Raw genomic sequence first — 57,671 nt, 5'->3', positions numbered from 1 at the left:
AGAAAGATATTGAACACCTCTATCTGAATGATGAATCACATTCTTAGGCATACCTCGATCGTGCAATGCTTGCTCCAATGCATCGAGCACCATATCTGTATTCATCCGTGTAGATACTTTCCATCCAACAATTGCTCGTGAGAACACATCAATAACAAATGCGGTATATACCCAGCCTGAATGAGTTTGAATATACGTAAAGTCACCCACCCATAGTTGGTTTGGATGATCAGCATTAAAATTACGTTTCACTAAATCATCTGCCCGTTTTTGGTCATCTCGGCTACGGGTGGTTTGTTTATTCTTACCTCGCCAAACACCTTGTATACCTAGCTTTTTCATTAATCGAGCAACTGTACAACGTGCAATAACATAACCCTCACGTTTTAATTTTTGCCAAACTTTACGTACACCATATCGACCTAAACTTTCTTTCCAAATACGTTTGATTTGCTCTGCATGATGTAAATCATGCAGAGCACGTTTCGCTCGATGTTCTGGATTGTCAGCGAGATCTAAAGTTCGGTAATAGGTTGAAGCTGCGATCGGTAAAATCCTACAAATCGCATCAACACCATATCGATCTTTATTGTTATGGATAAAATCCACCATTATTTGTGTGGGCGGTCGAGCTCCGCCTGGGCGAAAAAAGCGGCTGCTTTACGTAGAATCTCATTGGCGCGTTGCAGTTCTTTATTTTCGCGTTCGAGTTGTTTGATACGTTCTTGGTCTGAAAGCTGCTGTACTTTAACTGGATTTTGTTTATCTAAATATTTTTGATACCAAACACGTAGTGTTTCAGGAGTACAACCGATTTTAGGAGCAATAGCTGTGATTGCTGCCCAAGTAGAAGGATAATCTTTTTCAGATTCAATTAGTAATTGAACCGCTCTTTCTCTGATTTCAGGGGTATATTTTAATTTTGTCATCGGGATAGTCTCTCAGAATATTGACTCTCCGACAAACCCGGTACGGTTCAGAGTGACTAATTCGATTGGTGCTTTAAGATAATGAAAGCCTTTCTGGGCGATAAGCGCAGCCACATCATGTCCAAAACCACAACGTGCTGCTGATTCATCTACAATCACCACACGACCTGTTGAAGCTACTGACTCTAAAATGCCATCTTCATCTAATGGTGAAATGGTTCTAGGGTCAACCACTTCAACCGAAATGCCTTCTTTTGCGAGCTTATCAGCGACTTCATTGGCACGATGCACCATCAAACTTAAGGCAATAATGGTGATATCTGTGCCTTCACGGGTGTAATTTGCGATACCAAAAGGAATAGTGTAGGACTCATCTGGCACTTCGCCCTTAATGTCGTACAACAACTTGTGTTCACAAAAGACTACTGGGTCGTCATCTCGAATGGCTTGAATCAACAACCCTTTTACATCATAGGCACTTGAAGGCACCACCACTTTTAAACCAGGCACTGAGGCAAACACGTTATATGGCGACTGAGAATGCTGCGCTGCTGCGGAAAAACCTGCACCAATCATGCCACGTACAACGAGTGGCGCTTTGGCTTTGCCGCCAAACATGTAGCGAAATTTAGCTGCTTGGTTATACAGCATGTCATAACACACGCCGTAAAAATCCATAAACATTAAATCTGCCACAGGTCTTAAACCCGTTGCAGCAGCACCTGCCGCCATACCAATAATCGCTGATTCTGTAATTGGAGTATCAATGACTCGTTCAGAACCAAATTCAGTCCATAAACCTTTGGTTACACCAAGTACACCGCCAAAACCTTCCAGTTTATTGTCATCCGTATTTTTACCACCATGCCCACCACGAACATCTTCACCAACCACAATGACACTTGGGTCTCGGCGCATTTCTAATTCAATTGCTTCTTTAATCGCGTTTCGATAACTTTTATTTGGCATTTTTCTACTATTCCTTTAGTAAGAGACGTAAACATCAGTAAGTAACTGAGAGACTTCTGGGTACTTAGCTGCGCGTGCTTTTGCAACGGCATCATCTACATTGGCTTTAGATTGGGCATCAATCGCATCCAGTTTGGCTTCGTCAATTTTGCCTTTGACTTTTTCACGGAATATTTTCAATGGGTCTTTATGTTCTTTGACATAATCCAGTTCCTCTTTAGAACGGATAAGCCCCGGATCACCTTCAAAATGTCCATAAAAACGGTTGGTTACCGTTTCAATCACACTCGGACCTTCACCACAGCGGGCACGTTCAATGGCTTTTTGTGCAACTTCATACACAGCAAAAAAGTCTGTTCCATCTACTTTTTCAGCAGGTAAGCCAAAACCTGCCGCTCGACCTGCAATGTCTTTACTGCCTACGGCATAGTCATGTGCAGTACCTTCACCAAAACCGTTATTTTCAAAAACAAAAATGACAGGGAGCTTTAACACGACAGCCATATTAATGGCTTCAAAAGTTAAGCCCTGATTTGACCCGCCATCACCGGTAAATGATAGACCAATCCCACCATTTTTCAGTGTTTTAGCACTTAAAGCTGCCCCAATAGCCAAAGGTGGACCACCACCCACAATACCGTTTGCACCGAGCATGCCTTTATCTAAGTCCGCAATGTGCATTGAGCCGCCTTTACCACGACACAAACCATCATCTTTGCCAAAAATTTCTAACATCATGGCGTGAATGTCACAGCCCTTAGCAATACAATGTCCATGACCACGATGCGTTGATGTAATGAAGTCCTTGTCTGTTAAATTTTCACAGATCCCTACGGCAATAGCTTCCTCACCGCTATATAAATGGATGAAACCGGGAATATCACCTGTATTATTTTCATCGTGAAGTCGATCCTCAAATTCACGAATGTCGCGCATTCTTTTGTATGCTGCTAGCAATTGCTCTTCCGTTAATTGCATATCTTTGTTCCTTATTAACTACGCTTAAAAGAAAATCCAAAAATTAATGGTTGGATTTTTAAACCGTATATTTATATAAATATATTTTTATTTAATTTCATATTAGACTAAAAAAATATAATGCATTAAGAGATGGTAAAAATATTAAAAACAGAAGGTTATGAACTTAAAAATTTTTTAAAATTTTACAATAGTTCAATCACATATGAAAACAAACCTTTAACCAACCTTTATTTTATATGATAAGTTTTTTGCACTGTTTTAATATTGTTAAAGCACCTAAAAGAGCTTATTTAATATCGGGATCTATATTAATTATTTTAAATGATGGAGTGTTTGTAATGGATTTAAATAACACAGTATTAACTGGAAAAAAGCTACGTGGCGCTGAAAAAATGGCGCGTATTCCAATTAAAGTTGTTCCAACAGAAACGACACCGAAAAAGCCAGAATGGATTCGGACTAAAATTAGTCAACCTGAGGAAGTTCAAATCATTAAGGATTTATTACGACAACAGAAACTACATACGGTTTGTGAAGAAGCGGCCTGCCCTAATTTGCCACAATGCTTTAGCGGAGGGACTGCAACGTTTATGATCATGGGAGATATTTGTACTCGCCGCTGTCCATTCTGTGATGTCGCACATGGTCGTCCTAATATCCTAGATCCTAATGAGCCAAAGCATCTGGCTGAAACAGTCAAGAATCTAAACTTAAAGTATGTCGTGATTACTTCTGTTGATCGAGACGACTTAAAAGATGGTGGTGCACAGCATTTTGCAGATTGCATTCGAGAAATTCGTCAAACCAGTCCAGAAACTCTGATAGAAATTTTGGTTCCTGATTTTCGTGGTCGTGCAGATATTGCCCTGAAGATTCTGAGCCAAAACCCACCCGATGTTTTTAATCATAATATTGAAACCGTTCCACGTCTGTATAAAGCCATGCGACCAGGCGCTGACTATAAGCACTCATTGGATTTACTCAAAAAATTTAAACACTACTGTTCTGAAATTCCAACGAAATGTGGTTTGATGGTAGGTTTAGGAGAAGTCGAGGCTGAGGTTATTGTGTTATTAAATGATTTGAAAGATTATCAAGTGGACTATGTCACAATCGGTCAATACTTACAGCCATCTAAATCTCATGCGCCAATTCATCGTTTTGTTACGTTGCAAGAGTTTAAGCATTATCAAACACATGGAGAGCGCTTAGCGTTTAAAAATATTTGGAGTGCGCCATTAGTACGATCAAGTTATTTTGCAGACCGTCAGTATCATGGTGAAGCTGTGCCTAGCCCTTACATGAGCGAATGAATTTTCATCCTATTTACGTTTATTAACATTTCAGATGGAAATAGCCATTTTCAGCTCATAAGAACACTTTTAAAGTAACTCAAGGACTGGTAAAGCCAAAAGATATGATTTAACCAAGCAAAGATAAAAGCATTTAAAATTGAAGCAAGAAGAAATGACGTAAATGACTATAAATTTGGAAACTCATTTCTAAAATTTAAAAATATTACAGTCTGATCATAAAGGAATATGATATGAACCTGTTCAATACCGCATCTGCAAAAAATCTGCAAACAACCCATTTAATTAATCAAACTACTGTGCATGCAGCCCCTGTTTTGGCTTTGCCACAAGAAGATAAAACTTCTTTATTTCGCCGCTCTATCCAACATAATTATGCCGACTTACTCAAAATAGCTGATGATTCAGACATGGCGATTGGTCTCACAGATCATCAAGGTACTCTCTTATGGACATGGAGTAGTTCTGTAATGCTTTCTTCTGCCGAACAGGTTCATTTTATTGAGGGTGGGCATTGGTCTACACAGGCTGTTGGGACCAATGCGATAGGTATGACTTTAAACAGCCAAATATCAAGTTGTGTCTATTCTCATGAAAACCAAATGGACAGTGTTCGAGATTGGGTTTGTTATGCCGCGCCGATCTGGGATCCGACATCAGGGCAATTTCATGGCATTATTAACCTTTCCACAAAATATAAAAAACATACTCCTTTGGGGCTGCTTGCAGTTGAACGCTGTGCGGATTTAATACAACGAGCCATAAAGTTTGAACAGCAGAATTTTTTATACATTAAGGCGCTAGGCTCGCCTTGGGTTCAATTTAATGGGCATACCTTGAACTTGAGTCACCGTCAAATTGAAATACTTTGCATTTTAGCTTTGCACCCCCATGGCATTGGTTTAGACGAATTACACTATGCCCTTTATGGTGAACGTAATGTTAGTATAAAAACACTCAAAGCTGAGCTTTCACAACTTCGTAGCCTGCTTCCGCATTGCATTGAGGCTCGCATTTATAGGCTTAGCTGTGAAGTCCAATGTGATTTTTTACGTGCTGAACAATCATTAAATGCAAATCTTATTTCCAGTACATTCTCGCTATACAAAGGTAGCTTTCTCTCTAAATCAGAAAGCCCTTTACTCAGCACTTGGAGACATTGTTTTGATGCCCGTTTGAGCCAGTTGATCTATCAAATAAAGGATATCGATCAATTATTAAGAATTATTGGGCAAATACATGACCGAATTGATGCGGTACAGCGTTTATTAGAGTTATTACCACAGGACAGTATCCACCGTAATTATTTTTCAAATCTGATTTAGATTTGATCTGTTGCTTCAACTCGGCTTTGTTGCACAAATACCTAAAACTATGATTTTATTATATTTATTTTCTATTAAAATTTGGTAAACCCCTTAAAAATCAGTACCTTGCAAAATATTTATGCAACAAAGCCTATAGCCTGACCATTTTTTCCATAGTGTCCTGCGTAGATGGTCAAAATAGCTTCAATATTAAGTTTTCAATCACTAAATGGCTGAATAACCTTGTGAACGATATGTTCATGTGTCGGTACGAGGCCGGCTTTTAAGCCAAGTGGTTTAAACACCTTATCTAATACGACCTGAGTCAGTTGACCTTTGTCCTGTTCAATGTCGGTTAAAGTACGCCGACTGATTCCAACCATTGCTGCATATTTTTCTTGAGATAGCCCCAATACATTTTTACGCAAGTGGCTCAGCAGTTGCCCCAAGGTAATTTTACCGAATAAATATTGGGTATATAAACCAATAAGCAATTGTTGACGGTCAAGTGGCTGATTTTCCTGTTTCATAATAGCTCCCATCGACTCAATTTGGCTTCAATAAAGTCATATCCTAGACCAGGCATCTCTATAATCGTTTGGGGAACACCTTTATTGATTAATTGCTGCTTGAGACCAATAAGTTTGCTCGCCAATGTTTTCAATGTACTTAAAGAGATATGTGGTTCACACCAGTGTGCAAGATTTTGTGTAATACCTTCCCAGCGGTATTCCCCTCCTTCTTCATACGGGCTTCCCCATGTTGTTGATCTTGTCACAACTTCTGGATCGGCTTTCATCGGGGCAAAATCATAAATTGGAGCAAGAAATATTCGTCCTGATTTTTTTAGGAATGACGTATTACGACCGTGATTATCTGAATTACCAAAAATGATATTCAGTAGATCCCTTTGTAACCACTCACAAACGAACTGCGAAGAATCAAAGTTTTTGTCCACCGATTTTAATAAGGAACAAAGCGCGTCTATGACTTCAAAATGATTCAAATGGCTCCCTGATGTTTTATTCAATACGGAATAAACTGACTCAAGCCCGAGTCGATGCCATTGTTGATTACGCCACTCTGTGTCAAATCTCGGCAACCATAACGAAGGGTATTTCTGACCTTCAATCAGTTTCATCTGAGAAGTTTCAATTGTTGTAAATCCAAGTTCATTCAGGACATGATAAAAATGATATTCTGCTCTCAATATGTCGCAATCTATTGCACTACGCTTATTTCGAGGGAATTTAACTAGATAGTGCTGATCCGGTTCATCAAAAGAATTTTGATAGGTATCAATCCAAACTTGCTGATCCTTTGAGACGCGAATCAGTAGTTTTGGAGCCTCACCTCCTGCTCCAGTTGCACCACCACTAATTGCACCCATTTGTTGTGCGTATTCGAGAAAATCAACACTTCGTTCTGTAACATCACCAGTAGTGAACTTGCGTAAGTGCAATGTTGATTCTGAATTGATTGGTGGAACTGATTCCTTAACTCTTAGATTCCCTACAGGAGCAATTGTACCTTTTGCCAATAAAGTGAAATCTTGTTCTGCTGATGAGAGTTTTTGCAGACCTAGATATTGAACCAAATAACGTCGAGCAGCCCCAGATGGAACAATATCATCTAAAAAACTAAACCAGACTTTCGATTCATGTTGAATAAGAATTTGAACAGGAAGCGCTAAACTACATGCATGTTCATCTCTCTTATCTAGATAAGAAATGGCATATTCTAATTCGTAGGCTAACTCACACGCACTTGCAGAACCTTTGTGTGGTTCTAATATTTTAAGGTCTGCTATATCTAGCCATTCTGTATCGAGAAGAGCTTGAATCGTTAATTTTTCCATAAATATTAATGAGCAAATATTTTCTCAAAAATACCATAAAACTAAAAAAATGAGAATATATTTGCGCATTCACATAATAATTTAAATTAAATGAGCAAATATTTGCTCAATCAATAGCTAAAACTTCTTTCCATACTACAAATATAGAGCTCGTCCAAATCTGTAAGCAATTACCGAGCTACTTTTAAATGCAATACACCTAAAGCTAGATGCTATGATTAAGCACTGTTTATTATCTAATTTTCTCATGACGAATACATTTTCTGACAACAATCAAATTGAAGTAGTTTCTTCTTTTTCTGAACTTGTAAATTCCAAATTTCAAGGAGAAATGAATGCACTTTGCTGGCATAGAAATTTGGTTGGGGATTTTAAAGAAATTGTGGCTAAACTCGAATTAAAAGAAAATATTACAGAAGTTTCGATTGAAGATCTTTTAGCATTACAACTTTCAGAAAAAGGAAATTTAGCAAGGGAAATCATTTTAAAAGATATACAGCTCTTAACTGATTTCGGTGCATCTCCTGCTCTTAATTTACTAAAATGTTATGAGCGAGATGACGAGCTAGACTTTATTTCCACAGGTGTATATTCGTTTCATGTTGATCGCTCACCGATTGAAACAGATACTTTCCTCTGCACTTATCACGGCGCTGCAAGTGATATCGTACCCAATGATCAGGTGGAGCAAAAGATTCTAATTCCCGAGATCAGAGAAAAACTTAAAAAATTACATGATGGCCCTGAAGCTGAATTTGAAACCTTTCTAGAAGAATATTTTTTTGATCTGCATTATCAGCCTAAACTGAATGCAAAACCTGTGAATTTAGGCTTAGGCCATCTTTGTCGTTTGGCGGTAGATCATCCTATGCAAAAAGTCTTGCCTTGTGTACATAGAGCACCCGTTGAAAAGGATGGCGAATATAGATTACTGTTGATTTGTTAAACATTTATTCGATACAGAGTCGATGAATTTAATCTATTTATAGACGGTAAAAAAGCACCTTAAATTTTAAGGTGCTTAGCTGAAAAGCGTTACTATGCGATTTCACCATTATTGGGTTTAGTAATCCCAAAAAATGCGTTGGATTTCCTTGGCATCTTTTGTTTTTGTTAAAGCAAGTGCAGCCAGTAATTTAGCTTTTTGCGGGTTAAGATCATGTGCGACGACCCAACCATATTTGTCATCTGGTTGTTCTGCATTTCTAAGAACAAAACCTTGAGGTACGCGAGATGAACGAATAATTTGCACACCTTGTTTTTGTAAGTCAGTTAAAGTTGGGACAATATAATTGGCTACCGAGCCATTCCCTGTACCTGCATGAATAATAGCCTTTGCCCCTGCTTTAGCATAAGCCGTGTATGCATCTGGCAACATATTGCCTGAACCATAAACAATTTGTACCAGCGGTAAACTATCACCTTTAATATTTTCAATATTAAATTCGGAGCTCTTATTATGACGTTTCGCCGTGTTTCTGAACCAATATGGTTTTCCTTCAACTAAGGTTCCAAGCGCACCCCATTGGCTCATAAATGCATTGGTATGGATATTAATTGTTTTTGAAACATCTCGTGCTGCAAAAATGTCGTCATTCATGAGTACAAAAGTTCCTTTACCTTTTGCACTATCGTCGGCCGCAAGTGCAACCGCGCTATAAAGGTTCAACGGGCCATCAGCAGAAAGTGCAGTACTTGGACGCATTGACCCGACCAATACAATCGGCTTGTCTGAATGAATCACTAAATTTAAAAAGAAAGCTGTTTCTTCTAAGGTGTCTGTTCCATGTGTAATCACGACACCGTTCACATCAGGCTTTTTAAGCAAGTCATTGACTTGACGTGCAAGAGATAATAATTCTTTATCCGTAATACTTTCTGATGCAACTTGCATTGCCTGCACACCAGTTACATTGGCAATGTTTTGCATCTGGGGAACCGCATTTAGTAATGCATCTACAGGAACTTTTGCCGCAGTATAAGTTGCACTATTGGTAGAGCTTGCACCAGCACCTGCAATCGTTCCACCAGTAGCGACAACAACAACATTATTTTTGGCAAATGCTACACATGGGAGTAATAGGCTTAAACTGAGTGTCAAAGCTGAAATCGTTTTTTTCATAGGTCATCCTTTTTGAGTCATTTTATTCTTAGCATTTTTCATACCATATTATAAAATTACTTGAAAAAGATCGGATTGTATAGGTGTAGAAATTGTATTTTTGGGCCATCACATTTCTTATCTTAAATACAAATAAGCAGCTACAACATGAATGATCTGACCTATGCAATCATCCAATCACTATGAATGGGTGATATTTCCGCCCACTTTCGACTAGCTCAAGTGGGGGTATTCTAAAAGCAAAGGCTCTTAGGTGACTTCCTCACGGATTTCGCTTGTTTTCTACTTCATAGGTCGACCTTTAATGTATCTTCCTCCCACAGACAAAACGGTACATCCTACCGCTAAAATGTTGCGAGAAGCGTTTATATCCGCATTCTCGCTAAAGCCACACTCAACACAGTTAAAGTTTGCCTGTATGCCTTTATTTAAAACTATTTATTAGAAGTTCACAGTCCATGAAAATTGTGCTGTACGTGGTGTGCCCAGAAATAAATAGTCATCCCCGAAGAAGCTTCCTGCATCTCGCCAATATTTTTTATTGAACAAATTATCAACATTCAGACGAAGCATATTGTCATAACCATAAGCACGGAAGTTATAGGCTGCACCCGCATCGAATACGGTATAGCCTGAAACTTTAACCGTACCCGTTTTGTTAGCATATTTACTACTACTGTATTGCATACCTGCGAGTAGACGTAAACCTTCTACTTGAGGCATTTGATAAGACACATGACTAGCAAAACGAACCGTCGGTACGTTTTGAGTTTGATGCCCTTTATAAGCATCTACTTGTACATCTTCCAAACGTGAACGAGTCAGAGCCAAAGTCGATATCATATCCAGATTTTCCGCAACGCGACCTTGCAAGCCCAATTCCAAACCTAGGTTATGCTGTTCACCATCGGTGACATAGTAGTTGTCTAAGTTGGTATATTGATGGTCTTGTGTTAAGTCAAACAACGCGGCAGTAATCAGTAGCTCTTGCCATTGCTGTTTAAGACCTAATTCATATTGAGTTGAACGTCTTGGTGCTAAGGTAACATAAGCATTATCTGTATATGCAGGCGCTTGACTGCCGTCGCTGATTCCTTTTGCATACGAAACATACAGATGAGTGTTCTGCCAAGGCTGATACATCAACGCGAGCTGTGGTAAGAAGCGATTAAAGTCGGTGTCACGGATACTGTTGCCATCCGCAGCATAGGCACTTTCATTTAAATGTAAAAGCTTACCGCCCAGCAAAACTGACCATGCATCATTAAATTCGATTTGATCCAACAGATTGAGGGCTGTTTGTTGACTATCCAAAGATTTGTAATGATTACCTAAGGCTTTATCCGTAGGTGTATAGCTAATAGGATCATCATAAATATTTCCTGTAGATTCAGAGTCCTTAACTACTGGTAAGTATATAGCATCATATTGAGTATGGCGTTTATAAGCATGGGATAGCTCTAAACTCAGGTTATGTTGCCATGCTCCAGTGTTAAACTTTCCGTTTAAGCCTGTTTTAAATTGATTGGTTAAATAGCTATCATCTGGGCTGCGGAAGTCATAAATGTCATAGTTCCCATTTTGGTCAAAACTATTACCTAGACCAGAAGTTTGACACACACTGCTGTAACACCCCCAAACAAAGGCTGAGTAATCATCTACAACCACACGACTTTGTGAAGCAGACAGATTGCCGCTCCAGTTATCATTGATTTGATAGCTGTATTTTAAACTCGTATTTAGACTTTCATTGGTGATAGGTTTGCTCCAGCTTTGATAGCCCAGTAAACGATCCCATTTCACTCCTGTCGGTACAGTTTTACCATCAAGTAGCTGATAGCCCGGTACTGAACGCTGTTTTTGACGCTGTGATTCAAGATCAAATTCAAGTTTTGAACGATCTGAAATTTTCCAGTCTAAAGCCAAGGAACCAAACAAACGTTTTCCATCAGCATGTTCAACATAGGGGTGAATATCTTCATAAGCTGCATTCACACGATAACCAAACTGTTGATTGTCCCCAAACCATCCACCAAGGTCAGTCGCCACACGACTACCGCCATGACTATCTGCATCAAGGGTCAAAGATTGGACATCTTTGGGGCGTTTGCTCACATAGTTCACTACTCCGCCCGGCGTTGACATCCCACTTTGAATCGCACTCATGCCTTTTAGGATTTCAACTTGTTCTTTATTTTCAAACGCTACATTTTGCTCACCGCGTAGCAAATTACCGTTCAGTAAATAACTTGATCCCGCATTTAAGCTAAATCCACGCATCACAAAGTTGGCATAGTAACCAATGGGTGCATAGCCATCCCCAACGGACGCATCGTTCTTTACCACATCGCCCAGTGTTTTCGCATGTTGATCTGCGATCAGTTCAGCAGTAACGGTGTGAATAGATGCAGGAATGGCTGCAAGGTTTTGCTGACCAAACCCAGACAAATTAACCTTAGGTTGATAATAAGCCAATTGTTCAGTTTGAGCAGTGGTTGTAATGGTTGCAAGTTGTTCCACATCACTCTCTTCTGCCGCATGTACCCATACCGAGTTCAGCCCTAGACATGAAAATGAACCAACCGCCAATAATGCTTTTTGTAAACGAGAAAATGGATACGTTTTCACTGTCGTTGCTAACCCCAAAAGATAAATTTACAGCCTGAATTTTGCGGCATGAGTATTCACAATTTTTGTAGAATGAACAAGCACATTATTAAACATATCTCAGCTTTTTTTAAATTATCTGGCGATAGCTTTGAGTGTGAAGATTTAGAAATTGAGTTTATAGTTTAACCACATGCTTTTAAATTATAACGTTGATCTGCGTTCCATATCTTCAGTCGTATTTGATACAGCATATGGTATTGGGACTTTAGCTGACTTGAAGCAGTGTATTGTGGATTGCGGATTGGAACATAAAAGCTTAGGTTTATTTATTTCAATTTTTTAAACCATTTTTCGTTTTTAAAATGATTTTTTAAATACAAATTTATTAAAATGTTATAACATAACAATACGAAATCTAAACTACTCTCCTTCATGATGAATAAATTCTCCATTCTATCTTCTAGTTTATATTTAAGCCTACTGAGTTCTTTCACTTGGGCCGAAACTTCAACAGAAGTACTCCAGACCATCCAATTACAAGCCGAAACTGAGGGGGAAAACCTTCAGCGAAGTACTGCAATGACTAAGTTTTCGCATGACATTTTAGACGTGCCATTTAGTCGAAGTGTGTTATCCAAAGCGTTAATTCAGCAACAAGATGTACAACGTATTGACGATGCACTCACGCAAGTGAGCGGGGTTTATAGTCAAACTAATTATGGTGGCGGCTTTTGGGATAACTTTTCATTTAGAGGTTTTAGTACAGACCCCAATATTGGGGCACAAATCATAAGAAATGGTCTGAGTGTCAACCGCGGACTCAGTGCTCCGCGAGATATGGTGAATATTGAATCTCTCGACTTTTTAAAAGGCCCAATGGCTGCGCTCTATGGCCGCGGGGAAGCTGGCGGTCTACTGAATATCAACACTAAAAAGCCTGAATGGGAAAGTTCTTCAGAAGTGAATTTACGTGCCAATAGTTTAGAAAAATACCGTGCTAGTTTTGAACATACTGCCCCAATCAGTGATGCTGTGGCTTATCGTATTGCGGTCGCACATGAAGATAACCAAAGTTTTCGTGATCATGTGCAGAGTGAGCGTTGGTTTTTCTCCCCTCAATTCACATGGGAAATTTCAGATTCAACCCAATTAGATTTTGACAGCGAATTTACCCGACAAGATGGAACCTTCGACCGTGGTGTAAGTAGTTATCAAAAACAATTCGTGATGGACCCTAAAACATTTACAGGCGAACCTGATGATGGTGATCATATTCAAAAAGATCATTTCTATCAGCTTCGACTTGCACATCAGTTTAATGATGACTGGAAAATGAATAATGCTCTCAGTGTGAAAGATACTCAGCTCAAAGGCTTTTCCAGTGAACCTCGTCGTATTGAAAGTGATGGACGCACATTAGAGCGCCAGCGTCGCTACCGTGACAATAAAAGTGATGACATTCTCTTTCAAACTGAAGTTCTTGGGACGATCCAACAAGACTGGGCCCGTCATGAAGTACTTTTGAGCACAGAACTTGGGCAGATGAAGTATCGTCAATTACAACTGCGTCGAAACCACAGTAGTAGCGTGCCAAATAGCATTGATATCTATACTCCTATTTATGGACAATACTTACCCGAGCTTCCACTTTTCATTAACACCAAAGAACAGCAACGCTATTTTGCACTGAATATACAAGATCAAATTTTCCTCAATGATCAATGGAGTGTGCTGTTTGGTGCGCGCTTTGATCACGTCACCCAAGACTTTCAAAATAAACTTGCAGGTACATCCAGTAAAAAGGATTTACAACAAACCAGTCCACGCTTGGGTTTAAACTACCGACTGAATGATCGTTGGTCATGGTACGCCAACTATGGAGAATCCTTTGCGCTCAACAGTGGCATGGACCGAAATGGCGATATGTTTAACCCTGAAAAAGGAAAAAGCTATGAGATTGGTGGGAAATATCGGATTACCCCACAGAGTTTGTTGAGCTTAGCCCTCTTTAAAATGGATAAAGAGAATGTCTTAACCACAGATCCAGCAGATAGTAACTATCAAATTACCGCTGGAGAAGTCTCAAGTAAGGGGCTAGAGCTCGATCTAGAGACACAGCTCAATGATCAATTCTCTATACGTGCCAATTATAGCTACACAGACGCCCAAGTTGAAAAAGACCAAATTCTTGCTAAAGGTTCACGACTCAGCAATGTGCCGAAGCACAGCGGCTCTATCAGTAGCAACTATGAATGGACCCTTGCCAATGCAGACAAAGTTGGGCTGGGTGCAACGGCAATCTATGTGGGCAAACGTAGTGGACACAATACAGATAACGGATTCAACTTACCTGAGTATACTTTGTTGAATCTAAATGCTTATTATGCGCCAACAGATCAGCTACGTTATCAGTTCAATGTGCACAATCTCTTAGACGAAACGTACTATGTTGCAAGTTATAGTGATATGTGGATTCAACCCGGCGACCCTTTAAATGCATCTGTCTCGGTGCAATGGAAGTTTTAAGGTTTATACAACCAGACTTGTCTCGTTATGAGTTGAGTCTGGTGTTAGAAAAGTAAGATTCTGATTAGTTTCTGAAGTATTAGCTGCCTTAGTTTTCTTTAGCGTTACTATGTACTTACTTCAAAAAATATTCCCAAATGATAAATCCAAGAAAAAATCCAAGAAACGAATATAAAGTAATGATAAAGAATACAAACCAAGCTCTATTTTTCTTCAGTAAAAAGTTCATTTCCAATACCTCAACGCTCTATCTATATTCATTATTCTAAGGTTTCCTATACGAAAGGACAGATACAGTTCTTTGTGAAAAAAATATAACAGACTATAACAGATTTGCCATTTTTAACTCCCAAAAGCGGTCAGACTGATATTAAGTAGTATAAAAAAGTATGAGGAGATTGTTTTGCCTCCCCATACTTCAGTTGATTAAAGGATTAAACTTTCGTTTCTTTCTTTGCATTCATCCAACGATACAACACTGGCAATAGCACCAAGGTCAATAACGTCGAAGAAATAATTCCACCAATTACCACGGTCGCCAGCGGACGTTGAACCTCTGCTCCTGTGCCCGTGGCAAGCGCCATTGGGACAAAACCTAAGGACGCTACACAAGCGGTCATTAAAACAGGGCTTAATCGCAAAATCGCTCCCTGCCAAACGGCTTCATGTAATCGGTATTGCTCCCTTAGCTCTTTAATGAAGGTCAACATGACCAAACCATTTAAGACGGCAACCCCAGACAAGGCAATGAAACCAATACCCGCCGACATCGATAAAGGAATGTCTCTTAACCACAAGAAAAGCACACCACCAGTTAGGGCAAATGGAACGCCCGTGAACACCAGCAAGCTTTCTTTGATGTTATGGAAAACGGCCATCAGCAAAATAAAGATCGTCAATAATGCCAGTGGAATCACAATCTGCATTCGAGCCTGCGCCGAGGCCAGATTTTCAAACTGACCACCATATTCAATCCAGTAGCCACTTGGTAGCGGGTATTGCTTAAGCTGACTTTGTACTTCTGTGACAAAAGAGCCCAAATCACGCCCTTCGACATTCGCCGTGACAATTACACGACGTTTGCCATTTTCGCGGCTGACTTGGTTGATGCCATCCATCATTTTTACAGTGGCAATATCAGTGAGTAAAATGCTGCCACCGTTCGGAAGCTGTATGGGCAGTTGCGCGATCCCACTGACACTACGGTCTTGTTCACTGAGTCGAATCACAAAGTCAAAACGGCGGTCACCCTGTAAAATTTCACCAACATTTTGTCCGCCAATGCTTGCTGATACATAGTCTTGTATGGTTTTGACACTTAGGCCATATTGAGCTGCTAAACTTTTATCAATTTCTACATTGAGCAAAGGTAAACCCGACGTTTGTTCAACTTTAACGGCGGTACTGCCTGAAACCTGTTGAATCAATTTACTGATTTTTTCAGCTTCCGCATTTAGTACTTGCATGTCATCGCCAAAGATTTTGACACCGACATCGCTACGCACGCCCGATATTAACTCATTGAAACGCAGTTCAATTGGTTGAGAAAACTCACTGTTGTTACCGGGCAATGTAGCTAAATAGGCCTGCATACGGCTACGCAGTTCATCGAGTGTTTCTTTTGGGTTTGGCCATGCATCACGGGGTTTCAACATGACATAACCATCTGAAATATTCGGCGGCATAACATCGGTCGCCACTTCAGCCGTGCCTGTCCGCGCAAAAATAGCGTGTATTTCAGGGAATTTTTTCAGAAGTAGCTTTTCCGTATTTTCCTGAATACGAAGTGACTCTTCTAAGCCTGTGCTTGGAGAGCGCAGTTGCTGTACAGCAAAGTCACCTTCACTCAGTTGCGGTACAAACTCACTGCCGATACGCGTTGCAAGTAATCCTGTCAACATCAACAAGCACAGTGCAAATGTTAAAACCACCGCTTTATACTGATAGGCACAGTCTAAAACCCGCTCATATCGCTCTTTTAACCACAGCATCCAACGGCTTTCAGTTTCTTTGATGTCACCTTTTACAAAAAGTGCGACAGCCGCAGGTACAAAGCTGATCGACAAAATAATGGCTGCAACGAGTGCAAGCACAACAGTCAACGCCATTGGGTGGAACATTTTTGCTTCTACGCCAGTCAGTACAAAAATCGGTAAGTACACCACCAAAATAATCAGCTGACCAAAAATGAGTGGACGGCGGGCTTGGCGCGCTGCCAAAAACACTTCTTTAAAACGTTCCGACTGAGTCAAGGGTCGTTTGAGTAACTGCTGCGCATGGGCTAAACGGCGAATACAGTTTTCAACAATCACCACTGCACCGTCGACAATAATACCGAAATCCAATGCCCCTAAACTCATCAGGTTGGCACTGATATTCTGTTGTGCCATACCCGTTAAAGTAAACAGCATAGATAGTGGAATAACACAGGCTGTAATTAACGCAGCACGAATATTACCTAAGAATAAAAAGAGGATCACAATCACCAAGATTGCGCCTTCGACCAAGTTCTTTTGTACCGTTTTAATGGCTTTTTCCACCAAAGTGGTCCGGTCATAAACCGTTTCTATTGTGACACCTTGCGGTAAACTGCTTTGCACCTCTTGAATTTTGGCATCTACAGCTTTAGAGACCGTTCGGCTGTTTTCCCCCATCATCATCATAGCGATGCCGAGTACAGTTTCTTCGCCGTTATAGGTTGCTCCTGCTGTTCGGAGGTCATGATCAATTGAAACCTGCGCAATATCCGCGACACGAATTGGGTTCCCATTTGGGCTGGCAACTGTTGTATTTTCAATGTCTGCAAGACTGTTGAGTGTCCCTGGAACACGCACTGTGAGTTGCTGACCATTTTCCTCAATATAGCCGGCACCACGGTTTTCATTATTTTCCTGTAAAGCTGTTTGTAGCTGGCTTAAGGAAATATTCAACTGCTGCATACGGTTTAAATCGGGAGCAACCACATAGGTTTTGTTAAACCCACCAATACTGTTGACCTCGGCAACCCCCGCAACACGTTGCAATTGTGGACGAACGATCCAATCTTGGATCTCCCGCAAGTCCATCGCGCTATAAGCCGTACCATCCGCTTTTTTGGCATTCGATTCGGCTTTAATGACCCATTGATAAATTTCACCTAAACCCGTCGAAACTGGCGACATGGTTGGAGAAACATCACTGGGTAAATCTGCTTTGACCTCTTGTACTCGTTGATTAATCTGCTGACGTGCCCAATAGATGTCTGTGCCATCCTCAAATACGATGGTGACTTGCGACAAACCATAACGTGAAATCGAACGAGTCAACTGTAAATCTGGAATACCCGCCATTGCAGTTTCAATTGGATAGGTAATCCGCTGCTCAACCTCCAGTGCGGTAAAACCATTGGCTTGGGTATTAATTTGTACTTGCGTATTGGTAATATCGGGCACTGCATCGATCGGCAGTTTTTGATAGCTATAAACCCCGACCGCGATCCACGTGCATACAAAGAGCATGACCCAAATTGCATTTTGAATAGAGAACTGAATAATTCGTTCAAACAAACCCTCAGGCTTGGGTAAATCATGATTAGTGTGCATGATCAGCCTCGCCTTTTTCTAGTTCAGACTTAAGGACAAAGCTGCCTTGACTGACATAGCGCTGACCTTCGGTTAAGCCTGAAATCACTTCCACCCATTGCACGTCATTGGAAGCTTGCCCAAGCTGAACGGGCTGTGCTTTCAAATGCACTTGTCCTTTTTGTTCAGCGTCGACCACAAATACCGAAGTTTGACCTTCAATGTTTTGAATAGCACTTTTATGGACGCGAAGTGCTGTTTTTGAACTGGTATTGTCTAAAAAGATATTCACCAAAACATTTGGACGTAGTTCAGCCGCTTGGCTTTTTAATTTAGCACGTACCACCAAGCGTCCTGTTTGTGCATCGGCTTGAGAGGTTAAGCTTTGGATAATGGCTTCATATTTTTGCTCAGAAGCATTCGGCTTAAATGTCAGACTCTGATTGGCTTGTAACTGACCTGAGTACTGAGCAGGCAGATTAAACTCAAGCCATAACTCTTTAAATTGTTCAATCACAAAAAGCTGATCGGCCAATTGTACGTTTTCACCCACTACGATATCTTTTTGGCTAATCACACCTGAAATGGGTGCTTTAATGGCAAAACGACCATTTACTCCACCTGTTGCCCCTAGGGCGTTTAAGCGACTTTGCATCGATTGCACAGTAATCTGCGCTTGTCGGTAAGCATTTTCTGCCCGTTGGTAATCTTGCTTGGCAGAAATGCCCTGTGACCATAACTGCTGTTCACGTTGATAATCTTGACGTGCCAAATCCAAACTGGCTTGAGCCATTCGCAAATTGGCCTGTTGATCAATCAGTTCTGGGACGGACAGTACAGCCAAAGTTTGTCCTTTTTGTACGTTTTGACCAAGTTCAACATTCACTTGTTCCACATGCCCACCAAAGTTTGGCGAAATATGTGCTTGCTGATCGGTATTGACCACAAGCTTTCCGGGTAGAACGGTGACCTGAGACACCACACCTTGTTGAGCTGAAGCGATTTGAATGCCTTGCTCTGTCAGTTGCTGCGCTGTCAGTTGAATTTCACCTTCCTCGGCATGTCCTTTTTCTGCCTCGGGTTCATCCGCATGTTCAGATTCTTCATGTTCTGCATGCGCATGTTCATCAGTGGTTTTATCTTTCGAGCTAAACCAAATTACTATAGCAATAAGGAGTGTTACTAGAAGCAAAAGCCCAATCATCAATGGCTGTGATATTTTTCCAAATTGGTTTTTTAGTTGCATATTATTGTGCTCCGCCAAGGATGAGGTCTTGTATTTGTGCGATTGAATTTTTACTGATTTGACTATAAGCATCTGAACTACTGATCTGTTCATAGCTAATGCCTAGGCTGAGTGCTTCTGCGGTCAATGCGGTCTGCCAAGCTTGACGTAATAGCTGCAACTGCCCAAGGCGAATGCTTTGCAGCTGTAAGTTGGCTTGTTGAATGTCGGTAATGGACAGTTTTCCTGCTTTAAAACCTTGTAGCGTGCGGACTTGCACTTGTTCTGCCAAAGTGGTTTGTTGGCTTATCGCACTGAACTGCTGTTTTAGTCCTTTGAGCTCATGCATGGCATTGGCGATATCTAAAATCTGCTGTTTTAACTCACGCTGTTGCTGCTGATTCAACAGGCTTTGCTGACGCTGAGCCATCGGAATGCTGTATTGAACCGTACCGGGTTTGTCGGAGAGTCAATATTCTGAGAAACTATCCCGATGACAAAATTAAAATATACCCCTGAAATCAGAGAAAGAGCGGTTCAATTACTAATTGAATCTGAAAAAGATTATCCTTCTACTTGGGCAGCAATCACAGCTATTGCTCCTAAAATCGGTTGTACTCCTGAAACATTGCGTGTTTGGTATTTAAAGCATCTGGATCAACTAAATCCTGCCAAAGTACAACAGATATCTGACCAAGAAAAAATGAAGCAAATGGAACGTGAAATTAAAGAATTAAAACGTGCCAATGAAATTCTACGCAAAGCAGCCGCTTTTTTCGCCCAGGCGGAGCTCGACCGCCCACACAAATAATGGTGGATTTTATCCATAACAATAAAGATCGATATGGTGTTGAAGCGATTTGTAGAATTTTACCTATCGCACCTTCAACCTATTACCGGACTTTAGATCTCGCGGACAATCCAGAACATCGAGCGAAACGAGATTTACATGACTTGCATCATGCTGAACAAATTAAACGAATTTGGAAGGAAAGTTCAGGTCGATATGGTGTACGTAAAGTCTGGCAAAAATTAAAACGTGAAGGCTATATTATTGCACGCTGTACAGTTGCTCGATTGATGCAAAAGCTAGGTATACAAGGTGTTTGGCGTGGTAAGAATAAACAAACTACTCGTAACCGAGATGACCAAAAACGGGCAGATGATTTAGTGAAACGTAATTTTAATGCTGATCATCCAAACCAACTATGGGTGGGTGACTTTACGTATATTCAAACTCATTCAGGCTGGGTATATACCGCATTTGTTATTGATGTGTTCTCACGAGCAATTGTTGGATGGAAAGTATCTACACGGATGAATACAGATATGGTGCTCGATGCATTGGAGCAAGCATTGCACGATCGAGGTATGCCTAAGAATGTGATTCATCATTCAGATAGAGGTGTTCAATATCTTTCTATTCGCTATACCAATCGTTTAGAAGCTGCAAATTTACGAGCATCAGTCGGTACAACTGGTGATTCATACGATAATGCTCTGGCTGAAACGGTGAATGGCTTATACAAAACAGAGGTGATTGAATATTTAAAAGCAGATTGGCAAGGTTTAGCAGATGTACAACTTGCGACACTAAACTGGGTATATTGGTTCAATAAAAAGCGTGTACACAGTGCACTGGGTTATGTATCGCCTTTTGAGTTTGAAGCAATGTACTATGATAAGATTAACCCGTTAGGTCAGGTGGCCTAACTTAAATAAAAAAATCTCCGACAAACCCGGTACGGTTCATATTGCTGACGGTTAAAAATATTCAGCGGAATATCCACGCCGACACCTAATGTGGTATCGCTACTTTCATTCGGTGCTTGACTCCGTTTCATGCCGACATTTAAGGTCGGATTGGGACGCGCCTGCACTTTTAAACTTTCAATGTTTAAATTGGACTGTTGAACGTTCAGTGCATACAGCTTTTCCAACCAACCTTCAGCAATATAGCGCTGTACTATGGCTTCACTTTGATCTGGCCATGGCATGGTAGTCGCATTAAGTTGAATGTCGGCTTTGGTTTCGCCCCAAAGGTTTGAGAGTTGACGCTGTGCTACTTGTTCTGCCAATACCGCTTGTTGGTATAAGCGCTGCATATCCAAACTTTCGATTTGCGCACGTTCATAGTCAACCAAAGCAATACTGCCCGCCTGATAACGTTTTTTGGCACTGTCTAAATTGTTTTGACTCACTTTGAGTTGTGCTGCGTACAGCGATTTTTCAACTTGTGCCAAAGCCAACTGAGACCATGCAAATTTCACCACCAATTGGCTTTGTGCTGTCCACAGTTGTTGCTGTAACTGTCCTTGTTGCTGCGCTGTTTCTGCGAGTTTTTGATTGAGCTTACGCTGTCCAAACACATCTAAGGGCTGACTGATGGAAATACTGAGCTCACGATCAGTATTTGAACCAAAACCATCTTGATTGATATTTAAGCTAGGATTTTGCCATAGGCCACTGTTTTTGATGTTCAGCTCTGTAATGCTTTGACGTTGTTGCCCAATGTCACTTTGGTTTTGATAACGCTCTACTTTTGCTAAAGCTTCATCCAAAGTCTTGATCGGTTCGGCAAAACTCCATTGCATCGCTGCTGTTGTTATGCCCACAGCAAGGGCTTGGCGTATAAACGCCTTAAATTGATTCGACATGCTTTTTCCCACTAATTTTTAGAAGAAGTGGTGGGAAATGTTTTAGGCTACCCCACCAGTAGCGGGGAAAGTTCAGGAGGAGGATGTTGCCCCAATAAATCAGGGGCTTGATAAGCATTGTGCCAAAAAAACTGCGGACGCTCACGAAGTTCAAGCGCGAGCGGCAGTTGATAATTTTTTTCTTTCGGAATAATCAAATGAGCCATTGAGGGCAAATGATCTTGATGGTCTTCACCCAATTCAAACTGATCATTTGCCGTTTGAGTATGGTCATCAACACTGATTTGCTGGTGTGCCTTATCATCAGACACACACAAGGTGGTTTGATGGTGGCCAAAATGAAAACTTTGTTGTGTCACGACTTGAGCTTTTTGTTCTTCATGGACGCAAAAAACTGCCGCCACGTTCCAAAGACTTTGGAACATGAATAAAGCAACTAAGACGCTAATCCACGTGGTAGAACGCATAATGTCGTACTAAAATAAAGTGATGCTATTGTAAAGCCTAGACTAAGTCTAAGGTCAAGTCTTTTTAATGACTATGTTCATGTTGGTGTGGATGGCATTCATCTTCTTCAATCTGCAAAGTCACTTGCGTAATCCCATGCTCATGCCCCAATAACTCCACAGCTTGGTGGTATAAAGCTCTCTGATCTACATCGGGTGCAATCAAATGCGCTGTTAAATGCACATTTTTAGAGGTAATGGCCCAAACTTTAAGCTGGTGAATGCCTTGCACTCCATCTAAAGCCAGCAAGTCATTGCGTAAAGATTCGATATCAATTTCACTTGGCACACCTTCGAGCAAAATATTGATACTTTGTTTCAGTAGCACCCAAGTTCGAGGTAAGACCCAAAAGCCGATCAACACCGCAATAACAGTATCTACCCACATCCAACCTGTGAAATAAATCACCAGTGCGCCAATGATCACGCCCACAGAACCCAAGGCATCACTCAGTACTTCAAGATATGCCCCTTTCACATTTAAGCTGTCTTGGCTGCTCGACACCAAAATTTTCATTGAAATTAGGTTGATGATTAAACCCAAAACCGCGACAACCAACATACCCAAGCTTTGAATTTCGGGTGGTTGGCTAAAACGCTGATAGGCTTCATATAAAATGTAAATCGCCACCACAAACAACATCATGGCATTAAACAACGCTGCCAAAATTTCAAACCGTTGATAACCAAACGTGCGTTTATCGTCGGCAGGTTTTTGCCCAATTTTGATGGCTGCTAAAGCAATCGCTAAAGCAGCGGCATCGGTAAACATATGCGCTGCATCGGACAGTAAGGCCAAGCTTTGCGTGATAAATCCTGCAACCACTTCTACAATTAAGAAGGTAAACGTCAGGGCAAGTGCAATGGTTAATTTCTTGGCATTTTTTGCAGTCACTTCAACATGACTGTGATCATGGTTATGAGAACCACTCATGTAGGACTCCTTATCATTTTATTTAACGAAATGCTTCACCATTGAAATCGAAGCTTTTTTTAATTTAAAAATTACTCGATTTAGCATACTCGGTTAAAACGATAAAATCATCTTTCATGTGAATACGTCTTTATTTGCGGCGTTTTTTTCCTGTCAAAAAGTTCATGGCCTGCGTATAGCCTGTTGGTGTAATACGCTGTACGAGATCGATAATTTTGGCATCTGTTCCAATTAAGACACGGCGCTCATCTTTTTTCACAGCCTTTAAAATGGCCTGTGCTGCCACATCTGGCGGAGTTTTAAGCATTTTATTGAAAGAACGGCTAGCACGCTCAGGGTTCATACCTAATGCACGAATACTGTCACTCATTCGTGCACTATTGGCGATATTGGTACGTATACCACCCGGATGAACACAAGTTGCGCTAACGCCACAGTCTTGCAAATCTAACTCTTGACGCAGTGCTTCGGTAAAACCACGGACAGCAAACTTTGTCGCATTATAGGCACTCTGAGTAGGTTGAGCAGTGAGCCCAAATAGACTTGAGATATTCACAATATGCCCAGATCCACTTTGTTTTAAGTAGGGTAAAAAAGCTTTGGTTCCATATACCACACCCCAAAAGTTGATGTTGAAAATCCACTCGGCATCTTCATAGCTTAAGCCTTCAACAGTACTCGCTAACGCGACCCCTGCATTATTAAAAACGAAATTGACCTGCCCAAAGTCTTGCTGACACTGCTTTGCCCAATCCTCTACTGCCTTACGGTCTGAAACATCCAGTTTTGTGAGCGTGACTGAAACAGGATAATCTTTGACGTGATTTAAGGTTTCAGCCAAACCTTGTTCATTGACATCACTGAGTGCCAAATGTGTACCTTGTTTAGCCAGTTGAATCGCCAACTGCTGCCCAATGCCTGAACCTGCGCCTGTGATCGCTGCCACTTTATTTTCAAAATTTTTCATAATACTCTCTAAATATAGTGTTCTAAATATCGTTTTGCACTTAAACGTCATGCTGAAGGTTCAAGTACTCTAGTCTACGCAGACAAGGTGCTATTTTAGTTAATGTACAAAAATTACAGCCATGAATGAAATGATCATTTCTAATGATTCAGTATGTATAGAATTCATGAGTGGTATTTTAAATATAAGATTATTTTTATTTTTTTTGTATTTTTAAGTGATAGGACTCTAAAAACTAACGCAAGTTAATGATATCTGCATACTGTGTCCCCCACAGGTTTAAAATATAACAGTCATGAGCAATTCTGCTTCATCTGTTATATTTTTTTAATCTTGTTTTGTATCTGTTTCATCAGTCGTTTGCTTTACATAATGTACTCATCACCTCAGTTGAGTGCAGTAACCATGAAAGATCTAGACTCAAAAAAACCAGCAAAATATGCAGATAGTTCAATTTCAGATAAAGCATTTAAAAACATGATTATCTGGTTCGCGATTTACTGTGGGCTTTTTTGTATAGGTGTGATTTTCTTTGTCGGTGCAGATCAAAACTACCTTCTTCAGTAAAAATCTGAAGCTTGTTGCACTAATATCAACATCTAAATTTTGGCTACAGAATTAAATCTCACGAGAAAAACACACTTTAGAGATTAAACCTAGACATGGGTTTAGTCTCTATTTTTTGAGTTGAAGACTAGTAAAACGGCAGTTAAATTATATTTTGAATGGCTAATGTCATTACAAAAGAATGACATTAGCTATGTGAAGATCAGACTTCAAGCCCAAATCACTAAAAACGCTGCAATCACCACCAATACAATACCGAGATGTTCAGCACGTGCCAGCTTTTCTTTAAAGAAGTAGGCTGAAATTAACATACTAAAAATAATCTCAACCTGCCCCAAAGTTTTTACAATGGGCACGGACTGCATACTCATGGCACTAAACCAACCCAGTGACGCCAAAAAACTACAGAGGCTGACACGAAATGTAAGTCCAATACGCTGCCACATGGCCCATAATGTTGCACGGCGAAATATTCCCAAATACATTAAAAGTAAACAGCACTGTGTCGCAATCACCATTAAAAGCACCCAAGCTGCGCGGTGAATAAACGGTAAATTTGTTAGTTCTAAACTGGCCTCACGTACCAAGAGCGAGGTAATGGCAAAACATAAACCACTACCGATACCTATACATAAGGTTGGTACGGAAAAATCAGAAAAGTCCCGCCCTTTAGACATTAAAAATACTGCGAAGCCTCCGACAGCAACCCCGAACCAGCCTAAAAGGCTTAAATGATCGGATAAAAAGACCACGGCGATAATCGCGGCAAGTACTGCCTCACTTTTAGCAAGCCCCACTCCAATCGCATAATTTTTTTGCTTAAAAAGCTGAACCATCAAGGCTGTTGCGGCAATTTGGCTCAACGCCGCAATAAGCACATAAATAGCAAAATGGAGATTGAAATGGACGGACTCTATTACAGGTTGGAAATGGTAAAGACAATTGATGTAAATCAGTGCTAAAGGTAGAGCAAAGATGAACCGTGCTAGAGTCACTCCATAAACATCAACAGTTGTACTGAGTTGCTTTTGAAAAGCGTTGCGCCAAGCCTGCATAAAAGCGGCCATAAGCGTAAAAAGAATCCATGTTATTGTCATCAAGTACTCTATATACAGTTACTTACCTCACCTAATGTAACCCGTTGATGACAACACATGTGCTTTATTTTCATGACTTATTCTTATGTGACAAATAACTTAAGTTCTGATGAAACTTCGACTATTGCATTACATGTGCAACATCTTTTCAAAACTGAGTATCGAGTAAATTAAACGGCAATACATAAAAAGCCGAAGGAGTTATCCTTCGGCTTCTATGTGAAATTTCACTTCAAGTATTAGAAGTTATAAATCGCAACCAAGTTCACACGGTTGTCTTGACCTTTTTTACTACCATTTGCCGCAGGTGCAAACGCTTCACGCTCACCGTAGACATACTCTACGCCAAGGCTAACAGGCTGAACTGGGCTATAGAATAAATTACCCCATGCTTGCCATAAGTTTTTATTGATTTTGGTATCATCAGCTACAGCATCAAGGTAGTCCTGATTTTTATCAAAAGTCATATAACCATAAGCCAAAGTACCACGTAATTTGTCATTAAACTTCTGTGTTAAACCGACAGTAATTGAGTCAAACTCACTTTGTTCAATACTTGTGCCTGTTGCAACTACGCCAGGGTTAGTAAAGGATACAAAGCTGCTATCACCTTTGACATGGTAGTAGTCGGCTTTTACAGAAGTTACTGGGGTGATATCAAATTTGGCACCAACGCCTACGCCATACGCCCACTCTTCTTGATTTTGAATGCGTTTTTCATGTGCCATTGCACGCCCACTGACTGAAAGTGCATCATTGAACTTATGATTCAGTCGTCCTGTAAATGCAGGCATACGTTGGCTCATGCTGGCATCTTTCGGGTCTTCCACTGCCGCGACTAAGTTAGTATTTGGCGTGAATTTATGGGTATAACGCACTTGAGGAGTACGTTTAATTGAAGCACCCACATAAGCCAAAGCGTCAATCGTTTCAGGGATATAGTCTGGAGTCGCAAAGTTTGACCATGTTTGACCAATTAACCAGTTACCATAGTTTAAATACGCATGACGAATACGTAAATTATCAAGGTTTGCACCGCCTAAAAAGTCGACCTCAATTTTGGCATTTAAGTTCTGATCGGCTACAGGCGCTTTAAAGTCCAAACCTAATCGCGTTGCTGAAAGGGTTGATCTTAAACGATCGCTATTTTCAGCATTTCCTTCTAAAGGTACACTATTGATTTGGTTATAAGGCATGTCTTTGCTACCGCCTTCAGATTGATACGATGCGTCCATTCGAACATTACCGTATAAGTTGAACTCTGCCCCACCTTTGGTCAAACCTAAACCCGTTTTTTCAACCGTTTTTGGCGTCGTCAACACTTGGCGTTCAACAGCGCTCAATTGAACAGCTTGCTGCTGTTGTTGCTGCGTATTCTGTTGAAGCATTTGTTTTAACGCATTAATTTCATTTCTAAGTTGCTCAATCTCTGCCGTTGTATTGGTTTGTGCATGTAATGCTGCACTACTTAACATGGATAAAGTAACAACTAAAACGTTCTTCTTAAATTGTTTCATTTAACACGGGTCCTGTGTATTTAAGTCTGTCCTGACTTTTACTCTTTAATATTTAGCTCTCTTTTTCATCGCTGTTTTCTAACGCAATGCATTTCTTTTAATACTTTAAAATGAAACTTTTTATCGCATTAAAAATCGCGTTAAAAAACAACTTCTAAAAAGCAAATTGATTTTAACAGTTCATACAGTTTTTGAAATGAGCCTACTACTAATGCACTAGACTCATGGGTTCAATATTATTTAATTGGCTGTCGATTTAACTGCATCAAACACTTGTTTTGATTTGGTTTTTTCACCATCTACAGACACTTTCAAGTTGACCATAAACACTGCCAAAGCCGCAATTACACCAGGTATCGCAATCACGAGAAAATTCATTTGATGTGGCAACTCAAAAGTTAATAATGCACCTGTTAATACTGGTCCAACAATTGCGCCAATGCGTCCTATGCCTGAAGCCCAGCCCATACCTGTAGAGCGCACCGCAGTTGGATAGAACTGTGCAACAAAGGTATACAGTAGAATTTGTGAACCAATGGTTGCTGCGCCCGCAATTGCAATTAAACCGTACAGCACCATTTGTGGACTGTTGAAACCAAGTAGAATTAGTGCAATAGCACCCACGGTGAACATCGTCATTAAAACTGGTTTTAAGTGGAAACGGTCTGCGAGCGCACCACCGCCAATCGCTCCAACCATACCGCCAATATTTAAAGCAAATAAGAAAATCATACTTGCACCAAGCGAATAGCCCGCTTGAATCATCAGTTTTGGTAACCAGCTTCCAAGCGCATAGACCATGAGCAGGCACATAAAGAATGCCACCCAAAACATCATGGTGCTAAAGGTACGGCCTTGTTGGAACAATGCTTTTAATGGAGCATCATCACCAGCAACAGGTTCATTGAGCTTAAATGTCGTGTCAGGCTGAATCGCTTGCTCAGGTGCAATTTTTTGCACAATTTCACGGACTTTTTCAGTTTCGCCTTTTTTAGTCAGGAACATTAAAGACTCAGGTAAAAACTTCCAAAGAATCGGCAAAGCCAAAAATGGAATGATGGCGATATAGAACATGATTTTCCAACCATAGTCTGTTACTAACCATGCACCCAGTAAAGCTGAGGTCATGCCACCAATAGCATAACCACTGAACATAACCGCAACGAGTGTGCTACGAATACGCTTCGGAGCATATTCAGTCATGAGTGCGACCACGTTTGGCATCACCCCACCAATGCCAAGTCCTGCAAGAAAACGTAAAATACCAAACTCAATAGGATTGCTTGCAAATGCGCCTAGAAAGGTGAAGCCACTAAAAATAGCCACGCAAATCATAATGGTCTTTTTACGGCCCAATTTGTCAGACAACGTACCAAAGCTCATTGCACCGAACATCATGCCAAACAATGCTGTACTCGCAAGTAAGCCTGCTTGTACTGCACTGAGCCCCCACTCTTGCATCAGAAGTGGCAGTGCCACGCCATAGATGACTAAATCATAACCGTCAAAAATAATAATCAGTAGACACCAAATGAGTACACTCCAATGAAAGGGCGTAAATTTGGCTTCATCGACCACCGTGTTGATGTTAACTGGATTTGTATTCACTTTAAGCCTCCTGCTTGCGAATGTTTGTTGCTGTGCACATTGCAGCAAAAGTAGCTTTCTTGTCCAAAACCGAATAACTCTATATTTATACCTTTAAGGTCGGTTAAGGTTTTTATTGTTTTAAATAAATAGCTTATATCAGCCATAATTTCAGTAAGAGACAGAAAATAAGCAAAACCAAGCGAAAATGACTATAAAAAAGCCATCCCCAAGGATGGCTGTAATGGCTCTATTTAAAATGTAGACGTTAAAAGTATCGTGGAATTTAAATCCCCAAGCTTAGATAAATGCACGGTCATATTTGATCGCTTCAAGGTCATAGACCTGATAAATACAATCAAATAATGAACGAATGTCCTCGCTTTCATCCATGGAACGAATAGCCAGGAAAATGGGGCTAGTCGCTGCATCATCTAAGATTGGAATATAGTTCAAATGCGGCAGTTGAATGGTTCGTGCACTTTCTGGAACCACACAGATTCCTTCTCCAGCTGCAACTAACCCCAGTGCCAACTGTATTTCACGGACTTCTTTTAAATGTTTAGGTTCCAGCCCATATTCTGAAAACAGCCCTTGGACTTGGGTAGAAAAGTTTGGCTTGGGATGACTTGGATAAAGAAATAAGTTTTGATCAACCAAATCAGCCAAATACACGCCTTGTTTTTGCGCCGTCAAAGGATGACTAGAATGTGCCGCTAACATCAACGGTTCTTCACGTAGTAAAACCCGACGCACAGCAGGATCGGAAATGCGTAAACGTCCAAAACCAACATCAATCCGCCCTTCTTTTAAGGCCTGAATTTGGTCTTTGGTACTCATTTCAATCAATTCGATTTTTAAATGCGCTTGCTGTTGGCGAAATAAATACACAATTTTAGGCAATAACCCATATAACAACGATCCCACAAAGCCCATGGTCACCGTTTTTTCAACCAAGCCTACACGCTGTGTCATGGCTTTGACTTCTTCGGCATTAGACAAAAGTTTAACCGCGTGTTGATAGAAGAATTGTCCTGCTTCCGTGGTCTTGAGTGGACGGCTGCCACGTTCAAATAATTGCACCCCCAATTCAGCCTCTAGATTTTGTATCTGGCGGCTTAAAGGAGGCTGTGCAATGAATAATTTTTCAGCAGCTTTGGTAAAACTCTGCTCTTCTACAACAGCTACGTAGTAGCGGAGGTGTCTCAATTCCATGACTATTTATACCTTTAAGATATATTAAAATGCTAATTTGATCTTCGACAGTTCATATTTATTCTTTTAAGGTATATCAAATCAGGTACACAACGCAAGGCTGCGCAGAGTTAAGATGTATAAATCTATAGAAACCTTACTCGTCGAAATCCCCACTATTCGCCCACACAAAATGGCGGTAGCGACTATGCAAACGCAAACGCTTGTCTTGGTGAAAATCAGCACTGAAGATGGCTTTGTCGGTTGGGGTGAAGCGACAACAATTGGCGGACTGGGCTACGGTGAAGAAAGCCCAGAAAGTATTAAGACCAATATTGAAACTTATTTTGCACCTTTATTGAAGTCCCTTAAAGCTCAAAACATCGCACAAACCATGCGTGCTTTGAAAAAGAATATTAATGGTAACCGTTTTGCTAAATGTGCAATTCAAACTGCTCTACTCGACATCCAAGCGCAACGTTTAGATTTACCCCTTTCTGAAGTATTGGGTGGCCGCTTACGTGACAGCTTACCTGTACTTTGGGTGTTGGCATCTGGTGACACTGAAAAAGATATTGCTGAAGGCCGAAAAATGATTGAGGCAAAACGTCACAATATTTTTAAACTTAAAATCGGTTCACGCCGTGTAGAAGAAGATGTTGAACATGTTCTTGCGATTAAACAAGCGCTGGGTTCAGACATTTCCATCCGTGTCGATGTGAACCGTGCATGGTCTGAGCTAGATGCGATTAAAGGCATTCAACTCCTACAAAATGGTGGTGTTGACTTGATTGAGCAGCCCTGTGCAATCGACAACATTGATGCGATGCAGCGTTTAACACGACGTTTTGATCTTGCCATTATGGCGGATGAATCGCTCATGGGACCAAGCTCAGCCTACCGTTTAGCCAAAACCAATGCGGCCTCTGTTTTTGCAGTCAAAGTGGCTCAGTCTGGTGGGCTAATCGAAGGTCATGAAGTCGCGAAGATTGCCAACTTAGCCGGTATAGATTTGTATGGCGGAACCATGCTTGAAGGTGCAGTCGGCACGATTGCTTCGGCACATTTGTTCTCGACCTTTGAAAATTTAGCTTATGGCACCGAGCTATTCGGCCCACTGCTGTTAACCCAAGATATTTTAAAAACCCCACTTCAATACACTGACTTCGCTTTGCATTTACCCCAAGGCAAAGGACTCGGTATTGAATTGGATGAAAGCAAGATTGATCAGCTACGCCGCGCTTAAGCGACGTCTTAACCGTTTAGGAGTTATACATGCTTTTTCACGTACGTATGGATGTAAACATTCCACTGGATATGCCTGCTGAAACTGCCAGTGAAATTAAAGCAGTCGAAAAAGCATATTCGCAAGAGCTACAAGCTCAAGGCAAATGGCGACATATTTGGCGTATTACAGGTCAGTACTCAAACATCAGCATTTTTGATGTAGACAGCAATGAAGAGCTACACAACATTTTGCAAGGTTTACCCCTGTACCCGTATATGAATATTGAAGTGATGCCTTTAAACCGACATCCATCGTCTATTCGCGAAGATGATCGTTAATTGAAAAAAGATTTTATGCAATTTAATCACTGGAACCTAATGAATGATCTAGTGAAAGAAATTAACAAGGAACGTGGCAGCTAAGCTTTTCAACCTATTCATAAAGCTAGCCACCACACAGCAAACATACTTAAGGAGCAATAGTATGAATCGTCAACAGATTGATGCATTAGTCAAAACAATGAATGTGGATACAGCAACAGGTTCTGTAGACGCCCGTACTCAACAAATTGTGGTTCGTTTATTGGGTGACTTATTCCAAGCTATTGAAGACTTAGATTTGAGCCAAACTGAAGTTTGGAAAGGTCTTGAATACTTTACGGATGCAGGCCAAGCCAATGAACTTGGTTTACTTGCGGCTGGTCTTGGTCTTGAACACTACCTCGACTTACGTGCAGATGAAGCCGATGCCAAAGCAGGCATTACAGGCGGAACACCACGTACCATCGAAGGTCCTTTATACGTGGCTGGCGCACCTGAATCGGTTGGTTTTGCGCGTATGGATGATGGTTCTGAAGAAGGCAAAATTCCGACTTTAATTATTGAAGGGACAGTGACTGACACTGATGGTCAGATTATTGAAGGTGCAAAAGTTGAAGTTTGGCATGCCAATAGCTTAGGCAACTATTCTTTCTTCGATAAGTCACAATCAGACTTCAATCTACGTCGTTCAATCATGAGTGACCAAGATGGTAAATACGTTGCTCTCACCACGATGCCTGTTGGTTATGGTTGCCCACCAGAAGGGACAACTCAATTTGTATTGAACAAGTTAGGCCGTCACGGTAACCGCCCTTCGCACGTACATTACTTCGTATCTGCGCCAGGCTACCGTAAGTTAACCACCCAATTCAACATTGAGGGTGACCAATACCTGTGGGATGACTTTGCATTTGCAACACGTGAAGGCTTAGTGGCTACCGCTGTCGATATTACCGATGAAGCTGAAATTGCACGCCGTGGTTTAACTGGTCCATTCAAACACATTCAATTCAATGTTGAACTGGTGAAAGACCAAGCGGCTGCACCATCAACTGAAGTTGAACGTCGTCGCGCTAGCGCTTAATTACCCTTGGAACCGAAATAGCCACTGCAAAGTCGCATTTCGGGGACTTCCTCACTTTTGGAAAGTCGGAGAACGGACATGCCACGTATCCCAGTTATTAATACTAGCCATCTCGATCGTATCGACGAATTACTTGTCGACAACTTTGAAACAGGCGAATTCAAACTTCATCGTTCAGTGTTTACTGATCAAGCCCTTTTTGACCTAGAAATGAAGTATATCTTCGAGGGTAACTGGGTTTACTTGGCACATGAAAGCCAAATTCCAAATAACAATGACTATTACACGACGTATATTGGCCGTCAGCCGATTCTGATTGCACGTAACCGTAATGGTGAACTCAATGCCATGATCAATGCCTGTTCACACCGTGGTGCACAGCTTTGTCGTAATAAACGTGGCAATAAAGCAACTTATACATGCCCTTTCCATGGTTGGACATTTAATAACTCTGGCAAACTTTTAAAAGTAAAAGACCCAGCAGACGCAGGTTATTCAGACTGTTTTAACCATGAAGGTTCACATGATCTGAAAAAAGTTGCACGTTTTGGCAACTATAAAGGTTTCTTGTTCGGCAGCTTAAATCCAGATGTTCCCTCTTTAGAAGAGTACTTAGGCGAAACCAGCAAAATCATTGACATGATTGTGGATCAGTCTGAGCAAGGTCTTGAAGTTTTACGTGGTGCATCTACCTACACCTATGAAGGCAACTGGAAACTCACTGCAGAAAATGGTGCAGATGGTTATCACGTTTCTGCGGTGCACTGGAACTATGCAGCGACCACTCAACAACGTAAAGAAAAACAAGCGGGTGACAACATCCGTGCCATGAGCGCAGGCGCTTGGGGTAAACAAGGCGGTGGCTCATATGGTTTTGACAATGGTCACATGCTGCTTTGGACACAATGGGCTAACCCAGAAGACCGTCCAAACTTCCCGAAATCCGACGAATATTCTGAAAAATTTGGCGAAGCAATGTCGAAGTGGATGATTGAGCGTTCACGTAACTTATGTCTTTATCCAAATGTGTATTTGATGGATCAGTTCGGTTCACAAATTCGCGTACTTCGCCCAATTTCAGTCAATAAAACTGAAGTCACCATTTACTGTATCGCACCTGTAGGTGAAAACGCGGAAGCTCGTACGCGCCGTATTCGCCAGTACGAAGACTTCTTCAATGCCTCAGGTATGGCTACACCAGATGATTTAGAAGAATTCCGTGCATGCCAAGCGGGCTACGCAGGCATTGAACTGGAATGGAATGATATGTGCCGCGGTTCAAAACATTGGATTCATGGCCCAGATGATGCTGCCAATGAAATTGGTCTAAAACCAAAGCTTTCAGGTGTCAAAACTGAAGATGAAGGCCTCTACCTTGCCCAGCACCAACACTGGTTAGACATGATGAAAATTGCAATTGCCAATGAAAAAGCACTGGCTGTTGAAACTGCAAATGAACAAGGAGAAGTGGCATGAATGCTCCTACAACACTCAATACCGTTAGCATCGAACAAATCAGTCAGTTTCTGTATCAAGAAGCACGCTTTTTAGATGATGAGCAATGGGACGATTGGCTTGCATGTTATGCCCCTTCAGCATCGTTTTGGATGCCTGCATGGGATGACGACGATACCCTGACTACAGATCCGCAGTCTGAAATTTCCCTGATTTACTACCCAGACCGTCAAGGTTTAGAAGACCGTGTGTTCCGCATTAAAACTGAACGCTCTTCTGCGACCATGCCAGACACACGTACTTGTCACAATGTGAACAATATCGAGGTGATTGGGCGTGATGGCGATAAAGTTACCGTCCGCTTTAACTGGAATACGCTGAGCTTCCGCTACAAAACCAGTTATAGCTACTTTGGGATGTCACGTTATGAAATTGATTTTTCAGGTGAAAAACCACAAATTTTAAGTAAATACGTGGTACTGAAAAACGATTACATCAACCAAGTGATTGATGTTTATCACCTCTAAATTTTAGCCACACATCCTTAGTATGCTTTCAGCCAAATGGAGTTTTGGCTGAGAGTTCCAAGTTTCAACGTTTTTAAAGGATATTCAGCCATGTCAAACCACAATGTTGCACTTCAATTTGAAGATGGCGTAACGCGTTTTATTACCGTGACTCAAGGTGAGTCTTTATCAGATGCCGCTTACCGCCAAAAAATTAACATTCCGCTAGACTGCCGTGATGGTGCCTGTGGGACTTGCCGCGCTTTTTGCGAATCTGGTAGTTATGACATGCCTGAAGAGACGTATATTGAAGATGCGTTAACGCCCGAAGAAGCGGAACAAGGCTATATTTTGGCTTGCCAATGCCGTCCAAGCTCGGATGCCGTATTCCAAATTCAAGCTTCATCTGAAGTCTGCAAAACCGAAATTCATCAGTATCAAGGCACTTTAGTCGCTGTTGAAAACTTATCAGAATCGACCATTACTTTTGATATTCAGCTTGATGAAGGTCAACCTGACATTCACTTCCTTGCTGGTCAATATGTCAACGTCGGCATCCCAGAGACAGCAGAAACTCGTTCCTATTCATTTAGCTCGAAACCAGGCAACCGTTTAACTGGCTTTGTTGTACGTAATGTGCTGAATGGCAAAATGAGTAGCTTTTTAAGTGGTGCTGCCAAAGCCGGTGACAAAATGACTTTTACTGGTCCATTTGGTAGCTTTTACCTGCGTAATGTGGTTCGTCCTGTCGTCATGCTTGCAGGCGGTACAGGGATTGCCCCTTTTATGTCTATGCTGCAGATTTTAGAAGAAAAAGGGGCTGAACACCCTGTTCGTTTGGTGTTTGGTGTTACCAATGACTTCGACTTAGTTGCTTTAGAACAACTCAATGCCCTCCAAGCTAAACTGCCATGGTTTGAATACCGTACTGTGGTTGCAAGTCCAGACTCTGCACATGAGCGTAAAGGCTATGTGACTGGCCATATTGACAATGAATGGCTCAATGGCGGTGATGTTGATGTCTACCTTTGTGGTCCTGTCCCTATGGTTGATGCCGTTCGTGGTTGGTTAGATAGCGAAGGTGTAAAACCTGCAAACTTCCTGTTTGAAAAATTCTCTGCAAACTGATTGGGGCCACTTATCATGTCTGATCGTCAAAGATTTTTAAACAAAGTAGTGATTGTGACTGGTGCCGCTCAAGGCATTGGTCGCGGTGTTGCACTCCAAGTGGCTGATGAAGGTGCGCAAGTTGTCTTAGCCGACTTATCTGACTATGTCGATGAAACATTAGCAGAAATTGAAGCACATCAAGGCGATGCAATAACAGTCAAAGCCAACCTTGAAACCTTCGCAGGTGCTCAAAGTGTTGTAGACAAAGCACTTGAAGTCTATGGCCGTGTCGATGTGCTCATCAACAACGTCGGCGGTGCAATTTGGATGAAACCTTTTGAAGAGTTTTCTGAAGAAGAAATCATCAAAGAAGTGAATCGCTCATTATTTCCAACGCTGTGGTGTTGTCGTGCTGTTTTACCTGAAATGATTAAAAATCAGAAAGGTACGATTGTAAATATGTCTTCTATAGCGACTCGTGGCATTAACCGTGTGCCCTATTCGGCCTCCAAAGGTGGGGTTAATGCCCTTACTGCATCACTTGCTTTTGAGCATGCCAAAGATGGGGTCCGAGTGAATGCAGTTGCGACAGGTGGAACCGAAGCACCGCCGCGTAAAGTGCCACGTAATGCAAATCCACTGTCTGAAAATGAAAAACTGTGGATGCAACAAGTGGTCGATCAAACCATTGATCGTAGTTTTATGAACCGTTATGGCACGATTCAGGAACAAGTGAATGCGATTGTATTCCTTGCTTCAGATGATTCGTCATATATGACAGGTACAGTTGTTCCTGTCGGCGGTGGCGATCAAGGCTAATTGATCGTTACATTACTTTTATATACAGGATCATGTCTGCATGGAGGCAAATGAATGGCTACCCTGTTTAAAACTTTGAAAGAAGATTGGTCTATTTCAGCCACTGTCGCAGGATTTTTGGCGGTGCTGATTTCCTATTCAGGACCACTCATTATCTTCTTTCAGGCTGCGCAACAAGCTCAGGTTTCCCCGACCATGATGATTTCATGGATTTGGGGTATTTCTATTGGAGCAGCTGTGGCAGGGATCTTTCTATCCATTAAGTTTAAAGTCCCTGTAATTACCGCATGGTCTGCGCCGGGTACGGCTTTGTTGGTCACGCTGTTTCCGAATATTAGCCTGAATGAAGCTGTAGCCGCTTATATCACCTCAGCTGTGGTGATTCTTCTGATTGGGATCAGTGGTTACTTCGATAAATTGTTGAAATGGATTCCGCAGTCGGTGGCTGCTGGGATGATGGCAGGTATTCTATTTCAGTTTGGTTTAGGTCTGTTTAGCGCAACTAACAGTATGCCGATTATTGTGTTTAGCATGCTGTTTGTCTTTTTAGTCGCAAAACGAATTTCACCACGTTATAGCATGCTTTGGGTACTGCTTTCAGGTGTGGCCTTGAGCTTTGGGCTTGGTGAAATGAATGCGGTGAGCTTAGATGTCCAACTTGCTATTCCTCAGTTCATCAGCCCTGAATGGACTTGGCACTCAACCTTAAACCTTGCCCTGCCTTTGATTTTAGTCAGTCTGACGGGACAGTTTTTACCGGGCATGGCCATCATGAAACTGAGTGGTTATGACATGCCTGCCAAGCCGATTATCACCACCACCAGTATTGCGTCTTTAGCTGTTGCATGTGTAGGTGGCATTACCATCGTTTTGGCGTCAATTACGGCTGCACTGTGTATGGGCAAAGATGCGCATGAGTTAAAAGAAAAGCGTTATATCGCAGGCGTTGCTAACGGCATTTTCTATATTTTAGGTGGTTTGTTTGCAGGCAGTATCGTTCTGCTCTTCAGCTTGCTACCAAAAGAACTTGTTGCCGCATTGGCTGGCTTGGCCTTATTGGGTGCAATTTCAACCAATATTGCTGTAGCCATGAAAGATGAATCTCAACGAGATTCTGCCCTCATTACTTTTTTAGCTACAGCTTCAGGTATGCACTTTTTGGGTCTAAGTTCCGTTTTTTGGGGCATCGTTATTGGTTTAACTGCGCATCTGATTTTAACCAAACGTAGTCCTGACGTTTCAGCTTTAGCTTCAACTCCAAGCTCCAATCCAAGTTCTAAAAGTTAATAGGTACGCTGTGCCTAGGACAATATTATGATTGATAAAAGTTCAGCTTCTTTAACAGAAGCACTTTCACAAATAAAGGATGGCTCAACCATCATGATTGGTGGTTTTGGTACAGCAGGACAACCTGCTGAACTGATCGATGGGTTAATTCAACTCGGTATTAAAGACCTTACCATCCTCAGTAACAATGCTGGTAATGGTGACTATGGTTTAGCCAAGCTCCTCAAAGCAGGTGCCGTGAAAAAAGTCATCTGTTCGTTCCCGCGTCAGTCCGACTCTTGGGTCTTCGATGAACTCTATCGTGCAGGCAAAATTGAATTGGAACTGGTTCCTCAAGGCAACTTGGCTTGTCGTATCCAAGCCGCAGGTATGGGACTCGGTGCAGTGTTCACCCCAACTGGCTACGGCACCTTATTGGCCGAAGGCAAAGAAACCCGTCACATCGACGGGAAAGATTATGTACTGGAATATCCAATCAAAGCTGACTTTGCTCTGATTAAAGCACAGAAAGGCGACCGTTGGGGTAACTTGGTCTACCGCAAATCAGCACGTAACTTCGGCCCGATTATGGCCATGGCCGCAGGCGTGACTATTGCACAAGTGTCTGAAGTGGTGGAACTGGGGGCTTTAGACCCTGAACACATCATCACCGCAGGTATTTTTGTTCAACATGTGGTGCAGGTTCAGCCTGAACCAGTTGCTGTGTAATCGGGAGACTTTCATGAGCTATCAAAAACTCAGCCGTAACCAAATTGCAGAACGTGTCGCACAAGATATTCCAGATGGTGCGTATGTCAATCTCGGGATTGGCTTACCGACCAAGATTGCCAGTTACTTACCAAGTGACAAAGACGTATTCTTACATTCTGAAAATGGCTTATTGGCTTTTGGTCCACCACCTGAAAAAGGTCAAGAAGACCCTGAGTTGATTAATGCGGGTAAAGAATATGTGACCATGCTCGAAGGCGGTGCTTTTTTCCACCATGGCGATTCTTTTGCCATGATGCGTGGTGGTCACTTAGATATTGCAGTATTAGGTGCCTTTCAAGTGGCAGCCAATGGTGACTTGGCCAACTGGCATACCGGTGCACCCGATGCGATTCCTGCCGTCGGTGGTGCGATGGACTTAGCCGTCGGTGCCAAGAAAGTCTTTATCACCACCGACCATGTCACCAAACAGGGTGAACCGAAGATCGTGGCTGAACTGAGCTATCCAGCGACAGGTTTGAAATGTGTCGATCGTATCTACACTGACCTGTGTGTGATTGATGTCACCGCAGACGGTTTAAAAGTGATTGAGAAAGTCGACGGTCTAAGCTTTGCAGAATTGCAGGCGATGACGGGTGCTCCATTGGTGGATGCGACACAGTAAATTTCAGAAAAATTTGCTAGAGCTTATAGTCATCAACAACCTGTCGAGCGCTTTAAAAATATTGTTTTTGCAACAGCAGTGGAAAATTGCTGTGAGTGAACAGGTTTTGTTGATGACAAAGTTTTTGGTCCCTTTTTTAAAAAAGGGACGAGAACGAGTTACTGCTATTTGACTGAACACGATAAGACTCCGTCGTGACTAGATACAGTTGATCTATCAGCAGAGTCCCGTTTTAAAGGACAAGATTAAACATGAAAGACGCATATATTATCGATGCCATTCGTACCCCATTCGGCCGTTATGCAGGTGGACTCGCTCCGATCCGTGCCGATGACTTGGGTGCAGTGCCAATTCAAGCCTTAATGCAACGTAATCCAAGTGTAGATTGGACCCAAGTCGATGACGTGATTTATGGTTGTGCCAACCAAGCCGGTGAAGATAACCGTAATGTGGGTCGTATGTCTGCACTCCTTGCAGGTTTACCTGTTGAAGTTCCTGCCACGACTGTGAATCGTTTATGTGGCTCATCACTCGATGCGATTGCCATGGCAGCCCGTGCGATTAAAGCAGGTGAAGCGGATTTAATCATTGCAGGTGGCGTCGAAAGTATGTCTCGTGCACCTTTTGTGATGGGTAAGTCAGAAACCGCCTATGGCCGTAGCCAGAAGATTGAAGACACCACCATGGGCTGGCGTTTTATCAATCCGAAGCTCAAAGCGATGTATGGTGTAGAGACCATGCCGCAAACCGCGGAGAACGTGGCACAACAATTTAATATTGATCGTGCAGATCAAGACCAGTTTGCCTTGACGAGTCAAGAGCGCACCGCAACCGCGCAAGCTCAAGGCTTTTTTACACATGAGATCATTCCTGTGAGTATTGCACAGCGTAAGGGTGATCCGATTGTGGTCGACACGGATGAACATCCACGTGCATCGACCACCTTGGAAGGTTTAACCAAACTCAAGCCAGTCGTGACAGCAGAAGGCACCGTCACTGCGGGGAATGCGTCAGGCATCAATGACGGTGCGGCTGCTGTACTGATTGCTTCGGAACAAGCGATTCAGCAGTACCAACTTAAACCGCGTGCTAAAATCATTGCTTCAACAGCAGTGGGTGTAGAACCGCGCATCATGGGCTTTGCACCAGCACCTGCCATCAAAAAGTTACTCAAACAAGCCAATCTCAGCATCGAGCAGATGGATGTGATTGAGTTGAATGAAGCTTTTGCGGCACAAGCACTGGCCGTTACTCGTGATTTAGGTCTGGCAGATGACACAACACAAGTGAATCCAAACGGTGGTGCGATTGCGATCGGTCATCCATTGGGTGCATCGGGTGCACGTTTAGTCACCACAGCTTTAAACCAACTCGAACAAAGCGGTGGAACTTATGCCTTGTGTTCAATGTGCATTGGTGTCGGTCAAGGTATTGCAATGATTATTCAGCGGGTTTAACCCTTCTTCTGATCTGACGAGGTGTTTCTGCTCATAACACGTTTTGCTGATAACAACAGTAGAGACACTCAAAAATTTTTAATGAATTAAGGAAAAGTATATGCCAAGTTTTACTTCAAATAATGCCGAAATTCACTATCAGACCTTTGGTGACCCCAAAAATCCTGCGATCGTTTTTTCAAACTCGCTAGGCACGAACTTCAACATGTGGAAACCACAAATTACTTTTTTCCAGAAAAATTATTTTGTGATTTGCTATGACACTCGCGGGCATGGCCAGTCTTCTGCGCCTCAAGGGCCTTATGATATTGAACAACTTGGTCTAGACCTGATACATTTATTGGACCATTTAAATATTGAGAAAGCCATTTTTTGCGGTATCTCAATGGGCGGGCTTACAGGTCAGTGGTTAGTCATTCATAAACCTGAACGTTTTCACCGTGCCATTGTATGTAATACCTCAGCCAAAATTGGCAGTGAACTGGCATGGAATGATCGTGCATCGTTAGTACGTACCCATGGTTTAGAACCAATTGCATCAACGGCTGCGAGCCGTTGGTTTACCGAACCCTTTATCCAAAGCAACGCAGCAACTGTAGCAGCGCTTTCAAACGACTTAGGTGCTGGCAGCCCAGAAGGTTATGCGAGTTGTTGTGAAGCTTTGGCTAAAGCGGATTTACGTGAAAAACTCGAAAGCATTCACGTACCTTTACTTGTTATTGCAGGGCGTAAAGACCCCGTAACAACAGTCTCAGATGCACAGTACATGGTGAATCACATCCGAAGTAGTGCCCTATTTGAAATCGATGCCTCTCATATTTCAAATATCGAACAGCCCAAAGCCTTCAATCAGGCCATCTTAGACTTTATTGCTTAATGCTCTAGATCTGATCCAATAACAGCCCAACATGGGCTGTTTTTTTCTTACCTATTTAAAGAAAGAGATAGGAATGCGTAAAACTCAGCATTAGAAATATGTTGGCTTAGGCTCATTCTATTGTTCATCTTAAAATCATCAAAACTCAAAAATTGTATACAAAACAAACTGAAATTATTATGATTTCAAAATCATATCTTCGAAATTTCACTTATTGCCAATCCTAAACTCACTAGATCCCATCATGTAAAGCCGAATCTACCCAGTTAAAATGAGCAAAATAGCCAATCGTTTTGTTTTATAAAATCTTCTCGCTCAGCAAATGCCCATACGCAATAGGAGGATATTTTTCCAATACAATCTGCTACTCAGCAATTTTTCTACAGTCTTTTGCTTATTTAACGGAAAATTTATCAGCAAGGAGGATGCTGAAAAGCCCCTTAGAAACCTGAGTTTTCCTCTTACTGTTTCAAGTTTTTCAGTTTTTTGCTAAAAGTTAATGACGTCAGCTAAATAGATGTTAACAACAGACAAAAGCGTCCATCTACACTTTAATGTAACAAGTTAATGTTTTAATTGATGAAAGTGATACTTTCCAGTTCAATGTTGATCCAATAAAGCTTAGCAACTGAATTGATCATGGTCGTCAAGCCAGCCAAAATAGCTAGAATAAATTGATCAGATCATCTACCGATACAAACCATATCAGACTTCAGTTTTATTTTGATATACAGTTTAGCCATATAAGAATTGATCTAGATCTGATGCAGAGTGAGCTACCGACTAAGAAGTCTGAGCTGCCCTCTTTTCAAGACTTGAGTTGTACCTGTGGCACAAAACGAAAACAAATCTGCTGCTTTTGGTCAATTTGGCTTACAATGTAAAAAAGAGTAATAATCCGAAAATTTGTAATCTTTTAACATTGCCAATTCCTTGCAAAATTTACATTATATTGCCGAAGTTTGGCACTAAGCATCTACGTCAATTCAAACAAACTATAAAAAAAATGTAGAACTTTATGCCATAATACGCAAACTTTGCAGCCATCTTGCAAAGATTTATTGCAATTTATAAATGGAGCAAGCTAAATGAGTTCGACCATTTTGGTTATTCATGGACCGAATCTAAATTTGCTAGGAAAGCGCGAACCAGAAGTATATGGTTCTCTAACGCTGAACGACATCAATCAGCAACTCATTGCACAAGCTGAAAATGCTTCAATTTCTCTCGACACTTTTCAAAGTAATTGGGAAGGTGCCATTGTCGACCGTATTCATCAAGCTCAAGCGGATGGCGTCCAATTTATTATTATTAATCCAGCTGCACTCACGCATACCTCTGTTGCTCTACGTGATGCCCTGCTTGGTGTAGCCATCCCATTTATTGAAGTTCATTTATCGAATGTTCATGCGCGCGAAGCGTTTAGACATCATTCATATTTATCAGATAAAGCCGTTGGCGTTATTTGTGGCTTAGGTACTCAAGGTTATAGCGCTGCACTCAATTACGCTCTCACTAAAATTCAACCCTCTACGCAATCATAATTAGGAATACTGTCACATGGATATTCGTAAAATCAAGAAACTCATCGACCTGATGATTGAATCTGACTTACAAGCGATTGAAGTTAAAGAAGGCGATCAATCGATTGCGTTGACTCGTCGCAGTCCAGTTGTTGCAGCTGGTGCTGCTGTTGCTATGGCAGCTCCTGTTGCTCAAGCACCAGCGGCTAAAACACCACGTGGTGCTGTAGAAACATCTCCAATGGTTGGTGTGTTTTACGCGGCACCAAGCCCAGGTGAAGCGCCATTTGTTAAAGTCGGTCAAACCATCACTGCTGGTGAAACACTTGGTATTATCGAAGCAATGAAAATCATGAACCCGATTGAAGCAACGCAAAGCGGCGTGGTTGAAGAAATTTTAGTGAAAAACGGCGAAGTGATCCAATTCGGTCAACCATTATTCCGCTACCGCGCGTAATAGACGGGGACTTATAATGTTGCAAAAAGTTTTAATTGCAAACCGTGGTGAAATTGCCCTGCGCATCACCCGTGCCTGCAAAACTTTAGGGATTAAGACTGTAGGGATCTATTCAGATGCCGACAAAGACTTAATGCACCTACGTTTTGTAGATGAAGCAGTATGTATTGGACCGGGTGCAAGCAGCGAAAGCTACTTGAATATTCCTGCCATTATTACAGCAGCTGAAATTTCAGGTGCAGATGCCATTCACCCAGGTTATGGCTTCTTATCAGAAAATGCTGAATTTGCTGAAATTGTAGAAAACTCAGGTTTCATTTTTATTGGACCACGCCCTGAACACATCCGTTTGATGGGTAACAAAGTTTCTGCAATTACTGCAATGCGTAAAGCAGGTGTTCCAACCGTACCGGGTTCTGCAAATGCGGTTACACCGCAAAATGCGCTGGCTGAAGCTAAAGAAATTGGTTTCCCATTGATCGTGAAAGCTGCTTCTGGTGGTGGTGGTCGTGGTATGCGTATTGTAGAACGTGTCGATACCCTGCTCGAATCCGTTCAAGCCGCACAGCGTGATGCTGAAATGTGGTTTGGCGATGACACGGTGTATATGGAACGTTTCCTACAAACACCTCGTCACGTTGAAGTCCAAGTTCTTGCCGACGGTAATGGCCACGCAATTCACCTCTATGACCGCGACTGCTCTTTACAGCGTCGCCATCAGAAAGTGTTAGAAGAAGCGCCAGCGCCAAATTTACCTGAACAAGCACGTGCTGACATTTTAGAAGCTTGCGTAAATGCTTGTAAATTAATGCAGTACCGTGGTGCAGGTACATTCGAGTTCTTGTTTGAAGATGGTGAATTCTTCTTTATTGAGATGAATACACGTGTTCAAGTTGAGCACCCTGTAACTGAAATGGTGACAGGTATCGACATTATTGAACAACAGCTCCGCATTGCTGGTGGCTTAGGTCTTGAAATTGAACAAGATCAAGTTGAAGTCAAAGGACATGCGATTGAATGCCGTATCAATGCTGAAGATCCAACGACCTTCTTGCCTTCACCAGGTAAAATTGAGAATTTTTATGTGCCAGGTGGTGCAGGTATTCGTCTTGATTCGCATATCTATCAAGGCTATAGCATTCCGCCATACTATGACTCGATGATTGCAAAGCTGATCGCACACGGTAAGGATCGTAAAACATCACTTGCTCGAATGCGCCAAGCGCTTGATGAAATGATTCTGACCGGTATTAAAACCAATATTCCATTGCATAAAGATTTGATTCTTCAAGATGAAAAATTCTGTGAACAAGCGATGGATATTCACTACCTTGAAAAGCATTTATTAAAGCAAATTGAAGGAAATCAAGATAAATAATTGTCTTGATCCTTAAATAAAAAACCGCGATTTATCGCGGTTTTTTATTTATAAAAGAATTAATTAAGGCAGTACACGACGTAGCGTTGCAAAGCATTGTTGTGCTTTATCATTGGCACAAAAATTAATGGTCGATGGACTTTGCCATTTCACGAAATACTGAGACATTTCACCAGTCTGATCTTCTTGAGACCCAGAACAATCCACTTGGTTATTATCAAATTTGACTTGTAAAATCAAAGCAGGTAATTGCACATTTTTGTCGGTTGATGGCTGGTAATCATAAATTCCCGTAGACCATTCTTCCCCACTTTTAATCACAACATCACTATTACTTTTAAAATTATAGTATTCAACGCATTTACGATTATTTGGAATTTCCATTCCCCATAAGCCCACAATTTCAGGGCGTGTCGTTACACGAATATTATTTTGATTTGATGCTTGAGTATCCTCAGGCTGACTTGGCGTATTTGCCATAAGCACTGATGAAGTTAACATGAATAACATGCCGAGTAATGTTTTTTTCATACAAGCCATAATGTTTTTAAGCGTCTCACTAAATTAGCATATTTTGATTCAAAACATCATTTTATAACCATTTCATAACAATCTATTTTTTGTTATGGGTTGCAATCTCGATTTAACAAAACGATTTATTGTCAGCACTAGATAAATTCTCCTTTCAGAATCGAAAAAAGACCGCTTAAGCAGTCTTTTTTGTATTTCTTGATATTTGAATTTAGGCTACAGGTGCCAGTGTAAACAGCACCTGACCTGTTTTTACCGTTTGCCCTTTTTCAATGGTAATGGCTTCAACCTTCATCCGCTCAGGTGCAATAATGGGAATTTCAATTTTCATGGCTTCAATCACGGCCAAAGTTGCCCCTTCTTCCACAATGTCTCCAGAGGTACATTCAATTTTCCAAATAGAACCCGGCATATGCGACTCTACTGCACAACCACCTTCAGGAATTTGAATTTCACTATCATCTAACACCGTATCTATACTTTCAGAAACATGTTCAGCCAAACCTGCCTCATGCCAACGACGGCGTTCATCTTCAAAGTTCGCTTGCTGTACCGCTTTAAAACTTGAAATGGATGCCGCATTTTCAATGAGGAAGTCATTATATTCTTTTAGGTTTAAAATCCCATCTTCTACACGAAGCTTTAAGCGTCCCGCTTTAAAGTCTTCCCGCATTTGCATCAGTTCTGTTTCAGACACTTCGTAAAATTTAATTTGATCAAAGAAGCGCAGTAGCCATGGCTTATCCTGTTCAAAGTCGGGGTTTTTGCGGTAACGACTCCACATTTGGGTTGTACGTCCAACAAACTGATAACCGCCCGGGCCTTCCATGCCATAGACACACATATACGCGCCACCAATACCGACTGCATTTTCAGGCGTCCATGTACGTGCAGGATTATATTTGGTAGTTACTAAACGATGACGTGGGTCCAGCGGCGTTGCCACAGGTGCACCCAAATACACATCTCCCAAACCCATCACCAAATAATTGGTGCTGAATACGATATCCTTCACTGCTTGCTTTGAGTCTAAACCATTGATACGACGAATAAACTCTACATTGTCAGGACACCACGGCGCATCTGGACGGACTGTTTGCATATAACGTTCAGTCGCCAACTGAGTTTGTGAGTCCTCCCAAGCCAAAGGCAAATAGACTGTGCGCGACGGGACTTCCATTGCGGTCACATCAGGCAATTCACTTTCTGCTTGTTGTAAAAGGCACAATAAATGTTTTTGATCTAGCACTAATGAATCAAAATGAATTTGCAGTGAACGAATACCCGGTGTTAAATCAATAATTCCTTCGATACTTTGGTCTTTAACCCATTGCATTAAAGCATGAATACGGAAGCGTAAATTGAGATCTAAAACCAACTCTCCATATTCAACCAACAGATAACTATTACCTGCGGGACGATAGATTACATCGGGTGCAGCGCTCTCACCTTTTTGGGTCGCTAAAACGGCATCTGATAAGGTCTCCATTTCAGCATGAAAGCTTGGAGAAAATTCTACATTTTCAGTCGTATCTGCGGTTAACGCTGCGCTATATTTTTGATTCAATACTTGAGCTTGATCATAAGAAATTGGGATAAATTTAACTTTATCGCCCGCTTTAAGCTGACCAATTTTCCATAGTTCTGAGCTAACCACCACCGCTGGGCAAACGAAACCGCCCAAGCTTGGACCATCGGGTCCTAAAATAATTGGCATATCTCCAGTGAAGTCAATCGCGCCAATGGCATAAGCATTATCATGAATATTCGAAGGATGTAGTCCTGCTTCACCACCATCGGTACGCGCCCATTCAGGTTTTTCACCGACTAAACGAATGCCTGTACGACTTGAGTTAAAGTGAATTTCAAATTCTTGCTCAAAGAAGCACTCAATATCTCGTTTGGTGAAAAAGTCAGGCGCACCATGCGGTCCATACATCACTGCAATGTTCCAGGTCTGGCTAAAGCTCGGCACCTGTGCTGCACTGAGTGCAACAGTTTCTGCCGATGAGTACGCCGTAATGGGCAACATATCTCCAATCAGTAAATTGCGTCCTGCATGACCACCAAACTGACCTAAAGTAAAAGTTGCTTGTGAGCCTAAGTAGGTAGGGACATTGAACCCGCCTTTAATGCCAATATAACTACGACAACCTGTGGTGATTTTACCTGTTTTAAGAATTTGCCCTTTTTTAACATTAAGGGTCTGCCACATAGCAACGTCGACACCATCCAATGTCGCAAGCATGTCGCCACCCGTAATCACGATTTGGCTATCACAGTGAAACTTTAAAGTTGGGCCTTGTAATGTACATTCGAGCCCTGCGGTATTAAATGGATTTCCCAATAGTTGATTAGCAACATTTAACGATAGTGGATCAATCGCACCTGATGGTGGCACTCCAACATCCCAGTACCCCAAACGACCATTGACGTCTTGTATTGACGTTTGAATACCAGACTGTAATACCTCAATTTTTTGAGTTTTCCACTCAAAAGTATTTAAGAAACGTGTAGTCTGTGTCCCTGCTTTAAACACTTCACAGTCAATAATATTTTGTAAATACTCAAGATTGGTTTCAATTCCTGCCACTGAGGTTTTTGCCAAAGTATCGCTCATGGCCTGAATTGCACTTTCACGGTTTTCGTGAGTCACAATGATTTTGGCAATCATTGGATCATAAAAGGAAGACACGTTTGAACCAGTTTCTACCCATGTTTCATTACGCGCTTGCGGATCAAACTCGACATAAGTCAATAACCCAGCACTGGGTTGAAAATTCTTAATTGGATCTTCAGCATATAAACGGACTTGGATCGAATGGCCTTTAGGTGCAAGTGTATCTGTTGGCGCAGTCCAGTCACCGCTACCTAAAGTAACCATCCATTCCACAAGGTCTACACCAAACACTTGTTCAGTCACGCCATGTTCAACTTGTAGACGTGTATTCACCTCTAAGAAATAGAATTGCTGGGTGTCAGTATCCATCACAAATTCAACCGTACCTGCCGAACGGTAATTCACTGACTGCATCAACTCAACGGCAACAGCTTGAATATAAGCACGTTGTTCATCATTTAAATGTGGTGCAGGAGTTTCCTCGATTACCTTTTGGTTACGGCGCTGTACTGAACAGTCCCGCTCTCCCAAAGCCAGAACCAAACCTTGGCCATCACCAAAAATTTGGACTTCAATATGACGCGCATTTTCCACAAACTTTTCTAAATACAAACCTGCATCTTTAAAGTTCGCTTGTGCCAAATAAGATACCGTTGCATAAGCATCTTTAAGCTCTGCTTCATTCCACACCAAACGCATACCAATACCGCCACCACCTGCGGTACTTTTCAGCATCAAGGGATAACCGATACGATTCGCCTCTACCAGTGCTTCCGCTTCATCTGCTAAAAGTTGGCTCCCCGGTAACAATGGCACGTTCGCCTGAATGGCTAGTTCACGCGCAGTATGCTTTAAGCCAAAACTCCGCATTTGCGCTGAATTCGGCCCTAGAAACACAATGCCCTGTGACTCACACAAATCACAAAACTCCGCATTTTCAGACAAGAAGCCATAACCAGGGTGAATGGCCTCAGCACCTGCTTCTTTCGCGACCTGTAAAATTTTTTCAATATTTAGATAACTTTGGCTGGCTGGACTATCACCAATAAATACCGCTTCATCAGCTAACGTTACATGTAAGGAATCACGGTCTGCTTCTGAATACACCGCAACAGACTGAATGCCTAAATTCTTTAATGTACGAATTACTCGGCAGGCAATTGCCCCACGGTTGGCGATGAGAACTTTTTTAAACATGCTGCTTACTCCTTGCCTTCACGTACAATCAGTTGAATTTGGGTCGGGTTATAGGCATTACATGGGTTGTTCAGCTGTGGGCAGTTTGAAATCAGCACGATGAGATCCATCTCTGCTTGAATTTCAACATATTTACCCGGCGCCGATATTCCATCGTCAAACTTGAGATGCCCATCACTACTCACGGGTACATTCATAAAGAAGTTAATATTCGGCCCAATATGACGAACATTTAGTCCATACTTTTTTGCGATAGGGTGCAAAGCTAAAGCTGTCATAAAGTTATTACGGCAACTGTGCATCGGAAATGTGTCGTGTGCATAACGTACGGTGTTACTCTCACATGAACAAGCACCGCCTAAGGTGTCATGGCGACCACAGTTATCATCATGGATCGTGGCGATTTTGTTGCCATAGTTGGTATATAGAGCTGTGCCTTTTTCTAGATAAATCTGCTGATTAATGGCTAGAGTATCGGTTGCGCTGTAACGTTCTTCAGGATTGCTCGCAGAAATCAATAAAGTATCGACTGCTTGGTTGCCTTCGAGGTCAATAATACGGAAATATTGCCCTTTCTGGACTTCACACATCCATGCCTCACCCGCTGGACAGACTTCATTTAAAACGGTTTTATCAAATGCTTGTAAACTGGTCATGCGTATTCTCCTCGGGGTTAAGCAGCATCAAATGCGTAATAACGTGCGTTGTTTTGAAAACCGCGTTGGTTTTGTGGGCATGAATCACGACAGACATCGTGTACTGCTAAAGCGGAGGCTTTGAATAAGCGCATTTGAATATCGGCTGGCTGATACTTTGCTGCTTGGCTTAAACCATGTGGCGCGGCAGATAGGAATACCAGACAGTCCATCTCAAAACGCAGTTCAATAGTTTGATGGGTATTGTCAGTATCAACATAAGATAAGTTGCCTGCATCATCAGGGCGAACTTTAGAGAATAGGTTAACCGTAGCTGACAGATCGGCTTGACCTAATGAGAACTTGGTCATTTCAAGTAACAGGCTGTCGCGTCCACTCCGATACATCTCATTTCGTGCATCTTGAAAGGTTTGAGTGCCAAATTGTTTTTGAATTTGTTCTGTACGACTTGGACCACACAAGGAATCATTCCAACCATGTTCGTCTTGAATGATTGAAGCCATAACCCGACCTAAGTCTGAATACAACACATGCCCTGTACTTAGAAATGCCGTATGCTGTGCCTTTAGGCTATCTGGCATATTAAAACGTTCGAGCTTGTCTTCGCTGCTGACACAGAAAAGAGAAACGTTGGCTTGTGCCCCCAAGGCTTTAAACTGTAACACTGTGCCGCGTTGAATACGTCCAGACCAGTGATGCCCACCCGGTAAAAGTTCAGTCCATAGTGCGTTATCGTCGTGATAAATTATTGTGCTCATGCGCTTCTGCCTAAATCGTAACTGTTTACCTCCCGGGCTTTTATCCCTCCGTGTAGCTCTTTCGAACCGTGAACTCTCGGTCGCAGACATACATAAAATAGATATGTATCGGAACCCTAGATCACTCTTTCAGATTAGACGATGCAAAGGCTGTGCCAATTTAGTATTACGATTTTTAAACTTCGTAATACTATTTATGAGCAATAAATGGGCACTTTAGATTTTAAGCACGCATATTTTCGCTATGCGCACTAAAAAGCATCAAATTTTAAGAATTACTTCATTAAAATTTCATGAAACATGTGACGCAGCCACTGATGACTGGTTTTGTGATGACAAGACATATGCCAATACTGTTTCACCCCATAACTTGGGAAGGCAATTGGCGCATTGAAGATCTTTAAATTGCCACGTGAAAGCAGCACTTCACTTAAATAATACGGGACTGTCGCAATTGCATCGGTTTCTTGTACCACCAAGCCGACGCCTAGATAGCTCGGTAAACGCATTAAAATGTCACGTTTTAGTTCTAAATTAAGCAGTTCATTTTCAATATGGTAATGTCCCATGCCTGCATCAATATCGATATGTGACTCAGCCAAGTACTGCGCTGTGCTGATACTGTCACCTGTCAAACGCGGATGATCTTTGGCAGCAATCACCACATAATACTGCTCGAACAGTTGCTGTTGATAAAAGCCATTTTCCAGTTGAGGTAAAAAACCCAGCGCCAAATCAATCTCACCATTTGCCATTTGATAACTGGTTTCAGAGGTGATCGGACGGATATTCAAACGAATATGCGGCGCATGTTTCTTTAAGTATTGCGAAATTTTCGGCAACAGCACCAAATGCGAAACATCGGTCATAGCCAAAGAAAACTGTTGCTGTGAAGTGGCTTGGTCAAAATCAATCGTAAAATTATTAATGATTTCAACCTTGTTTAAAGCCTCACTGACCAATGGAAATAGCTGTTTCGACAGCTCAGTTGGCACCATTTCATTGCCAATCCGCAAAAATAGCGGATCATTATAATGTTGGCGAATTTTATTCAGAATGTTACTCACCGTCGGTTGACTCATTTCTAAATGATCAGCCGCCAGTGACACACTTTTAAACTTATAAACGTAAAAAAAGATACTGAGTAATTTACAGTCCAGTTCAAACACGAAAAAAATGTTCCTTATATGCATGTGATGGTAGACGATCCATCATCTACCCATTATAGCGATGATCCAATGCTCAAAACTTACTTTTATAAGCATCTAGGTCTAATATCAAACGTTTCAGCAATAAAAGCACATTAATTATACCTTTAGCTGTACTGAACAATCGACGCTTTCCCTGAAAATTTATGTCGCTTAATCTGCATGTATTTTACATAACAAAAAAGGCCCGAATCAATCGAACCTTTGATGAAATCAACCATGCCGAATTATAGATAATTAAATCATTTTCTTCACAGGCACAGCTAAGGATATTACAGCTTTAGTTCAGCAGCTCGACGGCAATAGCAGTCGCCTCACCACCACCAATACATAAAGCAGCTACACCCTTTTTCCCACCAGTACGTTTCAAAGCATGCAGTAAAGTCACGATAATACGTGAACCAGACGAACCCAATGGATGACCAAGTGCACAAGCGCCCCCATTCACATTGACTTTAGCAGGGTCTAAATGAAAACTATCAATTGCAAGCATTGTGACCATCGCAAATGCTTCATTGACTTCCCACAGATCCACATCACTCGCAGACCAGCCTGCTTTGGCTAAAACTTTCTCAATGGCACCTACAGGGGCAATGGTGAACTCAGATGGATGCTGGGAATTACTTGCATAAGCCACAACTTTTGCCAATGGCTTGAGACCACGTGCGTCAGCAACTTCGGATGAAGTTACAACCAGTGCCGAAGCACCATCCGAAATAGAGCTCGAATTTGCCGCAGTAATCGTGCCGTCTTTTTTAAATGCCGGACGTAAAGTTGGAATTTTATCTACTTTGGCATTGAGCGGTTGTTCATCTTGATCAACCACAACATCGCCTTTACGGCTACTTACCGTCACAGGCACGATTTCATCTTTAAAGAAACCACCTTGAATCGCAGCAACGGCTTTATTTAAAGAACCAATGGCATACTGATCTTGCTGTTCTCGGGTATAGCCTTTTTTATCTGCCATTTCTTGAGCAAGTACACCCATCGACAGACCTGTTTCAGCATCTTCTAAACCTTCTTGGAACATGTGATCGGTGGTTTTACCATGTCCCATACGATAGCCCGCGCGTGCTTTTTCAAGTAAGTACGGCGCATTTGACATCGACTCCATACCACCGGCCACCACAATCTCAGCTGAACCCGCTTTAATCGCATCAGCCGCTTGCATGACGGCTTTCATACCAGAGCCACAAATTTTATTGATGGTTGTTGCACCCGTTGAGTCAGGTAGACCCGCCATACGCATTGCTTGACGTGCAGGGCCTTGTTTTAAACCTGCTGGAAGTACACAACCAAAGATCACTTCATCCACATCGGTCGGCTGTAAGCCTGAACGGTTTAACACTTCTTTAATTGTCACCGCACCAAGTTCAGGTGCGGTGCAGCTTGACAGTGAACCTTGAAAACCACCCATTGCTGTACGTACACCATCTACAATAACAATCATTTTCTATTTCATCCTTTTTTTGCGGTTTATTTGCTTTAAGCCCAATTAAGAACCTTAAAGACATCCCTATCTATTTTTTCATATTACAAAGGGGTTAATCGTTTCAGATCTTATTTTAATGTTTTTCATAGTGCTACCGTCTCAAAGTGAGTCATCTATAAAGACATTAAAATAAATACACATGAATAATACATCGATCCATACGATAGGTGATTCATTTATCAACCCGCACTGCATTCGAGGCTTTAGTACTAAAGGTTCTCATCTCTAAGAACACAGTGGCTATACTGACAATAGTGTAAAAATCACGAAAAAGGAATGCAATGGCCCAAATTTGATCTCTAGAGATCAAATTTATTGACAACGAAATGCGAAAATGCACTTGTATTTATTTCTATTGTTGAACAAGTGGATATTTTTAAAACGATTGTAGTAATATCCAAGACCTTAGTTGAATTTTCATTTTCAACCAAGTTCAATAGCCTCTCTATAGTTCTCATGAAATACACTGGAATAAGCCAATGACTTCAGTACGCCAACAAAATTTTCTATTACGCAAAGAGAAAATTTTAGCCATGGCTGAGACTTTATTATTAGACAATAATCAAGATATCACCTTAAGCGAATTAGCAACGGAACTCGATATTGCGAAGGGTACAATCTACAAGCATTTCAAAAGTAAAAATCAACTTTATTTAGAGCTGATTATCTTGAATGAAACTCGCCTGCTAGAGATTTCTCAAAAGCATAACAATGATATTAAAACGTATGTTTCCGAATACATGCTTTATAATATGTTGAACTCGAACCGTACGATTTTACTGCACGTTATTGAAGAACGTTTAACCAATAACGAACGTAAACTCAAAGAACTTTTTGAGAAGCTCTACCAAATACGTGAACAACGTATTATCGAAATTAAAGACATGACCTCTGACTACTTAAAGTCTTTAGACAGCGCAATGTCCATTCGTGACTATTTATCTTATGTATGGACAGTGACCTACGGTGCGTCATTGTTACTCAATTCAACGCATTATCAAAAATCAATCGGTTCACGTGAGCGTCTGATTAAACTGTATGTCAACCAAGCCCTCATGACACCTGATAAAATTTCACACGCAGCCCTTTAAGCTTCTAAACGGTATAAAAAAGCTAAACATTTTATGTTTAGCTTTTTTTCATATATTTAATTAGTCTGCGGAAATATCTTCAAACAAAACTGAAGATAAATAACGTTCACCACTATCAGGTAAAATCACCACAATGGTTTTACCTGCATTTTCAGGACGTGCAGCAAGTTCAGCTGCTGCTGCCATCGCTGCACCACTGGAAATACCCACCAAAATACCTTCTTGGCTTGCTGTTTTACGCGCCCAATCAATTGCTGTTGCTGCATCAATTGGCATCACTTCATCGACCAAGTCGAGGTCTAAGTTTTTAGGAATAAAGTTAGCGCCAATGCCCTGAATTTTATGTGGTCCAGGCGTCAAAGCTTCGCCACGTTTGGTTTGACCAATAATCGGCGATTCAGCAGGTTCTACCGCAACTGAATACAAGGCTTGTTTTTTTACTTTTTCAAAATAGCTTGAAATCCCTGAAATCGTACCGCCCGTCCCTACACCTGCAACTAAAATATCGACTTTACCGCCTGTTGCGTCCCAAATTTCTGGGCCAGTGGTTGCTTCATGAATAGCTGGGTTTGCTGGGTTTTCAAACTGTTGTGGCAAAAAATAAGTGTCTGGATTTTCATCCAATAAACGCTGTGCTTCTTCTACCGCACCGCGCATTCCTTTTGCAGGGTCGGTGAGAACCAAGTTCGCGCCCAAAGCTTTCATCACTTTACGACGTTCGATACTCATGCTTGATGGCATAGTTAGAGTTAACGCATAACCTTTTGCAGCAGCAACAAATGCCAAAGCAATGCCTGTATTGCCACTGGTTGGTTCGACAATGTGCATTCCCGCTTTCAGCACACCGCGTGCTTCCGCATCCGCAATCAGCGCAGCCCCAATACGACATTTTACTGAAAATGCAGGGTTACGGCTTTCAACTTTGGCTAAAACGGTGGCTGGACTTTGTATAATTCGGTTAATACGAACCAATGGTGTGTTACCAATCGCTTCTGCATTATTACTATAAACCGCTATCCCTAAATTATTAGGCGTTGGAAAAGCTGAGTCAGTACTCATACCAATGTTTCCTATGTTGTTTTTAATGATCCACTCATTATCATACCCTGATTTTTAAATGCAAACTGACATTTGGTCGGGCTTATGTTTTTATTTGATAAATAAATCATTTAAACAGAAAAAGCATGCGTTTTCCCATGCTTTTCTCCCGCGCGACCAGCTTAAACGAGCCTTACACTATTCCACTTTTCTAACTGTGTAACTGCTGCGCTAAAGTCTACTTGTGCAGCCTGTTCTCGCTCTGTTTTTAAGAACAGTTCCTGTGTCACTTGAAAAACAGGTGTTTTCATCTGTCCTTCTTCAGCAAGATCCATCGCAATACCAATGTCTTTTTGCAACAGGTTTAAAGCAAATGTTTTTTGAAAAGTGCGGCTCAAAACTTTTTGCGCCATCACCGTTTCAGACATGGTACTTTTACCACTGGAGTGATTGATACAACTCAATGCTCTAGCCAAGTCAACGCCTTGATGCTTCAAAATAGACATGCCTTCAGACAGTGCCCATAAATGCGTTGCCATAAGCGTATTATTTACCGCTTTGACCGCAAAGCCTGTACCACTTTCCCCTACATATTCAATCAGCCCCGCAAATGCCTGAATAATAGGTTTTGCCCTTTCAAATCCAGCGATATTACCACCCACCATAACTGTCAAAGTACCGCGTTCAGCACCAACGGTTTGACCCGAAACAGGTGCATCTAAGTAAGTCACTCCACGTCCTGCCAAATCAGTGGAAATTCGCTGTGCAGATTCAGGCACGCCACTGGTACAATCCACCCATAAACTTCCTGATTTGGGTGGATGTAACGCAATTAAAGCTTCAACGTCTGCACTGGTCGGTAAGCATGAAAATATAATATCGGCTTGCATCGCTTGTTGAAGTTCAACCTGCAAAGTACCGAAGGTTTGCGCATGTGAAGACGCTTTTTCCACTGTGCGATTCCACACCCAAACAGGATAACCCAGTTTTGGCAAATGGGAGGCCATATGCCAGCCCATTGCCCCAAGTCCTATAAATGCAATATTCAGACTCAAAATGTACTCCTAACTATGTGCAATAGTGCTATTGATTTGATCTTCTGATTTTTCTACGACTTGCTCTTTTTCACTGCCTCGGTTCAAGAAAAGATTAAGAAGAATGGCTGCTAGTGTTGCGGTGCCAATACCACCTAGGTCAAAACTCCCTATTTGTAAGCTGTAATTACCAGTTCCCATAATCAGACACACGGCCCCAATCATTAAAGTACTGTTCTTGGTGAAATCAATTTTGTTATCGACCCAAATTTTTGCGCCAGCAACGGTAATCAAACCAAAAACGACAATGGATGCACCACCCAAGAGTGCAATGGGAATTGTGCTAATCACTGCGCCAAACTTAGGAGAAAGCCCCAGTAAGATCGCAAATACACCTGCAAAAACAAAGATTGTGGTTGAATAAACTTTAGTGACTGCCATCACCCCAATGTTTTCAGCATAGGTGGTCATCCCTGTGCCACCAACTGAAGCAGACAGTGTGGTACATACACCATCTGCAAAGAAACCACGCCCCATATAAGGAGACAAATTTTTCCCCATCATCGCCGACACAGCTTTGAAATGTCCTAAGTTTTCAGCCACCAAAATAATCGCAACGGGTGCAATCAACATCATGGCGTTTACATCAAAGGTTGGGCTGTGGAAAGTTGGCAAACCAAACCATGCTGCTTGACCGACTTTTGCAAAGTCAATTGCAGTGCCAAAACCCATGACATTTGTGAG

Annotated in this window: 47 protein-coding genes, 4 pseudogenes, 1 riboswitch and 2 other annotated features (2 of these 54 only partly in view); of the genes and pseudogenes, 22 read left to right on the top strand and 29 right to left on the bottom strand. The window is 41.6% G+C overall.

What is annotated here, in order from left to right; genetic code table 11:
* The 3 genes and pseudogenes from AC4CVD_RS07920 to AC4CVD_RS07910 all read right to left on the bottom strand — a co-directional run.
* Positions 1-929, bottom strand: a protein-coding gene (locus AC4CVD_RS07920; RefSeq protein ID WP_490752047.1) for an IS3 family transposase whose coding sequence is annotated in 2 segments (ribosomal slippage) — positions 1-653 and positions 653-929 — 1,221 coding nt in all; it reaches 291 nt to the left of the window's first position. Because the reading frame shifts where the segments join, the coding sequence is not laid out codon by codon here.
* Positions 538-654, bottom strand: a sequence feature (AL1L pseudoknot). Its footprint overlaps the gene before it by 117 nt.
* 51 nt (positions 930-980) lie before the next feature.
* Positions 981-1,898, bottom strand: a pseudogene (locus tag AC4CVD_RS07915) (alpha-ketoacid dehydrogenase subunit beta); the annotation flags it as partial.
* 15 nt (positions 1,899-1,913) lie between these two features.
* The gene (locus AC4CVD_RS07910) at positions 1,914-2,876 is read right to left on the bottom strand and encodes a thiamine pyrophosphate-dependent dehydrogenase E1 component subunit alpha (RefSeq protein ID WP_201951455.1); all 963 of its coding nucleotides are present in this window, start codon (positions 2,874-2,876) and stop codon (positions 1,914-1,916) included.
* Positions 2,877-3,217: 341 nt separating this feature from the next.
* Here AC4CVD_RS07910 and lipA point away from each other — a divergent pair, with 341 nt between their 5' ends.
* Positions 3,218-4,192, top strand: coding sequence for a lipoyl synthase (lipA, locus tag AC4CVD_RS07905; RefSeq protein ID WP_004979608.1), 975 nt, complete (start codon positions 3,218-3,220; stop codon positions 4,190-4,192).
* Positions 4,193-4,425: 233 nt separating this feature from the next.
* A complete protein-coding gene (locus AC4CVD_RS07900; RefSeq protein WP_490752776.1) occupies positions 4,426-5,517 on the top strand; it encodes a transcriptional regulator in 1,092 nt (363 codons plus the stop codon).
* A gap of 200 nt (positions 5,518-5,717) precedes the next feature.
* On the opposite strand, the gene AC4CVD_RS07895 is transcribed toward AC4CVD_RS07900, so the two are convergent.
* Both AC4CVD_RS07895 and AC4CVD_RS07890 read right to left on the bottom strand, forming a co-directional pair.
* Positions 5,718-6,029 (bottom strand): helix-turn-helix domain-containing protein, encoded by a 312-nt coding sequence (locus tag AC4CVD_RS07895; protein ID WP_201951452.1) that lies wholly within the window; start codon positions 6,027-6,029, stop codon positions 5,718-5,720.
* On the bottom strand, positions 6,026-7,357 hold the full coding sequence (locus tag AC4CVD_RS07890; protein WP_125280062.1) for a type II toxin-antitoxin system HipA family toxin: 1,332 nt from the start codon (positions 7,355-7,357) through the stop codon (positions 6,026-6,028). Before AC4CVD_RS07890 ends, AC4CVD_RS07895 begins: the two co-directional genes overlap by 4 nt.
* A 247-nt stretch (positions 7,358-7,604) precedes the next feature.
* Between AC4CVD_RS07890 and AC4CVD_RS07885 the strand changes: the two genes are divergently transcribed.
* A complete protein-coding gene (locus AC4CVD_RS07885; protein ID WP_490752774.1) occupies positions 7,605-8,303 on the top strand; it encodes a DUF1826 domain-containing protein in 699 nt (232 codons plus the stop codon).
* A 117-nt stretch (positions 8,304-8,420) separates the two neighbouring features.
* Here the strand turns inward: AC4CVD_RS07885 and AC4CVD_RS07880 are convergent, their stop codons facing one another.
* From AC4CVD_RS07880 to AC4CVD_RS07870, 3 genes and pseudogenes are all read right to left on the bottom strand, one after another.
* A complete protein-coding gene (locus tag AC4CVD_RS07880) occupies positions 8,421-9,479 on the bottom strand; it encodes an asparaginase (RefSeq protein WP_201951447.1) in 1,059 nt (352 codons plus the stop codon).
* A gap of 282 nt (positions 9,480-9,761) precedes the next feature.
* Positions 9,762-9,908, bottom strand: a pseudogene (locus AC4CVD_RS07875) (zinc ribbon domain-containing protein); the annotation flags it as partial.
* Positions 9,909-9,920: 12 nt separating this feature from the next.
* Positions 9,921-12,107 (bottom strand): TonB-dependent siderophore receptor, encoded by a 2,187-nt coding sequence (locus AC4CVD_RS07870; RefSeq protein ID WP_490752771.1) that lies wholly within the window; start codon positions 12,105-12,107, stop codon positions 9,921-9,923.
* Positions 12,108-12,521: 414 nt separating this feature from the next.
* Between AC4CVD_RS07870 and AC4CVD_RS07865 the strand changes: the two genes are divergently transcribed.
* The gene (locus tag AC4CVD_RS07865; protein WP_490752770.1) at positions 12,522-14,615 is read left to right on the top strand and encodes a TonB-dependent siderophore receptor; all 2,094 of its coding nucleotides are present in this window, start codon (positions 12,522-12,524) and stop codon (positions 14,613-14,615) included.
* A gap of 115 nt (positions 14,616-14,730) precedes the next feature.
* Here the strand turns inward: AC4CVD_RS07865 and AC4CVD_RS07860 are convergent, their stop codons facing one another.
* The 4 genes and pseudogenes from AC4CVD_RS07860 to AC4CVD_RS07845 form a co-directional block, all read right to left on the bottom strand.
* Complete coding sequence (locus AC4CVD_RS07860) at positions 14,731-14,844, bottom strand: hypothetical protein (RefSeq protein ID WP_010326689.1); 114 nt, start codon at positions 14,842-14,844, stop codon at positions 14,731-14,733.
* Between the two features lie 205 nt (positions 14,845-15,049).
* Complete coding sequence (locus AC4CVD_RS07855; protein ID WP_490752768.1) at positions 15,050-18,196, bottom strand: efflux RND transporter permease subunit; 3,147 nt, start codon at positions 18,194-18,196, stop codon at positions 15,050-15,052.
* Complete coding sequence (locus AC4CVD_RS07850; RefSeq protein WP_490752766.1) at positions 18,186-19,421, bottom strand: efflux RND transporter periplasmic adaptor subunit; 1,236 nt, start codon at positions 19,419-19,421, stop codon at positions 18,186-18,188. Before AC4CVD_RS07850 ends, AC4CVD_RS07855 begins: the two co-directional genes overlap by 11 nt.
* Position 19,422: 1 nt before the next feature.
* A pseudogene (locus tag AC4CVD_RS07845) lies at positions 19,423-19,845 on the bottom strand (TolC family protein); the annotation flags it as partial.
* A gap of 48 nt (positions 19,846-19,893) precedes the next feature.
* Here AC4CVD_RS07845 and AC4CVD_RS07840 point away from each other — a divergent pair.
* Positions 19,894-21,113, top strand: a protein-coding gene (locus AC4CVD_RS07840) for an IS3-like element ISAba19 family transposase (RefSeq protein WP_490752243.1) whose coding sequence is annotated in 2 segments (ribosomal slippage) — positions 19,894-20,170 and positions 20,170-21,113 — 1,221 coding nt in all. Because the reading frame shifts where the segments join, the coding sequence is not laid out codon by codon here.
* Positions 20,169-20,285, top strand: a sequence feature (AL1L pseudoknot). (Overlaps the previous gene by 117 nt.)
* A 38-nt stretch (positions 21,114-21,151) precedes the next feature.
* Here the strand turns inward: AC4CVD_RS07840 and AC4CVD_RS07835 are convergent.
* The 4 genes and pseudogenes from AC4CVD_RS07835 to AC4CVD_RS07820 form a co-directional block, all read right to left on the bottom strand.
* Positions 21,152-22,057: pseudogene (locus AC4CVD_RS07835) on the bottom strand (TolC family protein); the annotation flags it as partial.
* A 47-nt stretch (positions 22,058-22,104) separates the two neighbouring features.
* Positions 22,105-22,524 carry a cation efflux protein, CzcI-like gene (locus AC4CVD_RS07830; protein ID WP_490752764.1) on the bottom strand — a complete coding sequence of 140 codons (420 nt, stop codon included), beginning with the start codon at positions 22,522-22,524 and terminating at the stop codon, positions 22,105-22,107.
* A gap of 64 nt (positions 22,525-22,588) precedes the next feature.
* Positions 22,589-23,497: a cation diffusion facilitator family transporter gene (locus tag AC4CVD_RS07825; RefSeq protein ID WP_234950151.1), complete on the bottom strand. Its 909-nt coding sequence runs from the start codon at positions 23,495-23,497 to the stop codon at positions 22,589-22,591.
* 130 nt (positions 23,498-23,627) lie between these two features.
* The gene (locus AC4CVD_RS07820; RefSeq protein ID WP_490752762.1) at positions 23,628-24,464 is read right to left on the bottom strand and encodes an SDR family NAD(P)-dependent oxidoreductase; all 837 of its coding nucleotides are present in this window, start codon (positions 24,462-24,464) and stop codon (positions 23,628-23,630) included.
* A gap of 405 nt (positions 24,465-24,869) precedes the next feature.
* On the opposite strand from AC4CVD_RS07820, the gene AC4CVD_RS07815 reads away from it, so the two are divergent.
* A complete protein-coding gene (locus tag AC4CVD_RS07815; RefSeq protein WP_004979714.1) occupies positions 24,870-25,031 on the top strand; it encodes a hypothetical protein in 162 nt (53 codons plus the stop codon).
* Between the two features lie 209 nt (positions 25,032-25,240).
* Here AC4CVD_RS07815 and AC4CVD_RS07810 read toward each other — a convergent pair whose 3' ends face one another.
* The 4 genes from AC4CVD_RS07810 to AC4CVD_RS07795 all read right to left on the bottom strand — a co-directional run bounded on the left by AC4CVD_RS07810 (position 25,241) and on the right by AC4CVD_RS07795 (position 30,447).
* Entirely contained in the window at positions 25,241-26,128 is an 888-nt protein-coding gene (locus tag AC4CVD_RS07810) for a DMT family transporter (RefSeq protein ID WP_183176021.1), read from the bottom strand.
* A 239-nt stretch (positions 26,129-26,367) separates the two neighbouring features.
* Positions 26,368-27,645, bottom strand: a complete 1,278-nt coding sequence (locus tag AC4CVD_RS07805; protein ID WP_490752759.1) for a DcaP family trimeric outer membrane transporter — start codon at positions 27,643-27,645, stop codon at positions 26,368-26,370.
* 240 nt (positions 27,646-27,885) lie between these two features.
* Complete coding sequence (locus AC4CVD_RS07800; protein ID WP_490752757.1) at positions 27,886-29,253, bottom strand: MFS transporter; 1,368 nt, start codon at positions 29,251-29,253, stop codon at positions 27,886-27,888.
* 279 nt (positions 29,254-29,532) lie between these two features.
* A complete protein-coding gene (locus tag AC4CVD_RS07795) occupies positions 29,533-30,447 on the bottom strand; it encodes a LysR substrate-binding domain-containing protein (RefSeq protein ID WP_490752755.1) in 915 nt (304 codons plus the stop codon).
* Between the two features lie 115 nt (positions 30,448-30,562).
* Between AC4CVD_RS07795 and AC4CVD_RS07790 the strand changes: the two genes are divergently transcribed.
* From AC4CVD_RS07790 to accC, 15 genes are all read left to right on the top strand, one after another.
* Positions 30,563-31,672: a muconate/chloromuconate family cycloisomerase gene (locus tag AC4CVD_RS07790; protein WP_490752753.1), complete on the top strand. Its 1,110-nt coding sequence runs from the start codon at positions 30,563-30,565 to the stop codon at positions 31,670-31,672.
* 29 nt (positions 31,673-31,701) lie between these two features.
* A complete protein-coding gene (catC, locus tag AC4CVD_RS07785) occupies positions 31,702-31,992 on the top strand; it encodes a muconolactone Delta-isomerase (protein WP_005399484.1) in 291 nt (96 codons plus the stop codon).
* A gap of 145 nt (positions 31,993-32,137) precedes the next feature.
* Positions 32,138-33,058, top strand: coding sequence for a catechol 1,2-dioxygenase (gene catA / locus AC4CVD_RS07780; RefSeq protein WP_004979728.1), 921 nt, complete (start codon positions 32,138-32,140; stop codon positions 33,056-33,058).
* A gap of 78 nt (positions 33,059-33,136) precedes the next feature.
* Complete coding sequence (gene benA / locus AC4CVD_RS07775; protein WP_333656626.1) at positions 33,137-34,534, top strand: benzoate 1,2-dioxygenase large subunit; 1,398 nt, start codon at positions 33,137-33,139, stop codon at positions 34,532-34,534.
* Positions 34,531-35,040: a benzoate 1,2-dioxygenase small subunit gene (benB, locus tag AC4CVD_RS07770; protein WP_087012991.1), complete on the top strand. Its 510-nt coding sequence runs from the start codon at positions 34,531-34,533 to the stop codon at positions 35,038-35,040. Before benA ends, benB begins: the two co-directional genes overlap by 4 nt.
* A gap of 90 nt (positions 35,041-35,130) precedes the next feature.
* A complete protein-coding gene (benC, locus tag AC4CVD_RS07765; RefSeq protein ID WP_490752750.1) occupies positions 35,131-36,147 on the top strand; it encodes a benzoate 1,2-dioxygenase electron transfer component BenC in 1,017 nt (338 codons plus the stop codon).
* A 15-nt stretch (positions 36,148-36,162) separates the two neighbouring features.
* On the top strand, positions 36,163-36,948 hold the full coding sequence (gene benD, locus AC4CVD_RS07760) for a benzoate diol dehydrogenase BenD (protein WP_490752749.1): 786 nt from the start codon (positions 36,163-36,165) through the stop codon (positions 36,946-36,948).
* A gap of 54 nt (positions 36,949-37,002) precedes the next feature.
* Positions 37,003-38,235: a benzoate/H(+) symporter BenE gene (gene benE, locus AC4CVD_RS07755; protein WP_490752747.1), complete on the top strand. Its 1,233-nt coding sequence runs from the start codon at positions 37,003-37,005 to the stop codon at positions 38,233-38,235.
* Positions 38,236-38,262: 27 nt separating this feature from the next.
* Positions 38,263-38,943, top strand: a complete 681-nt coding sequence (locus AC4CVD_RS07750) for a 3-oxoacid CoA-transferase subunit A (RefSeq protein WP_490752745.1) — start codon at positions 38,263-38,265, stop codon at positions 38,941-38,943.
* A 13-nt stretch (positions 38,944-38,956) separates the two neighbouring features.
* The gene (locus tag AC4CVD_RS07745) at positions 38,957-39,607 is read left to right on the top strand and encodes a 3-oxoacid CoA-transferase subunit B (protein ID WP_078425589.1); all 651 of its coding nucleotides are present in this window, start codon (positions 38,957-38,959) and stop codon (positions 39,605-39,607) included.
* Positions 39,608-39,858: 251 nt separating this feature from the next.
* Positions 39,859-41,064: a 3-oxoadipyl-CoA thiolase gene (gene pcaF, locus AC4CVD_RS07740; RefSeq protein WP_490752743.1), complete on the top strand. Its 1,206-nt coding sequence runs from the start codon at positions 39,859-39,861 to the stop codon at positions 41,062-41,064.
* A gap of 100 nt (positions 41,065-41,164) precedes the next feature.
* Positions 41,165-41,941 carry a 3-oxoadipate enol-lactonase gene (gene pcaD, locus AC4CVD_RS07735; RefSeq protein ID WP_490752741.1) on the top strand — a complete coding sequence of 259 codons (777 nt, stop codon included), beginning with the start codon at positions 41,165-41,167 and terminating at the stop codon, positions 41,939-41,941.
* A gap of 1,088 nt (positions 41,942-43,029) precedes the next feature.
* A complete protein-coding gene (gene aroQ, locus AC4CVD_RS07730; RefSeq protein WP_114836661.1) occupies positions 43,030-43,485 on the top strand; it encodes a type II 3-dehydroquinate dehydratase in 456 nt (151 codons plus the stop codon).
* Positions 43,486-43,501: 16 nt separating this feature from the next.
* The gene (gene accB, locus AC4CVD_RS07725) at positions 43,502-43,921 is read left to right on the top strand and encodes an acetyl-CoA carboxylase biotin carboxyl carrier protein (protein ID WP_062034808.1); all 420 of its coding nucleotides are present in this window, start codon (positions 43,502-43,504) and stop codon (positions 43,919-43,921) included.
* A 16-nt stretch (positions 43,922-43,937) separates the two neighbouring features.
* A complete protein-coding gene (accC, locus tag AC4CVD_RS07720) occupies positions 43,938-45,299 on the top strand; it encodes an acetyl-CoA carboxylase biotin carboxylase subunit (protein ID WP_005399493.1) in 1,362 nt (453 codons plus the stop codon).
* A 63-nt stretch (positions 45,300-45,362) separates the two neighbouring features.
* Here accC and AC4CVD_RS07715 read toward each other — a convergent pair whose 3' ends face one another.
* From AC4CVD_RS07715 to AC4CVD_RS07690, 6 genes are all read right to left on the bottom strand, one after another.
* Entirely contained in the window at positions 45,363-45,800 is a 438-nt protein-coding gene (locus AC4CVD_RS07715) for a hypothetical protein (RefSeq protein ID WP_224216854.1), read from the bottom strand.
* Positions 45,801-46,041: 241 nt separating this feature from the next.
* Positions 46,042-49,647: an urea carboxylase gene (gene uca / locus AC4CVD_RS07710; protein WP_490752738.1), complete on the bottom strand. Its 3,606-nt coding sequence runs from the start codon at positions 49,645-49,647 to the stop codon at positions 46,042-46,044.
* A gap of 5 nt (positions 49,648-49,652) precedes the next feature.
* Positions 49,653-50,303: an urea amidolyase associated protein UAAP2 gene (locus AC4CVD_RS07705; protein WP_218288850.1), complete on the bottom strand. Its 651-nt coding sequence runs from the start codon at positions 50,301-50,303 to the stop codon at positions 49,653-49,655.
* Positions 50,304-50,320: 17 nt separating this feature from the next.
* Positions 50,321-51,061, bottom strand: a complete 741-nt coding sequence (locus AC4CVD_RS07700) for an urea amidolyase associated protein UAAP1 (protein WP_490752735.1) — start codon at positions 51,059-51,061, stop codon at positions 50,321-50,323.
* Between the two features lie 27 nt (positions 51,062-51,088).
* Positions 51,089-51,192, bottom strand: a riboswitch (guanidine-I (ykkC/yxkD leader).
* A 144-nt stretch (positions 51,193-51,336) separates the two neighbouring features.
* On the bottom strand, positions 51,337-52,230 hold the full coding sequence (locus tag AC4CVD_RS07695; RefSeq protein WP_004979763.1) for a LysR family transcriptional regulator: 894 nt from the start codon (positions 52,228-52,230) through the stop codon (positions 51,337-51,339).
* A gap of 319 nt (positions 52,231-52,549) precedes the next feature.
* Entirely contained in the window at positions 52,550-53,722 is a 1,173-nt protein-coding gene (locus AC4CVD_RS07690) for a thiolase family protein (RefSeq protein WP_490752733.1), read from the bottom strand.
* 521 nt (positions 53,723-54,243) lie between these two features.
* On the opposite strand from AC4CVD_RS07690, the gene AC4CVD_RS07685 reads away from it, so the two are divergent.
* Entirely contained in the window at positions 54,244-54,855 is a 612-nt protein-coding gene (locus AC4CVD_RS07685; protein ID WP_004693224.1) for a TetR/AcrR family transcriptional regulator, read from the top strand.
* Positions 54,856-54,915: 60 nt separating this feature from the next.
* Here the strand turns inward: AC4CVD_RS07685 and cysK are convergent, their stop codons facing one another.
* From cysK to rutG, 3 genes are all read right to left on the bottom strand, one after another.
* Complete coding sequence (cysK, locus tag AC4CVD_RS07680; protein ID WP_490752731.1) at positions 54,916-55,914, bottom strand: cysteine synthase A; 999 nt, start codon at positions 55,912-55,914, stop codon at positions 54,916-54,918.
* Between the two features lie 161 nt (positions 55,915-56,075).
* Entirely contained in the window at positions 56,076-56,912 is an 837-nt protein-coding gene (locus AC4CVD_RS07675; protein WP_039889624.1) for an NAD(P)-dependent oxidoreductase, read from the bottom strand.
* A gap of 45 nt (positions 56,913-56,957) precedes the next feature.
* Positions 56,958-57,671 carry the 3' portion of a pyrimidine utilization transport protein G gene (gene rutG / locus AC4CVD_RS07670; RefSeq protein ID WP_490752729.1) on the bottom strand. The gene runs 642 nt beyond the window's last position, so 714 of the gene's 1,356 nt are visible here — the last part of the coding sequence; the start codon falls outside the window, past its right edge; its stop codon occupies positions 56,958-56,960.

The organism is Acinetobacter sp. LipI_23, from assembly GCF_058243045.1.
Note: the sequence above shows the minus strand (reverse complement) of the source record. Positions and strands in the feature narration are given on the sequence as shown.

Excerpts from the sequence above, each read along its gene's own strand:
- AC4CVD_RS07910 (WP_201951455.1), bottom strand. The coding sequence starts at position 2,876 with ATGCAATTAACGGAAGAGCAATTGCTAGCAGCATACAAAAGAATGCGC.
- lipA (WP_004979608.1), top strand. The coding sequence starts at position 3,218 with ATGGATTTAAATAACACAGTATTAACTGGAAAAAAGCTACGTGGCGCT.
- AC4CVD_RS07900 (WP_490752776.1), top strand. The coding sequence starts at position 4,426 with ATGAACCTGTTCAATACCGCATCTGCAAAAAATCTGCAAACAACCCAT.
- AC4CVD_RS07895 (WP_201951452.1), bottom strand. The coding sequence starts at position 6,029 with ATGAAACAGGAAAATCAGCCACTTGACCGTCAACAATTGCTTATTGGT.
- AC4CVD_RS07890 (WP_125280062.1), bottom strand. The coding sequence starts at position 7,357 with ATGGAAAAATTAACGATTCAAGCTCTTCTCGATACAGAATGGCTAGAT.
- AC4CVD_RS07885 (WP_490752774.1), top strand. The coding sequence starts at position 7,605 with ATGACGAATACATTTTCTGACAACAATCAAATTGAAGTAGTTTCTTCT.
- AC4CVD_RS07880 (WP_201951447.1), bottom strand. The coding sequence starts at position 9,479 with ATGAAAAAAACGATTTCAGCTTTGACACTCAGTTTAAGCCTATTACTC.
- AC4CVD_RS07865 (WP_490752770.1), top strand. The coding sequence starts at position 12,522 with ATGATGAATAAATTCTCCATTCTATCTTCTAGTTTATATTTAAGCCTA.
- AC4CVD_RS07860 (WP_010326689.1), bottom strand. The coding sequence starts at position 14,844 with ATGAACTTTTTACTGAAGAAAAATAGAGCTTGGTTTGTATTCTTTATC.
- AC4CVD_RS07855 (WP_490752768.1), bottom strand. The coding sequence starts at position 18,196 with ATGCACACTAATCATGATTTACCCAAGCCTGAGGGTTTGTTTGAACGA.
- AC4CVD_RS07850 (WP_490752766.1), bottom strand. The coding sequence starts at position 19,421 with ATGCAACTAAAAAACCAATTTGGAAAAATATCACAGCCATTGATGATT.
- AC4CVD_RS07830 (WP_490752764.1), bottom strand. The coding sequence starts at position 22,524 with ATGCGTTCTACCACGTGGATTAGCGTCTTAGTTGCTTTATTCATGTTC.
- AC4CVD_RS07825 (WP_234950151.1), bottom strand. The coding sequence starts at position 23,497 with ATGAGTGGTTCTCATAACCATGATCACAGTCATGTTGAAGTGACTGCA.
- AC4CVD_RS07820 (WP_490752762.1), bottom strand. The coding sequence starts at position 24,464 with ATGAAAAATTTTGAAAATAAAGTGGCAGCGATCACAGGCGCAGGTTCA.
- AC4CVD_RS07815 (WP_004979714.1), top strand. The coding sequence starts at position 24,870 with ATGAAAGATCTAGACTCAAAAAAACCAGCAAAATATGCAGATAGTTCA.
- AC4CVD_RS07810 (WP_183176021.1), bottom strand. The coding sequence starts at position 26,128 with ATGACAATAACATGGATTCTTTTTACGCTTATGGCCGCTTTTATGCAG.
- AC4CVD_RS07805 (WP_490752759.1), bottom strand. The coding sequence starts at position 27,645 with ATGAAACAATTTAAGAAGAACGTTTTAGTTGTTACTTTATCCATGTTA.
- AC4CVD_RS07795 (WP_490752755.1), bottom strand. The coding sequence starts at position 30,447 with ATGGAATTGAGACACCTCCGCTACTACGTAGCTGTTGTAGAAGAGCAG.
- AC4CVD_RS07790 (WP_490752753.1), top strand. The coding sequence starts at position 30,563 with ATGTATAAATCTATAGAAACCTTACTCGTCGAAATCCCCACTATTCGC.
- catC (WP_005399484.1), top strand. The coding sequence starts at position 31,702 with ATGCTTTTTCACGTACGTATGGATGTAAACATTCCACTGGATATGCCT.
- catA (WP_004979728.1), top strand. The coding sequence starts at position 32,138 with ATGAATCGTCAACAGATTGATGCATTAGTCAAAACAATGAATGTGGAT.
- benA (WP_333656626.1), top strand. The coding sequence starts at position 33,137 with ATGCCACGTATCCCAGTTATTAATACTAGCCATCTCGATCGTATCGAC.
- benB (WP_087012991.1), top strand. The coding sequence starts at position 34,531 with ATGAATGCTCCTACAACACTCAATACCGTTAGCATCGAACAAATCAGT.
- benC (WP_490752750.1), top strand. The coding sequence starts at position 35,131 with ATGTCAAACCACAATGTTGCACTTCAATTTGAAGATGGCGTAACGCGT.
- benD (WP_490752749.1), top strand. The coding sequence starts at position 36,163 with ATGTCTGATCGTCAAAGATTTTTAAACAAAGTAGTGATTGTGACTGGT.
- benE (WP_490752747.1), top strand. The coding sequence starts at position 37,003 with ATGGCTACCCTGTTTAAAACTTTGAAAGAAGATTGGTCTATTTCAGCC.
- AC4CVD_RS07750 (WP_490752745.1), top strand. The coding sequence starts at position 38,263 with ATGATTGATAAAAGTTCAGCTTCTTTAACAGAAGCACTTTCACAAATA.
- AC4CVD_RS07745 (WP_078425589.1), top strand. The coding sequence starts at position 38,957 with ATGAGCTATCAAAAACTCAGCCGTAACCAAATTGCAGAACGTGTCGCA.
- pcaF (WP_490752743.1), top strand. The coding sequence starts at position 39,859 with ATGAAAGACGCATATATTATCGATGCCATTCGTACCCCATTCGGCCGT.
- pcaD (WP_490752741.1), top strand. The coding sequence starts at position 41,165 with ATGCCAAGTTTTACTTCAAATAATGCCGAAATTCACTATCAGACCTTT.
- aroQ (WP_114836661.1), top strand. The coding sequence starts at position 43,030 with ATGAGTTCGACCATTTTGGTTATTCATGGACCGAATCTAAATTTGCTA.
- accB (WP_062034808.1), top strand. The coding sequence starts at position 43,502 with ATGGATATTCGTAAAATCAAGAAACTCATCGACCTGATGATTGAATCT.
- accC (WP_005399493.1), top strand. The coding sequence starts at position 43,938 with ATGTTGCAAAAAGTTTTAATTGCAAACCGTGGTGAAATTGCCCTGCGC.
- AC4CVD_RS07715 (WP_224216854.1), bottom strand. The coding sequence starts at position 45,800 with ATGTTAACTTCATCAGTGCTTATGGCAAATACGCCAAGTCAGCCTGAG.
- uca (WP_490752738.1), bottom strand. The coding sequence starts at position 49,647 with ATGTTTAAAAAAGTTCTCATCGCCAACCGTGGGGCAATTGCCTGCCGA.
- AC4CVD_RS07705 (WP_218288850.1), bottom strand. The coding sequence starts at position 50,303 with ATGACCAGTTTACAAGCATTTGATAAAACCGTTTTAAATGAAGTCTGT.
- AC4CVD_RS07700 (WP_490752735.1), bottom strand. The coding sequence starts at position 51,061 with ATGAGCACAATAATTTATCACGACGATAACGCACTATGGACTGAACTT.
- AC4CVD_RS07690 (WP_490752733.1), bottom strand. The coding sequence starts at position 53,722 with ATGATTGTTATTGTAGATGGTGTACGTACAGCAATGGGTGGTTTTCAA.
- AC4CVD_RS07685 (WP_004693224.1), top strand. The coding sequence starts at position 54,244 with ATGACTTCAGTACGCCAACAAAATTTTCTATTACGCAAAGAGAAAATT.
- cysK (WP_490752731.1), bottom strand. The coding sequence starts at position 55,914 with ATGAGTACTGACTCAGCTTTTCCAACGCCTAATAATTTAGGGATAGCG.
- AC4CVD_RS07675 (WP_039889624.1), bottom strand. The coding sequence starts at position 56,912 with ATGGGCTGGCATATGGCCTCCCATTTGCCAAAACTGGGTTATCCTGTT.